The 55845-nt window shown below is 59.8% G+C and carries 56 protein-coding genes and 1 pseudogene (2 of these 57 only partly in view); 21 read left to right on the top strand and 36 right to left on the bottom strand.

Annotation, left to right across the window (positions count from 1 at the left end; all coding sequences use genetic code 11):
* On the bottom strand, positions 1-3 hold the start of the coding sequence (locus ACP7E4_RS08675) for a sugar diacid recognition domain-containing protein (protein WP_426118082.1). It extends 1107 nt beyond the left edge of the window; only the first 3 of its 1110 coding nucleotides appear in the window; it begins with the start codon at positions 1-3; its stop codon lies beyond the left edge, outside the window.
* 95 nt (positions 4-98) lie between these two features.
* Here ACP7E4_RS08675 and ACP7E4_RS08670 point away from each other — a divergent pair.
* A pseudogene (locus ACP7E4_RS08670) lies at positions 99-283 on the top strand (alpha/beta hydrolase); the annotation flags it as partial.
* A gap of 121 nt (positions 284-404) precedes the next feature.
* On the opposite strand, the gene ACP7E4_RS08665 reads toward ACP7E4_RS08670, so the two are convergent.
* Positions 405-1118, bottom strand: coding sequence for a FadR/GntR family transcriptional regulator (locus ACP7E4_RS08665; RefSeq protein ID WP_426118083.1), 714 nt, complete (start codon positions 1116-1118; stop codon positions 405-407).
* A 398-nt stretch (positions 1119-1516) separates the two neighbouring features.
* Here ACP7E4_RS08665 and ACP7E4_RS08660 point away from each other — a divergent pair, with 398 nt between their 5' ends.
* The 5 genes from ACP7E4_RS08660 (at position 1517) to pncA (ending at position 6946) form a co-directional block, all read left to right on the top strand.
* Positions 1517-2866, top strand: a complete 1350-nt coding sequence (locus ACP7E4_RS08660; protein WP_426118084.1) for an MFS transporter — start codon at positions 1517-1519, stop codon at positions 2864-2866.
* Between the two features lie 30 nt (positions 2867-2896).
* Positions 2897-4249 (top strand): glucarate dehydratase, encoded by a 1353-nt coding sequence (gudD, locus tag ACP7E4_RS08655; RefSeq protein ID WP_426118085.1) that lies wholly within the window; start codon positions 2897-2899, stop codon positions 4247-4249.
* Between the two features lie 183 nt (positions 4250-4432).
* Positions 4433-5086, top strand: a complete 654-nt coding sequence (locus tag ACP7E4_RS08650; protein WP_426118086.1) for a DUF1345 domain-containing protein — start codon at positions 4433-4435, stop codon at positions 5084-5086.
* A gap of 120 nt (positions 5087-5206) precedes the next feature.
* Complete coding sequence (locus ACP7E4_RS08645) at positions 5207-6172, top strand: D-2-hydroxyacid dehydrogenase family protein (RefSeq protein WP_426118087.1); 966 nt, start codon at positions 5207-5209, stop codon at positions 6170-6172.
* Positions 6173-6307: 135 nt separating this feature from the next.
* Positions 6308-6946 (top strand): bifunctional nicotinamidase/pyrazinamidase, encoded by a 639-nt coding sequence (pncA, locus tag ACP7E4_RS08640; RefSeq protein WP_426118088.1) that lies wholly within the window; start codon positions 6308-6310, stop codon positions 6944-6946.
* A gap of 85 nt (positions 6947-7031) precedes the next feature.
* Here the strand turns inward: pncA and ACP7E4_RS08635 are convergent, their stop codons facing one another.
* Positions 7032-7511, bottom strand: coding sequence for a GNAT family N-acetyltransferase (locus ACP7E4_RS08635; RefSeq protein WP_426118089.1), 480 nt, complete (start codon positions 7509-7511; stop codon positions 7032-7034).
* Between the two features lie 141 nt (positions 7512-7652).
* Between ACP7E4_RS08635 and ACP7E4_RS08630 the strand changes: the two genes are divergently transcribed.
* The 3 genes from ACP7E4_RS08630 to ACP7E4_RS08620 all read left to right on the top strand — a co-directional run bounded on the left by ACP7E4_RS08630 (position 7653) and on the right by ACP7E4_RS08620 (position 10722).
* A complete protein-coding gene (locus ACP7E4_RS08630; RefSeq protein WP_426118090.1) occupies positions 7653-8564 on the top strand; it encodes a formate/nitrite transporter family protein in 912 nt (303 codons plus the stop codon).
* 105 nt (positions 8565-8669) lie between these two features.
* Positions 8670-9353, top strand: a complete 684-nt coding sequence (locus tag ACP7E4_RS08625; RefSeq protein ID WP_331151820.1) for a response regulator transcription factor — start codon at positions 8670-8672, stop codon at positions 9351-9353.
* Complete coding sequence (locus ACP7E4_RS08620) at positions 9331-10722, top strand: sensor histidine kinase (protein WP_426118091.1); 1392 nt, start codon at positions 9331-9333, stop codon at positions 10720-10722. The genes ACP7E4_RS08625 and ACP7E4_RS08620 overlap by 23 nt, the downstream gene beginning before the upstream one ends.
* Before the next feature lie 250 nt (positions 10723-10972).
* Here the strand turns inward: ACP7E4_RS08620 and ACP7E4_RS08615 are convergent, their stop codons facing one another.
* The 3 genes from ACP7E4_RS08615 to ACP7E4_RS08605 are packed head-to-tail and all read right to left on the bottom strand — an operon-like array spanning position 10973 to position 13923.
* Positions 10973-11818, bottom strand: a complete 846-nt coding sequence (locus ACP7E4_RS08615) for an amidohydrolase family protein (protein WP_426118092.1) — start codon at positions 11816-11818, stop codon at positions 10973-10975.
* A 58-nt stretch (positions 11819-11876) separates the two neighbouring features.
* A complete protein-coding gene (locus tag ACP7E4_RS08610; RefSeq protein WP_426118093.1) occupies positions 11877-13163 on the bottom strand; it encodes an MFS transporter in 1287 nt (428 codons plus the stop codon).
* Positions 13164-13191: 28 nt separating this feature from the next.
* Positions 13192-13923, bottom strand: a complete 732-nt coding sequence (locus ACP7E4_RS08605; RefSeq protein WP_426118094.1) for a GntR family transcriptional regulator — start codon at positions 13921-13923, stop codon at positions 13192-13194.
* Positions 13924-14094: 171 nt separating this feature from the next.
* On the opposite strand from ACP7E4_RS08605, the gene ACP7E4_RS08600 reads away from it, so the two are divergent.
* Positions 14095-15099: a DUF4917 family protein gene (locus tag ACP7E4_RS08600; protein WP_426118095.1), complete on the top strand. Its 1005-nt coding sequence runs from the start codon at positions 14095-14097 to the stop codon at positions 15097-15099.
* 154 nt (positions 15100-15253) lie between these two features.
* Here the strand turns inward: ACP7E4_RS08600 and ACP7E4_RS08595 are convergent, their stop codons facing one another.
* The 13 genes from ACP7E4_RS08595 to ACP7E4_RS08535 form a co-directional block, all read right to left on the bottom strand.
* On the bottom strand, positions 15254-15985 hold the full coding sequence (locus tag ACP7E4_RS08595) for an alpha/beta hydrolase (protein WP_426118096.1): 732 nt from the start codon (positions 15983-15985) through the stop codon (positions 15254-15256).
* Between the two features lie 72 nt (positions 15986-16057).
* The gene (gene gspD, locus ACP7E4_RS08590) at positions 16058-18364 is read right to left on the bottom strand and encodes a type II secretion system secretin GspD (RefSeq protein ID WP_426118155.1); all 2307 of its coding nucleotides are present in this window, start codon (positions 18362-18364) and stop codon (positions 16058-16060) included.
* Complete coding sequence (locus ACP7E4_RS08585) at positions 18364-18888, bottom strand: hypothetical protein (protein ID WP_426118097.1); 525 nt, start codon at positions 18886-18888, stop codon at positions 18364-18366. The genes gspD and ACP7E4_RS08585 overlap by 1 nt, the downstream gene beginning before the upstream one ends.
* Entirely contained in the window at positions 18885-19496 is a 612-nt protein-coding gene (gene gspM, locus ACP7E4_RS08580) for a type II secretion system protein GspM (RefSeq protein WP_426118098.1), read from the bottom strand. The genes ACP7E4_RS08585 and gspM overlap by 4 nt, the downstream gene beginning before the upstream one ends.
* Positions 19471-20541 (bottom strand): type II secretion system protein GspL, encoded by a 1071-nt coding sequence (locus tag ACP7E4_RS08575; protein ID WP_426118099.1) that lies wholly within the window; start codon positions 20539-20541, stop codon positions 19471-19473. The genes gspM and ACP7E4_RS08575 overlap by 26 nt, the downstream gene beginning before the upstream one ends.
* Positions 20538-21260, bottom strand: a complete 723-nt coding sequence (locus ACP7E4_RS08570; RefSeq protein ID WP_426118100.1) for a type II secretion system minor pseudopilin GspK — start codon at positions 21258-21260, stop codon at positions 20538-20540. Before ACP7E4_RS08570 ends, ACP7E4_RS08575 begins: the two co-directional genes overlap by 4 nt.
* A complete protein-coding gene (locus ACP7E4_RS08565; RefSeq protein ID WP_426118101.1) occupies positions 21257-21877 on the bottom strand; it encodes a prepilin-type N-terminal cleavage/methylation domain-containing protein in 621 nt (206 codons plus the stop codon). The genes ACP7E4_RS08570 and ACP7E4_RS08565 overlap by 4 nt, the downstream gene beginning before the upstream one ends.
* Positions 21874-22251 carry a PulJ/GspJ family protein gene (locus ACP7E4_RS08560; RefSeq protein WP_426118102.1) on the bottom strand — a complete coding sequence of 126 codons (378 nt, stop codon included), beginning with the start codon at positions 22249-22251 and terminating at the stop codon, positions 21874-21876. Before ACP7E4_RS08560 ends, ACP7E4_RS08565 begins: the two co-directional genes overlap by 4 nt.
* Positions 22248-22685: a GspH/FimT family pseudopilin gene (locus ACP7E4_RS08555; protein WP_080482188.1), complete on the bottom strand. Its 438-nt coding sequence runs from the start codon at positions 22683-22685 to the stop codon at positions 22248-22250. The genes ACP7E4_RS08560 and ACP7E4_RS08555 overlap by 4 nt, the downstream gene beginning before the upstream one ends.
* 8 nt (positions 22686-22693) lie before the next feature.
* On the bottom strand, positions 22694-23125 hold the full coding sequence (gspG, locus tag ACP7E4_RS08550; RefSeq protein WP_426118103.1) for a type II secretion system major pseudopilin GspG: 432 nt from the start codon (positions 23123-23125) through the stop codon (positions 22694-22696).
* Between the two features lie 26 nt (positions 23126-23151).
* Positions 23152-24354, bottom strand: coding sequence for a type II secretion system inner membrane protein GspF (gene gspF / locus ACP7E4_RS08545; protein ID WP_426118104.1), 1203 nt, complete (start codon positions 24352-24354; stop codon positions 23152-23154).
* Positions 24351-26075 (bottom strand): type II secretion system ATPase GspE, encoded by a 1725-nt coding sequence (gene gspE, locus ACP7E4_RS08540; protein WP_426118105.1) that lies wholly within the window; start codon positions 26073-26075, stop codon positions 24351-24353. The genes gspF and gspE overlap by 4 nt, the downstream gene beginning before the upstream one ends.
* 96 nt (positions 26076-26171) lie before the next feature.
* Positions 26172-26405 carry a hypothetical protein gene (locus ACP7E4_RS08535; RefSeq protein WP_426118106.1) on the bottom strand — a complete coding sequence of 78 codons (234 nt, stop codon included), beginning with the start codon at positions 26403-26405 and terminating at the stop codon, positions 26172-26174.
* 490 nt (positions 26406-26895) lie between these two features.
* Here ACP7E4_RS08535 and ACP7E4_RS08530 point away from each other — a divergent pair, with 490 nt between their 5' ends.
* On the top strand, positions 26896-29670 hold the full coding sequence (locus ACP7E4_RS08530; protein WP_426118107.1) for a glycoside hydrolase family 3 protein: 2775 nt from the start codon (positions 26896-26898) through the stop codon (positions 29668-29670).
* Positions 29671-29697: 27 nt separating this feature from the next.
* Here the strand turns inward: ACP7E4_RS08530 and ACP7E4_RS08525 are convergent, their stop codons facing one another.
* Positions 29698-30351, bottom strand: a complete 654-nt coding sequence (locus ACP7E4_RS08525; protein ID WP_426118108.1) for a TetR/AcrR family transcriptional regulator — start codon at positions 30349-30351, stop codon at positions 29698-29700.
* A 272-nt stretch (positions 30352-30623) separates the two neighbouring features.
* Between ACP7E4_RS08525 and ACP7E4_RS08520 the strand changes: the two genes are divergently transcribed.
* Positions 30624-30869, top strand: coding sequence for a hypothetical protein (locus ACP7E4_RS08520; RefSeq protein WP_426118109.1), 246 nt, complete (start codon positions 30624-30626; stop codon positions 30867-30869).
* A 3-nt stretch (positions 30870-30872) separates the two neighbouring features.
* Here ACP7E4_RS08520 and ACP7E4_RS08515 read toward each other — a convergent pair whose 3' ends face one another.
* The 4 genes from ACP7E4_RS08515 to ACP7E4_RS08500 all read right to left on the bottom strand — a co-directional run bounded on the left by ACP7E4_RS08515 (position 30873) and on the right by ACP7E4_RS08500 (position 34407).
* Complete coding sequence (locus tag ACP7E4_RS08515; protein ID WP_426118110.1) at positions 30873-31667, bottom strand: ABC transporter ATP-binding protein; 795 nt, start codon at positions 31665-31667, stop codon at positions 30873-30875.
* Positions 31661-32659 (bottom strand): ABC transporter permease, encoded by a 999-nt coding sequence (locus ACP7E4_RS08510; RefSeq protein ID WP_426118111.1) that lies wholly within the window; start codon positions 32657-32659, stop codon positions 31661-31663. The genes ACP7E4_RS08515 and ACP7E4_RS08510 overlap by 7 nt, the downstream gene beginning before the upstream one ends.
* Complete coding sequence (locus ACP7E4_RS08505) at positions 32646-33719, bottom strand: ABC transporter substrate-binding protein (protein ID WP_426118112.1); 1074 nt, start codon at positions 33717-33719, stop codon at positions 32646-32648. Before ACP7E4_RS08505 ends, ACP7E4_RS08510 begins: the two co-directional genes overlap by 14 nt.
* 151 nt (positions 33720-33870) lie before the next feature.
* Positions 33871-34407 carry a GNAT family N-acetyltransferase gene (locus ACP7E4_RS08500; RefSeq protein WP_426118113.1) on the bottom strand — a complete coding sequence of 179 codons (537 nt, stop codon included), beginning with the start codon at positions 34405-34407 and terminating at the stop codon, positions 33871-33873.
* 538 nt (positions 34408-34945) lie between these two features.
* Between ACP7E4_RS08500 and pseH the strand changes: the two genes are divergently transcribed.
* Entirely contained in the window at positions 34946-35494 is a 549-nt protein-coding gene (gene pseH, locus ACP7E4_RS08495; RefSeq protein ID WP_426118114.1) for a UDP-4-amino-4,6-dideoxy-N-acetyl-beta-L-altrosamine N-acetyltransferase, read from the top strand.
* A gap of 346 nt (positions 35495-35840) precedes the next feature.
* Positions 35841-37424, top strand: coding sequence for an aldehyde dehydrogenase (NADP(+)) (locus ACP7E4_RS08490; protein ID WP_426118115.1), 1584 nt, complete (start codon positions 35841-35843; stop codon positions 37422-37424).
* Positions 37425-37497: 73 nt separating this feature from the next.
* Here ACP7E4_RS08490 and ACP7E4_RS08485 read toward each other — a convergent pair whose 3' ends face one another.
* The gene (locus tag ACP7E4_RS08485) at positions 37498-38235 is read right to left on the bottom strand and encodes an SDR family oxidoreductase (protein ID WP_426118116.1); all 738 of its coding nucleotides are present in this window, start codon (positions 38233-38235) and stop codon (positions 37498-37500) included.
* A gap of 289 nt (positions 38236-38524) precedes the next feature.
* Between ACP7E4_RS08485 and ACP7E4_RS08480 the strand changes: the two genes are divergently transcribed.
* Complete coding sequence (locus ACP7E4_RS08480) at positions 38525-38830, top strand: DUF6482 family protein (protein ID WP_426118117.1); 306 nt, start codon at positions 38525-38527, stop codon at positions 38828-38830.
* Here ACP7E4_RS08480 and ACP7E4_RS08475 read toward each other — a convergent pair.
* Complete coding sequence (locus tag ACP7E4_RS08475; protein WP_426118118.1) at positions 38819-39085, bottom strand: DUF1652 domain-containing protein; 267 nt, start codon at positions 39083-39085, stop codon at positions 38819-38821. The two genes, ACP7E4_RS08480 and ACP7E4_RS08475, sit on opposite strands and share 12 nt — an antisense overlap.
* A 153-nt stretch (positions 39086-39238) precedes the next feature.
* The gene (locus ACP7E4_RS08470; RefSeq protein WP_426118119.1) at positions 39239-40723 is read right to left on the bottom strand and encodes a PAS domain S-box protein; all 1485 of its coding nucleotides are present in this window, start codon (positions 40721-40723) and stop codon (positions 39239-39241) included.
* 273 nt (positions 40724-40996) lie between these two features.
* Between ACP7E4_RS08470 and ACP7E4_RS08465 the strand changes: the two genes are divergently transcribed.
* Positions 40997-42259, top strand: coding sequence for an arsenic transporter (locus ACP7E4_RS08465; RefSeq protein WP_426118120.1), 1263 nt, complete (start codon positions 40997-40999; stop codon positions 42257-42259).
* A 24-nt stretch (positions 42260-42283) separates the two neighbouring features.
* Here the strand turns inward: ACP7E4_RS08465 and pcaC are convergent, their stop codons facing one another.
* The 8 genes from pcaC to ACP7E4_RS08425 all read right to left on the bottom strand — a co-directional run bounded on the left by pcaC (position 42284) and on the right by ACP7E4_RS08425 (position 49768).
* Complete coding sequence (pcaC, locus tag ACP7E4_RS08460; RefSeq protein WP_426118121.1) at positions 42284-42682, bottom strand: 4-carboxymuconolactone decarboxylase; 399 nt, start codon at positions 42680-42682, stop codon at positions 42284-42286.
* Between the two features lie 14 nt (positions 42683-42696).
* Complete coding sequence (gene pcaD, locus ACP7E4_RS08455) at positions 42697-43485, bottom strand: 3-oxoadipate enol-lactonase (protein WP_426118122.1); 789 nt, start codon at positions 43483-43485, stop codon at positions 42697-42699.
* A gap of 173 nt (positions 43486-43658) precedes the next feature.
* Positions 43659-45011 carry a 3-carboxy-cis,cis-muconate cycloisomerase gene (locus ACP7E4_RS08450; protein WP_426118123.1) on the bottom strand — a complete coding sequence of 451 codons (1353 nt, stop codon included), beginning with the start codon at positions 45009-45011 and terminating at the stop codon, positions 43659-43661.
* 16 nt (positions 45012-45027) lie between these two features.
* Positions 45028-46377, bottom strand: coding sequence for an MFS transporter (locus ACP7E4_RS08445; RefSeq protein WP_426118124.1), 1350 nt, complete (start codon positions 46375-46377; stop codon positions 45028-45030).
* Positions 46378-46460: 83 nt separating this feature from the next.
* The gene (pcaG, locus tag ACP7E4_RS08440; RefSeq protein ID WP_426118125.1) at positions 46461-47063 is read right to left on the bottom strand and encodes a protocatechuate 3,4-dioxygenase subunit alpha; all 603 of its coding nucleotides are present in this window, start codon (positions 47061-47063) and stop codon (positions 46461-46463) included.
* Positions 47064-47075: 12 nt separating this feature from the next.
* Entirely contained in the window at positions 47076-47795 is a 720-nt protein-coding gene (pcaH, locus tag ACP7E4_RS08435; RefSeq protein ID WP_331151785.1) for a protocatechuate 3,4-dioxygenase subunit beta, read from the bottom strand.
* Positions 47796-47933: 138 nt separating this feature from the next.
* Entirely contained in the window at positions 47934-48863 is a 930-nt protein-coding gene (pcaQ, locus tag ACP7E4_RS08430; RefSeq protein ID WP_426118126.1) for a pca operon transcription factor PcaQ, read from the bottom strand.
* A gap of 32 nt (positions 48864-48895) precedes the next feature.
* Positions 48896-49768: a helix-turn-helix domain-containing protein gene (locus ACP7E4_RS08425; RefSeq protein WP_426118127.1), complete on the bottom strand. Its 873-nt coding sequence runs from the start codon at positions 49766-49768 to the stop codon at positions 48896-48898.
* Positions 49769-49892: 124 nt separating this feature from the next.
* Here ACP7E4_RS08425 and pobA point away from each other — a divergent pair, with 124 nt between their 5' ends.
* Positions 49893-51077, top strand: coding sequence for a 4-hydroxybenzoate 3-monooxygenase (pobA, locus tag ACP7E4_RS08420; protein WP_426118128.1), 1185 nt, complete (start codon positions 49893-49895; stop codon positions 51075-51077).
* Between the two features lie 279 nt (positions 51078-51356).
* On the opposite strand, the gene ACP7E4_RS08415 is transcribed toward pobA, so the two are convergent.
* The gene (locus ACP7E4_RS08415) at positions 51357-52046 is read right to left on the bottom strand and encodes a dihydrofolate reductase family protein (protein WP_426118129.1); all 690 of its coding nucleotides are present in this window, start codon (positions 52044-52046) and stop codon (positions 51357-51359) included.
* A gap of 304 nt (positions 52047-52350) precedes the next feature.
* Here ACP7E4_RS08415 and ACP7E4_RS08410 point away from each other — a divergent pair, with 304 nt between their 5' ends.
* From ACP7E4_RS08410 to ACP7E4_RS08395, 4 genes are all read left to right on the top strand, one after another.
* The gene (locus tag ACP7E4_RS08410) at positions 52351-53403 is read left to right on the top strand and encodes an ABC transporter substrate-binding protein (RefSeq protein ID WP_426118130.1); all 1053 of its coding nucleotides are present in this window, start codon (positions 52351-52353) and stop codon (positions 53401-53403) included.
* A gap of 341 nt (positions 53404-53744) precedes the next feature.
* Positions 53745-54671, top strand: coding sequence for an ABC transporter permease (locus ACP7E4_RS08405; protein ID WP_426118131.1), 927 nt, complete (start codon positions 53745-53747; stop codon positions 54669-54671).
* Positions 54672-55466 (top strand): ABC transporter permease, encoded by a 795-nt coding sequence (locus tag ACP7E4_RS08400; RefSeq protein WP_426118132.1) that lies wholly within the window; start codon positions 54672-54674, stop codon positions 55464-55466.
* 138 nt (positions 55467-55604) lie between these two features.
* Positions 55605-55845, top strand: the beginning of a protein-coding gene (locus ACP7E4_RS08395; RefSeq protein ID WP_426118133.1) for an NAD-dependent succinate-semialdehyde dehydrogenase. The gene runs 1220 nt beyond the window's last position; 241 of the gene's 1461 nt are visible here — the first part of the coding sequence; it begins with the start codon at positions 55605-55607; its stop codon lies beyond the right edge, outside the window.

Raw genomic sequence — 55845 nt, 5'->3', positions numbered from 1 at the left:
CATGGCGAGCTCCAGGCGAAGAACTAAAGATGAGGTGCATAGCAGGTGCCGCTGGTTTTTATTTGAGCGTTGAGTCTGCCTGATTCTGGATGCGGGCGCGATTGACGTGGCAAAGTGCTGGCAATATGCAGTTATGCCTGAATGGGGATCAGGTCTGGTATTCGGATTGGGCTATCCCGAAGCGGGCAAAGTGCATGCGCGACTGACGCTCAATCCGTATTTCGAGTGGCAGTCAGAGGTGATGTTGCAGGTGTTGGGGGCGGCCGAGCCCCGGGCAAAATAACGCGCTTGGTTGCAGAGACCTGCAGAAGAGAATTCATTCCCGAAGAGGCCGGTTGTAGCGCTGAGTAATCGGCAGCTTCACCGGCGCCTTCCCGGATGAGTCCAGTCCCACTGCGCTCGGCTCACTCCAGCGGCGCGAGCCTTTCGCGGCTGTTGCTCAGATGGGTCCACATCGCTGCACGAGCCGCGTCCGGGTCCTGACGGCGGATGGCGCTCAGCAGCGCTTCATGTTCAAGGTTGGCCAGATAGCCATGATGGGCAAGATTAGCGCCCGCGCGTTCGCTTGAGGCAATGCGGCTGCGGGGAATGATCGCGCTGCCCAGGTGCTGCATGATCTCGGCGAAGTACGGGTTGCCGGTCGCTTCGGCAATCAGCATATGAAAGCGCTTGTCCGCCTCCACACAGCTGTCTTCCTTGGCCAGAAGATCCTGATAATCATCCAGCGCCTGGCGCATGGCGACCAGTTGCTCGTCCGTGCGGCGCAACGCTGCCAAGGCAACCGCCTGGGTTTCCAGGCCGATCCGCAGTTCGATGATGTCGCGCACGCTCGCCGCGGTTTCGACTTTCAGCCGCAACCCGGTGTGATCGCTGCGCTCCAGGACAAACGTGCCGACCCCGTGATGGGTTTCCACCAGCCCCGAAGCCTGCAATTTCGATATCGCTTCGCGCACCACGGTGCGGCTGACCCCGTGCTCGCGGACGATTTCGCTTTCCGAAGGCAGTTTGTGGCCGGGCGGAATCTTGCCAAGAAGGATGCGCTGGCTCAGATCAGTGACCAGGTCGGTGGCAAGATTGTGTTGCCGACGCTTGGGAATCGGCCGGATAGGCTCTTGCATGGAAAGAGGTGTCCTGGACACGGAGATCGCGGAATGGGTTTGAAGGACATACTACTGCGCACTTGTCTGACGAGCTAGCCAAGCGAACTGAGTTGTCTATCTTGTATGACAAGCTGAGAACATCAATCAGCAGCACAAATGCCAAAAAATCGGCTTGATAATTTTTCTTCCGAGTCGCCAGGCAACGCGCAAACCACCTTTAAAGCCAATGGATATAGGGACAAACGGCAATCCGTAAGCTTTGTCGGCACCGACACCCACCTTCCTTGCGAAAAATATCTGACAAAACGAATCGACGCCCCCTTGCGTCACAAGTCGTTACTTGTATGATGTCTATCAACGCAAGCAACATGGCTTGCCCAAAACCCGCATAAAAATAACGAGTGGGAGATACACCTGTGAACACATCCACTACCAGGGTGAGTGACGGCGCGGATTCGGCTTTGCTTTCGGCGGTTTCGAAAGTAAAGCGTCATGTTCTGCCTCTGTTCGTCATCATGTTTATCGTCAATTACATCGACCGGGTGAACATCGGCTTTGTGCGTTCGCACATGGAGCACGATCTGGGCATCGGTGCCGCCGCCTACGGGTTTGGTGCCGGACTGTTCTTCATCGGTTACGCGCTGTTCGAAGTCCCTTCCAATATCCTCCTGCAAAAAGTCGGCGCCCGTATCTGGCTGACGCGCATCATGCTCACCTGGGGCATCGTCGCCGCCTGCATGGCGTTCATCCAGAACGAAACCCACTTCTATATCCTGCGTTTCCTGCTCGGCGTTGCTGAAGCCGGCTTCTTCCCTGGCGTGATCTATTACTTCACCCGTTGGCTGCCCGGCGTTGAGCGCGGCAAGGCCATCGCCATCTTTTTGAGCGGTTCGGCCATCGCTTCGCTGATTTCCGGCCCACTGTCCGGCCTTTTGCTGCAAATCAACGGCTTCGGCATGCACGGCTGGCAATGGATGTACTTCATTGAAGGGATGTTTTCGGTAGGTTTGTGTGCATTCGTCTGGTTCTGGCTGGACTCCAAACCTCACGATGCCAAATGGCTTACCCGTGAGGAACAGGACGCACTGGTCAACGCCATCGACGACGAACAACGGGCTCGGGAAGCCGCCAATCCGATCAAGGCGTCATTGGGCAAACTGCTCAAGGATCGGCAGATCATCCTGTTTTGCCTGATCTACTTCTTCATTCAGCTGACTATTTATGCCGCGACCTTCTGGCTGCCAAGCATTATCAAAAAAATGGGCGACCTGAGCGACATTCAAGTCGGCTTGTTCAACTCCATTCCCTGGTTGCTGTCGATCATCGGTATGTACGCCTTCGCGTCTTTGTCGGCGAAATGGAAGAAACAGCAGGCGTGGGTCGCCGTAGCGCTGCTGATTGCCGCCGCCGGGATGTTCATGTCCACCACTGGCAGCCCGATCTTCGCTTTTGTTGCGATCTGCTTTGCAGCGCTGGGCTTCAAGTCGGCATCGTCGTTGTTCTGGCCGATCCCCCAGGCTTATCTGGATGCACGCATCGCCGCTGGCGTCATTGCGTTGATCAACTCGGTGGGTAACCTGGGTGGCTTCGTTGCACCGACCACCTTTGGCCTGCTGGAACAACACACCGGTTCGATTCAAGGCGGGCTCTACGGCTTGACGGCGACGTCGATCATCGCCGCCATTATCGTCTTCGCCGCCCGCAATACGCCCAAGGTTGCCAACGCCGCAACTGTGACCACGCCAGCACCGGCCGCCCACTCTTGATCGTGCGCCACGACTATTAAGGACTCAAACATGAATACGTTGAACAATCAGACCGTACACAAAGCGCCTGTCATCACCAGCATGCAAGTGGTTCCGGTGGCCGGTCACGATGACATGTTGCTCAACCTGAGCGGTGCTCACGGGCCGTTTTTCACCCGCAACATCGTTATCCTCAAGGACAACGCCGGGCACACCGGGGTCGGCGAAATACCCGGCGGCGAACGCATTCGCCAGACCCTGGAAGACGCTCGGCAGTTGGTGGTCGGCAGCGCCATCGGCAACTATCAGAAGATCCTCAATAACGTGCGCCAGGCCTTCGCCGAGCGCGATGCCGGCGGCCGTGGCCAGCAGACCTTCGACCTGCGCGTGACCATTCACGCGGTTACCGGCATCGAAGCCGCCCTGCTCGACTTGCTCGGGCAATATCTGGACGTGCCAGTCGCCGCCTTGCTGGGCGAAGGTCAGCAGCGCGACGAAGTGAAAATGCTCGGTTATCTGTTCTACGTCGGCGACCGCAACCAGACGGATCTGGCCTACCGTGGCGAGCCGGACGCCGATAATGACTGGTTCCGTCTGCGTCATGAAAAAACCCTGACCGCCGATGCCGTAGTGCGCCTGGCCGAAGCCGCCCAGCAGCGCTATGGCTTCCAGGACTTCAAACTCAAGGGCGGCGTGCTCAGCGGCGACGACGAAATCCAGGCGGTTACCGCGCTGGCCGAACGCTTCCCCGAGGCGCGCATCACCCTGGACCCCAATGGCGCATGGTCGCTGAAAGAAGCGATTCGCCTGTGTCGGGATCAGCATCATGTCCTGGCGTATGCCGAAGACCCCTGCGGCGCGGAGAACGGCTATTCGGGTCGTGAAGTCATGGCTGAATTCCGCCGGGCCACGGGTCTGAAGACCGCGACCAACATGATCGCCACCGACTGGCGGGAAATGGGTCACGCGATTCAGTTGCAATCGGTGGATATTCCGCTGGCCGACCCGCACTTCTGGACCATGCAGGGTTCGGTCCGTGTTGCGCAGATGTGCAACGAATGGGGCCTGACCTGGGGCTCGCATTCCAACAATCACTTCGATATTTCCCTGGCGATGTTCACCCACGTGGCGGCAGCGGCACCGGGCAATATCACCGCCATCGACACCCACTGGATCTGGCAGGACGGCCAGCGCCTGACCAAAGCGCCGCTGCAGATCGTTGGCGGCTGCGTGCAGGTGCCGAAGAAACCCGGCCTGGGCGTCGAGCTGGACATGGATCAGGTGCACAAGGCCCACGAACTCTATAAAGGCATGGGCCTGGGCGCACGAGATGACAGCGTCGCCATGCAGTTTTTGATTCCGGACTGGAAATTCAACAACAAGCAGCCGTGTCTGGTGCGTTGAGAGCCTGATCGAGTCACACACTATTGCGTAGGAACCGGATGTTTGCCGCGCGATACCGGCGCGCGCCCATTTATCAGGATTTGCCAAGCTGGCACGCGGCGCGCAACCCCCTTGCGCGCCGTTTTTTCTACCCGCATCCGGGCCGTGATAAGGTTCGCGAACCTCTCGTCTCGATGCCCTGCCATGTCCCATATCGCTCACACCCACCCTCGTTTGAGCATCGCCGCAGGCCTGGGCCTGATCAGCGGTATCGCGGCGGCGATCCTTACGCCGGACATTTCCCTGACCACCAAATGCCTGATCGCCTGGAACGTCGGGGTGTGGATTTATCTGGGGCTGATCATGCTGCGCACCTTTCGCACCAATGCCGAAGACGTCGAACGCATTTCCCTGATCGAAGACGAAAACGCCAGCCAGGTGCTGTTCACCGTATGCATTGCCGCCCTGGCCAGCCTCGCGGCAATCACCCTGGAGCTGGCCGGCAGCAAGGAAATGACAGCTGACGCTCGCGCCATGCACTACGCATTCACCGGCTTGACCATTGTCGGTTCGTGGCTGGTCACCGGGGTTATTTTCAGCCTGCATTACGCACGACTGTTTTACACCTGGAAAGGCAAGGAACCGGCGTTGCGTTTCGCCGACGGCGAATTGCATCCGGATTATTGGGACTTCCTTTACTTCTCCTTCACCCTCAGCGTCGCGGTGCAGACTTCCGACGTCGGCGTGGCGACCCATGGGCTGCGCAAGACTGTGTTGTCTCAATGCCTGATCGGCTTCGTCTTCAATACGGCGATTCTCGGTTTTTCCATCAATATTGCTGCCGGACTGTTTGGCTGAGCCGCTACCGGGCTAAAGAGTCGCTCGGCGCAACATCTTGTTTCCCGCGCCGGCGGTCGGCGGTAAGGTAAGCGCACAACCCTAAAAACCTTTCCTTTGCTTTAGCGAGGCAATCTCCAAATGACTCAACGTTCTCCTGTGAGAATTGCGGTGCTCGACGACTGGCAGTCCGTGGCCAGCGACGTCGTGGACTGGTCGGTATTGAACAGCATTGGCGAAGTCACCTTCCTCCATGAGTTTCCAGCCGACACGGACAGCATGGCTGCGCGCCTGCAGGCGTTCGATGTCATTTGCGTGATGCGCGAACGCAGCACCTTCGATGAAGCCCTGCTCAGCCAGCTGCCGCACCTGAAATTGCTGGTCACCGGCGGCATGCGCAACGCTGCGATTGACGTGAAGGCGGCTGGCAAACTCGGCATCCAGGTCTGCGGCACCGACAGCTACAAACATGCCGCGCCGGAACTGACCTGGGCGTTGATCATGGGCATTACCCGTAATCTGGTGGATGAAGCCAACGCCCTGCGCAGCGGCCAATGGCAAATGGGCCTGGGCAGCGACCTGCATGGCAAGACGCTGGGCATCCTCGGCCTGGGCAGCATCGGCAAGTGGATCGCCCGCTACGGCCAGGCGTTCGGCATGAACGTGATTGCCTGGAGCGAAAACCTCACCGCCGAGGCGGCTGCCGAATCCGGTGTCACCTATGTCAGCAAGCAGCAATTGTTTGAGCAGTCCGACGTGCTCTCGGTGCATCTGGTCCTCAGTGATCGCAGTCGCGGGCTGGTGGATGCCCAGGCCTTGAGCTGGATGAAGCCCTGCGCCTACCTGATCAACACGGCGCGCGGGCCGATCGTCGACGAGGCTGCATTGATTGAAACCCTGCAACAACGGCGCATCGCCGGTGCCGCGCTGGATGTGTTCGCCATCGAACCGCTACCCGCCGAGCACCCGTTTCGCACCCTGGACAATGTGCTCGCCACCCCGCACATCGGTTACGTGACCGAAAATAATTACCGCACCTTCTTCAGCCAGATGATCGAGGATATCCAGGCCTGGGATGGCGGGGAGCCGATTCGGGTGTTTGCCTGATACCTCAGACCCTGTTGGAGCAGGGCTTGTCCGCGAAGGCGATTTTCCAGTTCAGGAAGATACTGTGAATGTCCCGACCTCTTCGCGGGCAAGCCTCGCTCCCACAAATTGTGACGATTACCAAGGAGCTTCACCATGACCCAGCCTCGATTCGACCTCGACAGCGTCCTGCTGGTCATCGACATGCAATATGACTTCATGCCCGGCGGCGCACTGGCGGTCGCCGATGGCGATGCGCTGGTGCCGCTGATCAATCGCCTGGGCGAGCAATTTCGCGGCGTGGTCATCACTCAGGACTGGCACCCGTCCGGGCACATTTCATTCGCGTCCAGCCACCCCGGCCGCGTGCCCTTCGAAACCACCACCCTGCCCTACGGCCCGCAAACCCTGTGGCCGGACCATTGCGTGCAGGGCAATCATGGCGCGCTGTTACACGCCGATCTCGATCTGCCTCACGCGCAACTGATCCTGCGTAAGGGCTGCAACCCGCATATCGACAGCTATTCAGCCTTCCTCGAAGCCGACCGCCGCACACCGACGGGGCTGGCAAGTTACTTGAAGGAACGCGGCGTGCAGACGGTCTTCGTGGTCGGCCTGGCCCTGGATTTCTGCGTAGCCTGGTCGGCGCTGGACGCCAGGGCGGCAGGCTTTAGCACGGTGGTGATTGAAGACGCCTGCCGCGCCATCGATATGAATAACTCTCTCGATAAAGCCTGGCAGGACATGATTGCGGCAGGTGTGACGCGGATTGATAGCAGCGCGTTGCTCGGATAGCCGTGTCAATCGCCGCGTTACGCCGTGGGACCGGCTTTAGCCGGGAAGGCATTTTCCCGGCTAAAAGCCGGTCCCACCTTGCAACTCAACCCAACGCAAAACGCTTCAACGTCTCGCCTTCAAGGCGATAGCGCACCCACTCATCCTGCGGCTGCGCGCCGATGGACTTATAGAAGTCGATGGCAGGCTGATTCCAGTCCAGCACGCTCCACTCGAAACGCCCGCAGCCGCTGTCGTAGGCAATTCTGGCCAGCTGTCGCAGTAGCGCCTTGCCTGCTCCGACGCCGCGATGCCGGTCGGAAACGAACAGATCCTCCAGATACAGACCCTTGCGGCCCAGCCAGGTGGAATAACTGAGGAAATACACAGCGAAACCGATGGGTTCATCGTCCAGCAGGCAGATCAGCGCCTTCGCCGGAGAGGGTTCATCGAACAGGCTGCGCTCGATTTCTGCCACGCTGGTCAGCACTTCGTGCTCGGCTTTTTCGTAAATCGCCAGTTCAGTGATAAAGCCCAGAATGACCTTGGCATCGGCTCTGGTCGCTTCGCGGATTTCGAGGGGCAAAACAGTTCTCCTTTTTGTGAATTCGGCCTCGTTCAGTACAGAACGATGGGCAGTGAATTGTGTCTTAACCAGCAGCCCGGCGCAGCACTCATCTGTCTGCGCCCTACCCGCGTCTAGCCCCATTAGCATCAAGGAAGTCGTATGCAAGAGCACACAGAAGGCAAGACCCCGGGTCTGTCCGCTGAAGAAGAGCGTGAAGTCGATAAAAACCAGCCACCCCGCGCGGCGGTACTCCACGAGACCATCCGTATCCAGGGCGATCACGAACTGGAACGCAGCGTTGCCGCACTCTGGTGGTCGGCACTGGCTGCGGGCCTGACCATGGGCCTGTCATTGATGGCCATGGGTTTGTTCAAATCGCGCCTGGCCGATGTCGAGGCCAGTCATGTGATTGCCAGCCTGGGTTATTCAGCCGGGTTCCTCGCGGTCATTCTGGCCCGTCAGCAACTGTTCACTGAAAACACCATCACCGCTGTTCTGCCGGTGATGAGCAAGCCGACGCTGGCCAATTTCGGCCGTTTGCTGCGCTTGTGGGGCGTGGTGCTGGTGGGCAACCTGTGCGGCACGCTGCTGGTTGCCTACGTGATGCTGCATTTGCCGATTTTCGATACCAAGACCGACGAAGCCTTTCTGGAAATCGGCCGCAAGGTCATGGAAAACGACGTCACCCACATGTTTTCCAAAGGCATCGTGTCCGGCTGGATGATCGCGACCATGGTGTGGATGATTGCCTCCATGGAGACGGCGAAGATCTGGATCATCATCCTCATCACTTACCTGATGGCCCTGGGCGACTTCACCCACATCGTGGTGGGTTCCGCTGAAGCCGGGTATCTGGTGTTTGCCGGCGAGCTGTCCTGGCATGACTTCTGGCTGGTGTTTGCCGGGCCGACCCTGGCGGGCAACATCATCGGCGGCAGCTTTATCTTCGCCCTGATCAGCCATGCGCAGATCCGCAGCGAGAACGACACCACGGCGAAAATGGAACGCGACCGCAAAGCCAGGGTTCTCGCCAGGCAGCAGCAGGACGAGCAAGACAAGGCAGCCGGTTAACGCTCAAGCCAGGAACAGGCCCGGCACATGAAAATCTTTTCAGAAACCGGGCACGGGATTGCAGGCAGAATACGGCTTTGGCCGTAACCCTTTCAGGCAGGCAACATGACCCGGATTCTGACCATCGAAGACGACGCCGTCACGGCGCAGGAAATTGTCGCCGAATTGAGCAGCCATGGACTCGACGTAGATTGGGTCGACAACGGCCGCGAAGGCCTGGCGCGGGCGGTCAGCGGCGATTATGACCTGATTACCCTGGATCGTATGCTGCCGGAAGTCGACGGCCTGGCGATTGTCACCACCTTGCGCGCTCAGGGGATCTACACACCGATCCTGATGATCAGCGCCCTTTCCGATGTGGACGAACGGGTGCGCGGCCTGCGTGCCGGTGGCGATGATTACCTGGCCAAACCCTTTGCTTCCGACGAAATGGCCGCGCGCGTCGAGGTCCTGCTGCGCCGACGTAATCCGGTGGCGGCCTCGGAAACCCTGCTACGGGTGGCCGATCTGGAGCTGAACCTGATCAAGCGCGAAGCCAGTCGCGGCAAACAGCCGCTGACGTTGCTGCCCACCGAATACAAGCTGCTGGAATTCATGATGCGCAACAGCGGGCAGATCATCACCCGGATGATGATCTTCGAAGAAGTCTGGGGTTATCACTTCGATCCGGGCACCAACCTGATCGACGTGCATATCGGTCGCTTGCGCAAGAAACTTGATCCACCCGGCATGACCCCGCTGATTCGAACCGTACGAGGCTCGGGCTATGTCATTGCTGAACCCGTCTAACGGCTGGCGCTCATCCAGCAGCCGTTTGCTGGCGCTGTACAGTTTTCTCTTCGTGGCCTGGAGCTGCACCCTGATCGGCGTGGTGTACTGGGAAGTCACCAGCTATCTCGACAACCTCGCCCGCCACTCCCTCATGCAACGCCAACAATTGTTTGCCCGCTTCCAGGGCGAGCAGCTGGTCGAGGCGCTGGCCACCAGCATGACCTTCGACATGCGCGCCGTGGACGCCTACGGCCTGTTCGATGCACGCCTGCAACCGTTGGCCGGGCCGATCCGCACCATCCCGGCCAATCTGCCGCTTGATGGCACGATTCACGAACTCAACAACTGCGTCGACTCCGACGACCCCGACATGCCGCGCGACAGCTGCGATGCGGTCGCCAGCCGAACCCTGGACGGCCAATGGCTGGTGTTGGTCCGGGATAACGGCTCGCTGTTCGCGGTCACCACGTTGATATTACATGCCCTGCTCTGGGGTTTGTCGCTGACGATTATTCCCGGCATTGCCGGCTGGCATTTGCTGCGGCGCCGGCCGTTGCGGCGCATACGCGGCATTCAGGCCAGCGCCGAGGCCATCGTCGCCGGGGACATGACCCGCCGCCTGCCGGTTTCAAGCCGTCGCGACGAACTGGACATGCTGGCTGTGATCGTCAACGCCATGCTCGACCGTATCGAAAAACTGATGAACGAGGTCAAGGGCGTCTGCGACAACATTGCCCACGACCTGCGCACGCCGTTGACCCGTTTACGGGCGCAGCTGTACCGGATTCAGCAGCAATCGCCGGAAGACTCCCTGGTCGCCACGCAAATGGATCAGGTGATTGCGGAAGCCGACACGCTGATGGCGCGCTTTCGTGGCTTGCTGCGCATTTCCGAGCTGGAAGATCATCAACGCCGCTCGGCCTTCGTCGAACTGGAGCCTAAGGCGCTGCTGCAGGAAGTGCATGATTTCTACTTGCCACTGGCCGAAGAAGGCGGCGTCAGCCTGCATTTACAAGTGGACGACGACCTGCCGCCATTGCTCGGCGACCACGCTTTGCTGTTCGAAGCGCTGGCCAATCTGCTGAGCAACTCGATCAAGTTCACGCCACCGGGCGGCAGCGTGATTCTCGGCGCACAGGCCGAAGGCGGCAGCACCTGCATTACTGTGGAAGACTCAGGTCCCGGCATTCCTGAAGCGGAACGCAAAGCAGTATTCCGGCGTTTCTATCGCAGTGAAAACGGCAATCAGCAAAGCGGCTTCGGCCTGGGTTTGTCCATCGTCGCGGCCATCGTCAACCTGCACGGCTTCACCCTGCACATCGGCACCAGCTCGTTGGGCGGCGCGAGTTTGAGTCTGGAGTGTCGGCAGGTTAAGGCGTTGGTTTGAGTTTCATGGCGGTTGCTCGACTCCGCTGGAGCGAGGCTTGCCCGCGAACATAGAATCTCCAACGGATCTGGACGTACAGCCGATGCATTTGCGTCTACTGGAATGCCGTCTTCCCGGCTAAAGCCGGTCCCACAGTGGGACCGGCTTTAGCCGGGAAGGCGTCGGTTCAGACGATACTTCTGCGGCGCCTGGCGGTTGCCCCCAGACATAGAATCTCCAATGGGGCCAAGTTGGCGATGTCCTATTTCTGTTAAACCTCAACCACCGAAAAACCAAACAACGCCTGTGGCGCTTCGACCAACAACGCCCGACGCACGCTGTCGGCGCAGCCTGATTCCTGTAGTTGCTGAACGACGGTATCAAAACTGACGTCCTGCTCATGCTGGGTATGCGGCCAGTCGCTGCCCCAGACCAACCGATCGAGGCCGAAATGCCTGGCCAGCAACGGCAAGGCCGCCTGGGCGAAAGCCATGTTCTGCTGGTTGCTACCGCCGAGGCGGTAGATGGCCGAGACTTTCACCCACACCTGCCCAGTCGAACCGGTCTCCAGCAACGCCTGGAACGCCGGGTGTTCGACGCCCGACAGCGCGTCCGGACGGCCGAAGTGATCAATCACAATCTTGCAGCCGAAAGGCAACAGGCCGCGAATCACCTGCGGTAAATCGACGACGCCACGATGCAGCTCCACGTGCCAGCCCAAATCGACGACATGGCCGATAAGACGCTGCCACTGCGGCTCGGTAAAGTCCGGCAGCGCCTTGCCCATCAGGTTCAGGCGGATGCCGACGATTCCCTGCCCGGCCATCTGCTCCAGTTGCTCACGGCTGATATCGATATCCACCACGGCGACACCGCGCAGTTGCTCAGGGGCTTGTTGCAGCGCTGCGAGCAGGTATCGGTTATCGGTGCCCAAAAAGCTCGGCTGCACCAATACGCCATGGCTCAAGCCGTGAATGCGCAATTGCGTCAGGTAGGCATCCAGCGTGGCATCGTAATCGGGTGTGTAGCGGCGGCCCGAAGTGAGCGTCAGCTCGCGGTTGAACACATGGGCGTGACCATCGATACCGAGGATTGGCGAGGTAGGGGAATCAGGCATGGAACTCATCTTTAGAAGGAAGGCGCGATGTTCGATACATCGCGCCAGGGGCGAAGCGTCAGGCTTGCTGCGGGGCTTGAGTACCTTTGCTGTCCGTGTCGGCAGGTGTCGCTTCCAGACTGCGACCACGGGTTTCCGGCAGGCAAAGCGCGGCGAGGACGGCAACGCCGTAGGCGATCCCGGCATCGATGCCAATCGCCGAACCCAGGGACATGGACTCACTCATGTGCCCGACCATGAACGGGAATACCGCGGACAGGACACGACCGAAGTTGTAGCAAAAACCAACCCCGGCGCCGCGCACGTCGGCTGGGTACAGCTCGTTGAAAAACGCGCCGAGGCTGGCTGGAATACCGGCGGCGAAAAAGCCCAGCGGGAAGCCGAGGAACAGCATCTGCGTGTTGGTCAGCGGCAGGAATACGTAGCACTGCACGGTGACGACGCAGCACAGCGCGAACAGCAGAATATTCATGCGGCGGCCGATGCGGTCGATCAAAAAGCCGCTGGCCACGCACCCGCACCAGAAGGCGAAGATAATCACCGCCAGGTACCCGCCGGAGTTCAGCACCGACAGATTGCGTTCGGTCTTGAGAAAGGTCGGCAACCAGGTCATGACCGCGTGATAGCCACCGTGCGCACCGAGGCCCAGCAGGCCGCCGAGCAAGGTGACGCGAATCAGTTCCGGGCGAAAGATACCGGCCATTGATTTGAAGAAGCTGGCCGGTTTGGTCTTGGCTTTTTGCAGGCGTTGGAAACTGTCCGGTTCTTCGACGTTACGACGCACCCAGATGATCATCAACGACGGCAGCAGACCGACCAGGAACATCACACGCCAGGCCATGTCTTGCGGGACAAAGGAATAGATCAGGGTGAAGACACCGACCGCCAGGCCCCAGCCCACGGCCCATGCGCTCTGTACGGTGCCCATGACTTTGCCGCGATATTTCGACTGAATGGTTTCCGCCATCAGCACCGCGCCCGCAGCCCACTCGCCGCCGATGCCGAAGCCTTGCAGCGCCTTGACGATCAGCAGTTGATGGAAGCCGGTGACGAACGCGGAAAGAAAGGTGAACACCGAAAACCAGAGGATCATCCATTGCAGGGTGCGCACCCGACCGTAACGGTCCGACAACGTGCCACCGACCCAGCCACCCAATGCCGATGTGACCAAAGTCACGCCACTGATCAAGCCTGCATCACCCTTGGTCAGGGCAAACGCGGCAATCAGCGCGGGAATCGCCAGGCCGAACATTTGCACTTCCAGAGCATCCAGCGACCAGCCGCCGAAGCAGGCCCAAAACGTTTTGCGCTCACGAGGAGTGACTTGGCGATACCAACTGAACATGTTTTTATCCTTATGGTTATACGTGCTGTCAGCGGATCTCGACGCTGTAGCGGAAATGGCTGGCGTGGCCGCGTGAGCGACGCCATTCCAGAGGCTGACCGGCGTAATTGCGGGCCAGACGTTCAATCACCACCACCGGGCTGTTTTCCGGGATATGCAGCAGTCGCGCATGCACATCACTGACGGACTCGGCGGTCAGGGTTTCTTCGGCGTAGGCCACGACCTGGCCGCACAAGGTTTCGTAGATCGGATAGAGCAACGGACCGTGAAGCTGCAGATCGGTATCCAGCAGCGCCTGGAACAGCACGCGCGGCAACCAGATTTCTTCAGCCAGCACAGGTTGCGCATCCAGCAGTCGCAGCCGCACCAGGCGAATCACCGGCGCATCGGGAATCAGGCCCAGGGCCTGGCTGACGGCGGAAGGCGCAGTCATCGGTTCGATGGACAGAATCCGGCTCTCAGGCACCTGACGCTCACCGGCAGCGGTCTGGAAGCGGAAAAAACGAAACAGCGACGACTGAAATTGCGGACGACGAATGTAAGTGCCCCGCCCCTGCTGTCGTTCGAGAATATTGTCGGCGACCAGCATGTCGATGGCCTTGCGCACCGTGCCGGTGGACAGACAATACTCGCTGGACAGCGCCGCTTCAGTGGGAATCGCTTCGCCCGGACGCCAGCGGTTGTTGGCGATCTGCTCGGCCAGTCGGTCGCGCAGGCGTTGGTAAAGCGGGAGACGTTCGTCGCTGGAGAGTCTGTTCATATTGTTATTGATCTAGTCATCTATATGAATTTGAGCGGAAGTATTGTCTCGATACAAAACTCCGTCAAGGCCAAGACAAGCAATTCTCATAGATCCTTTTTCTATAAGATGGCTGGGTTTTGCCACCGAACGAACCCTCGATGGCGATATTGAACCCGGCACCGAAGCGAGATGAAGCAATTGACCGATATTGATGCCGAACTGGCGAACTGGAACGATCTGCAACCCACTAGCCCGAGCTGGGGCCTGTTGCTGGGTAACGGTGCGAGCCTGGCCGTGTGGAAGAATTTCGCCTATGACTCGCTGTTCGACCTGTCCCAGACCACTCGCAACAACCCGATGAGCCGTACCGAGCTGGCCGTATTCAGCGCCATGGAAACGAGCAATTTCGAGCCGGTGCTGGCCGCGCTGAAGTCGACGATGCGCGTCAACGCGGCGCTGACCATCAGTTCTTCCTCGCCACGCAACCGCTACTTTGCGATCAAGGAAGCGCTGATTCACGCGATCCGCTCGGTGCACATTCCGTGGAAACTGATCGAGGCCAGGACCCTCGCGCATCTGAATAGCGCGTTGCGGCCATATTCCAGCGTGTACTCAAGCAACTACGATCTGCTCGCCTATTGGGCGGTGATGCACGCGCCGGAGCACTTCGACGATCTGTTCAACGATGAGGCAACGTTCAACCTGCATGCAGCGCAGGCCAAAGCCGCCCGCGTGCTCTATCTGCACGGCGGCATGCATCTGGTGAAAAACCTTGATGGCACGGTGCGCAAGCTGCTCTCCTCTGAAAGCACCCTGCTGGGCAGCTTTGCCATCAACGCGCTGGACGACGTGCCGCTGTTCGTCTGCGAAGGGACTCGCGCGGAAAAGATGAAGATGATCCGGACTTCGGATTACCTGTCGTTCTGCCACGGACAATTGGCGCAACACTCCGACGCACTGTGCATCTTCGGTCACGCGCTGGGCAAACAGGACGCGCACATCCTTGATGCAATCCGCCAGGCCAAACCGCAACGCATTGCGATTTCGGTGCTGCCGCGCAGCGCTGCCTTCGTTGAGTTTCAGAAGCGTCACTACCTTGAGCTGTTAGGCGATATGCAGACGCAACTGAGCTTTTTCGACGCGAAGAGTCATCCGCTGGGTAGTCCGGATTTGCTGGTTGCGGCAAAACCGTAGCGCCGCAGAAAGTCGCACGGTCCACCGAATCCCCCAATCCTTCGTGGGACCGGATTTATCCGGGAAGGGGCCGGTTCGGGCAACACATCAGCGGCGCCTGAAAAAGCTTCGAGGACAAGTCCTCTCCCACAGATTCAGCTGTCTCCAACACGGATTAGCCAGCGTTTTTCTTCAGCCACGCTTGCAGATCATCAACTTCTGCTTCGCTGATGGTATGGCCGACGCCGGAATAGCTATGGAAGTCAGGCGTTATCCCCAAGGTTTTCAGATAGGCATCGGCGTCTTTCGCGCCGCTGAACGGCACACGCGAATCGGCAGCGCCGTGACCGATGAACACGGCCAGGTTCTTGAGCTGCGCATCAGGTTTGGCCTTGGCCTTCAATTCGGCGCGCAGTACCGGCAATAACCGGCCACTCAACGCTGCGATACCGCCAACCTGCTCGGGATGCCGCAACCCGACTTCGTAACTCATCATAGCCCCCTGGCTGAAGCCCACCAGGAAAACCTTGTCCGGTTGCGTGTGGTATTTCTCGGTGGCGGCCTTGATGAAGCGGCTCAACAGCTCGCCACTGTTTTTCAGATCCACGGTCACACCGTCGTATTCTTCGGTCTGCGGTTTTTTGGTGAACCACTGATAGCTGCCGGGTTGCAGCTGCACCGGGGCACGCACCGACAGGTAGTTGTAATCGGCGGCCAGCACGTCCTTGATGCCGAACAAGTCTTTTTCGTTGCTACCGTAGCCATGCATGAAGATGACCAACGGCTTGTCCCGCGAGTCAGTGCTGGCCTGAGCCAGGTAACTCAGCGGCAAGTCGGTCTGGAGCGCGTCCTGCGCCTGAACCAGCCCCGAACACACCAACAGCAGTGCAGCAAAAAACTTCAGCATATCGTCATGACCTCATAAGAGCGCCGCCTGATCAGGCGGCGCGATGCGGGTGTCGGGCGACATCATACGCGGTTAATCGTCGAGGCTCTGACGGGCTTTTTCCGGACGCAGCAACTGCATCTGCTGGCGATAATCGTCAGTCACCTGACGCGACTGGCTGCTGCTGGTGATCACCCGCGGCGTGATCAGCACGATCAGTTCGGTGCGGTCCTTGGTTTTTGTGGTGCTGCCGAACAGCCATTTCAGGCCGGGGATTTTCCCCAGATATGGCACGGCGGTGCCGCTGTCGCTGTTGTCCTGCTTGATCAAACCGCCGAGCAGCACGGTCTGGCCACTTTGCACCGCCACCTGGGTCGAAACCGAGCGGGTCGAGATGCGCGGATTGGTCTGGGTATCGGTGGTGGTGCCCGCATCGCTGACTTGCTGTTGGATATCCATATACACCAGACCGCCCGGATTGATCCGCGGCACCACATCGAGGATCACCCCGGTCTGGATGTATTCGACGCTGCTCAAAGTGGTGTCGGAATTGGTGGTGTTGACCGTGGTCTGGCTGATGGGAATGTTGTCGCCGACCTGGATCTGCGCCGACTGGTTGTTCATCACTACCAGCGACGGAGCCGACAGCACTTGCGTGCGGCCATTGGTTTCCAGGGCGTGCAAGGCAATCTGCAAATTGGTGCTGACGAACGAGTAGAACAGCGAGTCCGCGCCCAGACCCGCGCCGCCAGCGCCCAATGCGCCTTGACTGCCAGCGGTGTTGGCGACGGTGGTGCTGGTGGAATTACCCGCCAGACGCCCGAGGTACCATTGCACGCCGAGTTCCAGGGAGCCGCTGAGTTTGACTTCAAGGATCCGCGTCTCGATCTGCACTTGCAGCGGCGGATTGTCCAGGCGCTTGATGGCCACCTCGATCTCTTTCCACTGCGCCGGGCGCGTGCGCACCAGCAACTGGTTGCTGCTTTTTTGCGCAGTGATACGGGTGCTGGAATCGAGAGTTTTTGCTGCCGTGCCGGACTCGCCGCCCTGCTCTGCGCTGCTGTCGGCTTCGCTGTCCTGGCTCTCGCCGTCGGTTTCGGCGTCCGGGTCTTGCTCTGCCTCGGCATTGGAATTCTGGGTGTTGCCCATGCCCATGCCACTGCTGTTGCCCATGCTGCCGCTACTGTTCATGCCGCCGCTGCTGTTCATCCCGCCAGAGCTGCCACTGGAATTGAGCGAAGACATCGTCTTGGTGCGCAGGCCCGGCGCAACTTTCGCCGCCGCGTCGTCCTTGATCGCGCCGTTGCCGTAGATCTGCCGCAGGTATTTGGCCAGGTCAGAGGCTTTCATGTTGCGCACGTCATAGACGTACATTTGCGGCTCGTTACCGCCGCCTTCATCGATGGTGTGAATCCACTCGCCGACTTCGCGCAGGTACTCGGGCTGCGATGAGATCGCCACAATCGAGTTGGTTCGCTCCACGGGCAGGAAACGCACCATGCCCGCCAACGGCATGCCGCTGTCAGGACCGAACATTTTCTGCAATTCGGGCATCAGCTCGCCAACCGACGCACGTTGCAGGCCGTACACGCCCACCGACATGCCTTTGAGCCAGTCCACATCGAAGGTGTCGATGGTTTCCTGATAGTTGGCCAGTTCGTCCGGCGTACCAGCCAGGCTCAATACGTTGCGCGCCGGATCGACCAGCAGGAAGGCATTTTCCCGGGCGAACGGCTTGAGCAGTTTCTGCATTTCAGTGGCCGAGATATAGCGCAGCGGAAACAGCCGCGCGGACATGCCATTGGACGGCTGCGCCACGGCCATTTCCGGCACCAGCTTGCCGGCCACCGCCTGGCTGGCGGGCAGGATCACGTAGCGATCACCCTGTTTGATCATGGCGTTGTCGGTCCAGGACAGCAGCGTTTCCAGAATCGACAGCGCCTGCTTCTTGTTCACCGGCTTGGAGGTCGAAAAACTCACGTCGCCCTTCACGCCCTGGGCGATGCTGTAGTTCTCGTGCAGCAAGTCGCCCATGACGCTGTTGATCACCGCTTCAATCGGCTGATTGGTGAAGTTGAAGACGATATCGCCGCTTTCCCCCGCCCGCGCCGCAGGTGCCGCTGCCGTTTTACGCACGAACTGCTGGTTGCCACGGATCAACTGGCGCGAAGGCGCAGTGGCGGCCTGCGGCTGCTGGGTATCGGCTGGCGGCTGTTCGCTGCGCGGGTCCACCGGGGCACGTTGCGAACCGGTGCCTTGCAGGGCTTCGCGCATCAGGCCGTCATCCTGATCGACGGAACTGGAGGTAGAAGCGCAGCCGCCAAGGGCGACAGCGGTGGCGAGGCAAAGCATGGGCGTGCGCAAGGTGGCTATGTTACGAACTCCTGGAAAAGTAACGATCACGGGGTGGACTCACGGGGAAGAGAAATCGGGGGTGTATTGGACGGCAGCGGCAAACGCGGTGCGCGCAGGCTCAGGGTCTGGGTGCGGCCATCGGAAGAAAATTCGGCTTGCGTGGCGGTCAGCTTTTCCAGCTTCCAGCCATTGGGTAGCGCCTGGCCCTGGTGAATTTTCAGCGGCGGACCATCGCTGCGCTTGATCAGCGCCACGCGCAGCTCGCCGTCGATCATCACGCCGGTCAGGGTCAAGCCTGCCAGATTGGAAACCTGGGCTTGCTGGGCTGAGCGATCCGGGCTGCGATCGGTGCTGAACAGCGGCGCTTGCCAGGTCGCCGACAGGCTTTGCAGGCTGGCGTTGGGCGCGACATGGGTTTTGCCCGCGTCGTCGATCAGGTTGCGTGGCGCGCGTTCCGGCAACCAGTCTGGTGCGTCGGCTACGCCACCGAGAATGCCGGCGATCAGCAGGCCCAGAACCAGCGCGACGCCCAGCAGGCTCATTTCTGACGCACGTAATGAACCGATCATGGCGCGGTCTCCGCAATGGCTGCCGGTTGCAGATATCCGCGCACCAGCAGATGCGCCACCAGCTTGCCGGCGCCGCCTTTGACAGGCGCGTTGGCATCGCGGCGCACGCTCATCTCATCGATGAACAGGAACGGCCGTTGGTATTCCAGCTCATGCAGGATCGCGGTCAGCGGTTCGATGCCGCACTCCAGAGTCAGGCTGACTTTCACCTGCCGATACGGCTCGGCGCCGTCCTGCTCCGGCGTGATCGGCATGCGCTGGGTCAGGCTGCAACCGGCGCCGGTGCTGGCGTGACTATTGATCAGGTCCGCAATGCGTTGCATCAGATCAGCAGCGACGGCGCTGGGGTCTTCGCCGGGCAACAGGCTGGTGCTGCTCGCCGGATCGTTGCGGGCCTGCTCCAGTTGTTGTTTCAGCGAGTCGCCCTGGCGCAGCAAACCGGCATAACGTTGCTGCTGTTCACGCAACTGCTCGGCCTGCTCGTTGATATCGCGCAGCGGTCCGGCGAACCAACTGTCGACGAGCAGCCAGTAACCGACGCAGAGCACCAGCGCCAGCACGATCAACGCCGCGCCGCGACGTTCACGGGATGTCAGTGGTCGGCGCATCGGCGGCCTCCTGATGCAGGTGCGCGCGCAAGGAAAAATGATCCTTGCCGGTTTGCGCGTCGGGCTGGATCACGCCTTGAAACTGGGCGTTCTCCAGGCTGTGGCAATCCTTGATTCGCGCGATCAAGGCACTGGCCTTGGCGCTCTGCCCGGAGAAGGACACTTCGGCGCTGTCATTGATTTCCAGTTGGTCGATCCAGGTGTCGCGCGGCAGGCAGGCGGTCAGCTCGTTGAGCAGCGCGGCCAGCGGCGGCTGCGCGGCTTTGCGGCGGATCAGGTAATTGGCCGCGCCTCGGGTGTTGGTCAGTTGCTGACGGATTTTCTGCACTTCGGCGACTTGGGATTTCTGCGCCTGGACCGTGTTTTCCATCTCCGTTAACAGCCGCTGACGGTCGTCGAGCCACAGCAACATGGCGACGATCAGCAAGCCGCCGCATAGCCAGGCCAGTTTGCGTTGCAAGCCCAGACCGCTGCGGCGCTGACGCGGACGCAGCGGAATCGGCAGCAAGTCGATGCCCATGCGCTGGCCATCGCCGCCGACATCCACGGCATGGGGTTGCAGCCCGAGGGCCGCGCATTCAGCGAGGATCTGATCCAGCCGCTCGCGCAAAATGGCCACCAGCGTGACCTGAATCGAACTGGCATTGCGCCGTTCCTGGCGCGCGACAAAATACAGTTGCGAGGCGTCGAACGGAGTAAAGCGGTCCAGCTCGTAACCCACCACGGTGGCCAGGTTGCGCGCTGCTGCCAGCGGCAGTTGCAGGGTTTGCACCAGTACCGCCGAGGGTGGCAGCAAAAGAACCTGCTGCACCTCGGCGGGGAGCACTGGTAACGGCGCGGTCAACGGCCAGGCGTGCAGCTGCTCCGGCGTGTCGTGGATCAACAGCCGTTGCAGTTTCTGCGGCAGACAGGCGCGCAACTCGACCAGCCACAAGTGCCAGCCGCGTTGCAGCAGACTGCCGCGCCACTCTTGGGCGATGCGTTCGACCAGGGCCAATACCGGCGCTGGCAGCGTCGTCAGCCGCGCTGAAATAAGTCGATTCATTCTTGCCAACGCAGCACCCGATAAGGTTGTGCGCTTCCCTCCGATGGGCTCAATAAAACAGTGGTTTGCAAACGGGCAGCAAAGCCGCCCGCGCGTTGTGCCCGACTATCGATCATCAACACTTGCCCCGCATCGGCGCCAACCGCGCTCTGATTCGGCAAGTTCAACGCCCGGCGCACCAATCCCGAAGCAAAGGCCGGATCGGGCCGATCCATCCCGCTCCATAAGGTGACTTCCGGCAGCAGACGCATGTACAGCGCCTGAGTCATGCCCGGCAGCTGGCGCACTTCTTCAATGACCCGCAACGGCGGCGAGCCATTGCCACGCCGGCCGTCCAGCGCCTGAGCCATGGCAGCGGCCTGGTCCTTACCCGCGCCGCAGGCCTGCGCCAATCGCGCGATATCGCCCACCACCGCGCTGTTCAAATCCAGCTTGCCGCGCTCGCTGCGCACACTGACCAGCAGTTGTGCGTCGTCGAAACGCAGGGTGATGTCCCGGCCATCGGCAATCCAGCGCTTGCGCTGGGCCGGATCGGCCAGGCCCTGCACCGCCAGCGCCAAACCCGCTTCGGCCGCTAACAGCGCCTGGGTATGCTGACGGGCGAACAGCGCCTGACGGGTTTCCAGTTGCACCCAACCCGCCAACCCGCCCAGCAACAGGCTGAGCAAGGCCAGCGCCCACAACACCAGCAACAAGGCAACGCCCCGTTGGTGCTTCATTGGCCGCCCGCTCCGCCGGAAAGATCCAGACGCAAGGCCACCACTTCCGCCAGCCACGGCACCGGGCCATTGACCTTGGCGTCGATGCGCACGGCGCGGGGCAGACGTGTCGGCCACGGCCAATTGCTGATCCAGCCGGTCGCTTCACCTTTGGGTGACACGCCGCGATAGCTGAGTTGCAACTCTGCAACGTCATGCACCAACACTTGCGGGTCGCCCCAGGGTTTGGCCACCGTACCGTCGGCGCTGGACTGAACCTGGGCGAAGGCTATTTGCAGATCAGTGCCGTGCAACGCCAGCGTGTGCAATTGGATGCCGCCGCCCAGCTCGCCCGGCAACGTCGCGACAAACTCAAGTCGCTGGGCGGAGCCCACAAAAAAGCCGCTGCTTTCGCTGTCGTCTTCCGAACTGTCCAGCGGCAACGCCTGGCCGATGGAGCTGCGCAAAAAGCGCTGCGCTGCACGCATCTCGTCCAGACTCACCGTGTAACGCTGCGCCTTGAGCACCGCGCGATTGGCCCCCAGCAACGCGCCGCCGACCAAGGCCATCAACACTCCCATCAGGCTCAGCACCAGGAGGATTTCCAGCAGCGTGAAACCACGCTGGCGCTGCTTCACGCGCCCGCCTTGTCAGTCGGCCCGCGCAGTTTCAGCGTGCTGAACGTCGCTTTGCGGCGCGCTTCGCTGACGGTCAGGTCCAGGCGATACAAGCGCGCCTGACCGGCTTTGCCCGGCTGTTGACTGATCTCCAGCTGCCAGTTGATGTCACCGTCGAGGACGCCGTTGCGGGTGCCGCTCTGCAACGGTCCGGCAGCTTCCTGATCGAACACCGTGCGCGCCGCATGGCTGAGTCGATCGCTGCGCGAGACCTGTTGCAACGAGCGCGCGCTCTGGCCGAAAGCGACCAACAGCACGCTGCTGCACACCGCCATGACGGTCAGTGCAGCAAGCATTTCCAGCAAGGTGAAACCCGTCTGGGCGCTGCGCCTCATTGCAAGGCCTTGGACTGCACGCTGCCGGTCAGCCAGCCGATATCAATACGCCAGCGACGATCACCATTGGCCAGCATCACGTTGCCGCCGGTTGAACCACCATCGGGGTAAAACTCCACGGTCGACCCCATCTCGGCAGCGGTCTGCAAGGTGACCTTCAGCTCCGCAGGCCACTGGCGGATCGGTTGTCCCGGCGCCTGAAAGGCCTTTTTGCGCAGATCGAACACGGTTCTGGCCGGTTGCCCGGTGACAATCGCATTGACCCGGGTCGCCCGGAGCGCATCCACCATCTGCCCGACCGCCTGACGCTCCTTCGCAGCATGCAAGCCTTGTTGCAAGCCGAAACCCACCAGGCCAACGGCGATGCTCATCAACACGATGACCACCAGCATCTCCATCAGCGTGAAACCACGGCTCGCAGCAGGCATTCGCATAAAACGTGTTATTCCCAGTTGCCAAGGTCAGCGCTGTAACCTTCGCCGCCCGGTTGGCCGTCCTGACCATAAAAAATCAGGTCAAAAGTGCCGTGCTGACCGGGGAAGCGATAGCCGAACGCGTGACCGAACGGGTCTTTCAAATCCGAAGGCTTGGCATACGGGCCAGCCCAGCCAGCGGCATTGCCGGATTTCTCGACCAGTTGTGCCAGGCTTTTCGGCGGCGAACCGACGTCCAGGCCGTAGCTTTCGATTTTCATGCCCAGGCTGGCCAACTGCGCCTTGCCCGCGCCGTATTTGCCCTTATCGACGTTACCGCCCACCTGACGCACAACAATCGTCGCGACAATGCCCAGCAGGACAATGACCGCGAGCATTTCCAGCAGGGTGAAACCGCCTTGTTTACGGCCGAATGCAGCGTTGAATCGGGTACGGCTCATTGCGTTGAATCCTCAAGTTTTCACATTCAGATATTGCTGGTCAGGCTCATCAGCGGCAGCATGATGGCGAGCATGATCACCGCCACCATGGCGGCCATGACCACGGTCAGGGTCGGCACCAGTGCCGCGAGCATGCGGTCAATGCCGCGCTTGGCCTCGACGTCGAACACATCGGCGACTTTGAGCAGCATGCTGTCGAGTTCACCGGCCTGTTCGCCGACTTCAATCATTTGCAGCGCCAGGTCCGGCAGCAGCGGTTGCGCACCGAAGGCGCTGGCCAGGGTGCCGCCGCCTTTGACCGATTCCGCGGCCTGGGCCACTTGCGCCTGCAACGCGCGATTGGTGCAGACCTGTCGGGCGATCACCAGCGCTTGCAGCAAGGCCACGCCGTTATGCAGCAAGGTGCCGAGGGTTCGCGCCAGCCGCGCCGCTTCAATACGCTGCAACAACGGACCAATAATGCGGATGCCGAGCAACCGGCGGTCGTTGCGCTCGCGGCGTTGCGGGTCGCGCATCCGGATGCGTAGCGTCCAGATCAAGCCAATCAAGCCGACCAGCACCGCCAGACCATACGCACTGAGGAACTGGCCGAGGGCCAGGATCACCTCGGTAATCATCGGGATCGGCACGCCCAGATCCTTGAAGATCGGCACAAACTGCGGCACGACGTACGCCAGCAGCAACGCCAGCGAACCGAGTACGCCGACCACCAGAAACGCCGGATAGATCAGCGCATTGATCACTTCGCCGCGCAGCAACTGGCTGCGTTCCAGGTAATCGCTGAGCTGGCGCAGGGTGCTTTCCAGCGCGCCACCGGCTTCACCGGCGCGGACCATGCTGATGTACAAGGCGGAGAACTGGCTGCCCTCCTCCTCCAGCGCCACCGATAAAGGCTTGCCGGCTTTTACCTGTTCACGAATGCGTTCGATGAGCGCGCGGGTTTGTGGCTGGCCGGGCTGCTTGAGCAAAATGCCCAGCGAGCGTTCCAGCGGTTGACCGGCGCCGAGCAAGGTCGCCAGTTGCTGGGTGAAACTGACCAGCGCCGCGCCATTCAACAGCCCACCGCCAAACGCATTGCGCAAACCGCCGATGCCCGCTGCTTCTATATGCAGGACCATCAGGCCGCGTTTTTGTAACGCCGCGACCGCTGCGGCCTGATCCTTGGCATCGAGGTTGCCGTTCTGCGCAGCGCCCTGGCTGTCGAGGGCGCGGTATTTGAACAGGCTCAATTGCCTTCACCGCGAGTGACGCGCAGTACTTCTTCAAGCGAGGTCACCCCGGCAACCGCCTGGCGCAAGCCTTCTTCGTGCAAGGTTCGCAATCCGCCGCGCCGCGCGGCTTGTTCCAGAGTCGCCGCGTCGGCGTGGCGCATCAACAGGCTGCGCAGTTCTTCATTCATCACCAGCAATTCGGTGATCGCGCTACGGCCGTGATAACCGCCGCCGGGCGCATCGGCACGCGGCCGATAAAGCAAAATCGGGCGTTCGTCGGTAAAACGATCAAGCCCGTGCTCTTCAATCAATTCAGGCGGCGCTTCGAACGCTTCGCGCGTGGCCGGATCAAGTCGCCGCACCAGACGCTGAGCCAAAATGCCATTCACGGTCGAGGCAATCAGATAGCTTTCGACGCCCATGTCCAGCAAGCGGGTGATACTCGCCGCCGCGCTGTTGGTGTGCAGGGTCGAGAGCACCAGGTGACCGGTCAGCGACGATTGAATCGCGATGCGGCAGGTTTCCAGGTCGCGCATCTCACCGATCATGATCACGTCCGGGTCTTGACGCACGATGGAGCGCAGCGCGCCAGCGAAGTCCAGGCCGATGGCCGGCTTGACCTGAATCTGGTTGATGCCTTCGAGCTGGTATTCCACCGGGTCTTCGACGGTGATGATCTTGCGTTCGGCGGTGTTGAGCCGCGACAGCGCGGTATACAGCGTTGTGGTCTTGCCGGAACCGGTCGGGCCGGTGACCAGCAGAATGCCGTGAGGACGTTCCAGCACCTCAAGAAACTCATCAAGGCGCTCGCCGTCGAAACCCAGGCTCGGGAAGTCAAAGTTGATGGTCTGCCGATCCAGCAAACGCATCACCACGGATTCACCAAAACTGGTGGGCACCGTGGACACCCGCAAGTCCAGCTCCTTGCCCTGAATGCGCAGCATGATCCGGCCGTCTTGCGGCAAGCGACGTTCGGCGATGTCCAGCCGCGCCATGATCTTCACCCGGGAAATCACCGCTGCGGAGGAACTCGACGGCGGCGCTTCGGCTTCATGCAGCACGCCGTCGATGCGATAACGCACCTTGAGCTGGCTTTCGAACGGCTCGATATGAATGTCCGACGCGCGGTTTTCCACTGCGCGCTGCATGATCAGGTTGACCAGGCGGATCACCGGGGCTTCGGATGCCATGTCTTTCAGGTGCTCGATATCCTCAAGAGCACCGCCCTCTTCGTCGAGATTCTCGATCAAGGTGCCCATCGCCGAACGACCCTGGCCGTAATAACGTTCGATCAGGGTTTCCACTTCATTGCGCGGCCCGATGGACAGCCACACCGGTACACCACAGGCGTAAGCGATGGCCTGAAACGGATATAAAACGCTGGGATTGGCCGCCAATACGCGCAACCCGCCCTGACTCCAGCCTACCGGCACCAATTGGTACTGGCGCATGAAGCGTTCGGTCAGGGCTGGCAACGGATCAAGCAGCGGCGGCGCGGAATCAGCGAGCAGCAGCGGCGCATCCAGCAGCGCCGACCAGGCTCGAGCCAATTCGAATTCGGAAACCAGCCCCAGGCGCGTCAACAGCCCGAGCAGTTCGGTGCCATCGGATTCCAGCGCCAGACGGCGGGCGCGTTCCAGATCCACGGTTTTCAGACCGGCATTTTCCATCAGCCAGGCACAGACCTGCTCGGCATCGGGAATCAGCAATCGGGAAGCATCGACAGGGACTAACGGCATGGGCACGGACATCTGTGTAGATCGAAGGAGCAGTGTTCGCAGCGCTCCCCTGCATCAAGGGCAAGGAAGCCTGCGAGCAGGAATCTCAAAGCGTTATCAGTTCGGCGCTTTTTGAGTCGTGGTGGTCTTGGTGGTGCTGCTGGTTGGGCGACCGCCTTTGGTGGTTTCGGTTTTCTGCTTCTTCACGGCCTTGGCGTCGTGAGTCTGGGTCATCACGGTGGAGTCGGCAGCACCGGACTTTGCATCGGCGTCAGTTGCATCAGCGGCCATGGCAGCACCACAAAGAGCAAAACCCAAAACAACACCTGCACCGATCAAGGGCAACTTCATAAACAATCTCCACACACAAATATAATCAATAGACATAAAAACAGCCTGAGTAATTCAGGACATTTTCCTGCAACTTAACTAGAACTCCGGCACAAGGCCATCAGGTGATCCACCCTGCACTGAAAATTCTTAAACCAATCGACCAGTAGGTTTAGCGAGAGTTCAAAATTGTAAGCAAAAAAGTCAAAAAACCATTCAAAAGCACTTCAAACAAGCTTTTGTTTGACTTCTTATGACAAGAATTGTCTTAATTACGCCGCTTGCGACCTGCCAAACCTATTTTTATGATGGCACTTTGATAGTTCGCAAGAAGTACAACTTAGACAATTCTTATAATATTAAATCGTCGAAATTAATCACATATTGCAATGAGCCATCATGCTCGATAGTTGCGAAAGTGGCCAACTATTGCCTGAAGAAAAGTAACACACTTTGCCGGGAAGGATACTTCCCGACCATGAATTTGAATGAGCAGTTGTCGGAGATACACATGAACAAACGGAAAATGATTGGCGCCCAGTCGGCCTTGGCGCTGCTGGCACTGGCGGTGTCGCAGGTACATGCGGCAACCAGCCCTGCGCTGAATGAAGGCATGGTCACGCGAGCGGAAAAAGCCGCTGACAAGACCCTGGCCAAAATGACCATGGAAGAAAAGCTTGCCTATATCGGCGGCACCGGTGGCTGGGATGTCAAGCCGCTGACCCAGTACGGCGTTCCGCAGATTCACGGTGCCGACGGCGGCGTCGGTGTGCGTTACACCAGCGAAGGCAATGATCAGGGCGTGGTTTACCCGTCCGGCCCGAACCTGGCCGCGACCTGGAACCCGCGTCGCGCCATCGACCTGGGCCGCGCCCTGGGGTATGACACCGCTTCCGGTGGCTATCAGTTCATCACCGGTCCTGGCGTCAACCTGTACCGCATGCCGTACAGCGGCCGTGCCTTCGAATACCTTTCCGGTGAAGATCCGTTCCTCGGCGCCAGTCTGGGTCCTGCAGTCATCAACGGTATTCAGTCCCGTGGTGTCTGGGCCAACGCCAAGCACTTCGCGGCCAACGATCAGGAAAGCAATCGCTTCCACCTGAACGAAATCATCAGCGAGCGCGTACTGCGCGAAATGACCTTGCCGTCCTTCGAGTCCGTGTCGAAGAACAGCAAAGTGGCGATGATGATGTGCTCGTTCCAGAAAGTGAACGGCGAATACGCCTGCGAAAACCAACACTTGATGCGCCAGATCCTCAAGACCGAATGGGGCTATCCAGGTTTCGTCCAGAGCGACTACAACGCCGTGGTCAACGGCTTGAACGCTGCTCAGGCCGGTACTGACCTGGACATGATGGGCTATCAGATGAATAGCACCATTCTCAAGCCGTTTCTGGACAGCGGTGAGCTGAGCAGCGCGACCATCGATGACAAGGTCCGTCGCATTCTCAAGCAGATCTACCTGTACAAGTTCGACAGCAAAGCGCCGTTGACCACCCACAACATGAACAGCGCCACCAGCAACCGTGTTGCCCTGAACGCTGCGCGTGAAGGCATCGTGCTGCTGAAAAACCAGAACAGCCTGCTGCCGCTGGACGCCAGGAAAGTCAAAACCATTGCGGTGGTCGGCACCCTGGCCAAGTACGCACCGCCTACCGGTTTCGGTAGCGCCAATGTCATGGCCGCCAACTACATCAGCGAGCTGAGCGGCCTGCAACAAATCGCCAAAGGCGCCAAGGTTGAGTTCATCGATGGCCTGTCCCTGGACCCGACCACGACGAACTGGACCAGCACCGACACCAACGGCAAGAGCGTCAAAGGCCTGAAAGCGGAGTTCTTCAGCAATGCCAACTGGTCCGGCGATCCTTCGGTTACCCGTACCGACACCCGCGTCAATCTCGACTGGTCCGACGGCAACCTGCCAAGCGCCGATGACGCGTACAGCACCGGTAACACCTCCACCGATTACAACGGCACGACCAGCGGCAACATCACCGGTGACGACTCCAACACCTCGATCCGTTACAGCGGCCAGTTCACTCCGGCTGTCAGCGGCGACCAAGTGTTCAAAGTGCGTGCCGATGGCGTAATTCGCCTGTGGGTCAACGGTAAGCAAATCCTCGACAACGGTGACGGCAAGCCACTGATCAACAACAGCATTCCGCCGACCATTCCGCAATTTGCCAAGATCAGCCTCGAAGCCGGCAAGGCCTACGACATCAAGCTGGAATACTCCCGTCGTCCAGGCTACCTCTCGACAATGGGCGGCATGGTTGGCGTGCAGATGAGCTGGGCATCCCTGGCTGCGCCGCAGGATCTGTCCAAGTACGACGCAGTATTGGTCGCAGTGGGCAACAACAACGAATATGAAGGTGAAGGCTTCGACCACAGCTTCGATCTTCCGGAATTCCAGGGCGAGCTGATTCAGAGCATCGCCAAGGTCAACCCGAACACCGTGGTCACCCTGCACGGCGGTACCGGCCTGAAGATGAGCGACTGGATCGATCGGGTTCCGGCTGCACTGCACGCGTTCTATCCAGGCCAGAACGGCGGTCAGGCCCTGGCCGAGATTCTGTTCGGCAAGGTCAATCCGTCGGGCAAGCTGCCGATCAGTATCGAGCGCAACATCGAAGACAACCCGATCTACGCGACTTTCCCGAAATTCGACAACGCGGAAACCCTCGCCGAGATGAGCTACAAGGACGACTTGTTCCTGGGCTATCGCGGTTACGAGAAGAACGGCACCAAGCCGCTCTACCCGTTCGGTTACGGCCTGTCGTACACCACGTTCGGCTACAGCAACATCAGCGTGACGCCAGGTGTCGCAGTGGGCAACACGCCGATCAAGGTGTCGTTCGACCTGACCAACACCGGCAAGGTGGGTGGTTCTGAAGTGGCTGAGCTGTATGTCGGTCAGCAGAATCCGAAAGTCGAGCGCGCGCTCAAGGAACTCAAGGGCTACAAGAAAGTGTTCCTGAATCCGGGCGAGAGCAAGCACGTCACCATCGAGCTCAACGACCGTTCGTTAGCCTACTACGATGTGACCAGCAAGCAATGGGTCGTAGACGCAGACAGCTTCAATCTGTCGGTGGGCGCGTCCTCTCAGGATATTCGCCTGAACGCCAAGCTGGTCAACCCGTTCCGCCAGGAACTGTCGACCACCACCAGCAACCCGCTGCCACGTTCGGCGTTGAACTCGACGCTGCGTGAACTGCCAGCGGTCAAGACCGGTGGCGTTCTGAATCAGAACACCGACGATGAGATGGACACCACCGAAGACAATTGATCGGTTGAATCAGGGATAGATCAAAGCTCAGGGACGAGCTCTTACCGCCACATCGACCCGTGCGATGTAACTATCGAATCGCTCCACCAGATCAAGCTGATCGGGAAACCGCAGCCACTGAATCTGCAAACCGTCCATCATCGCCAGAATCTCCTGGATCAAGCCCGCAAGATCCACATCCCCGCGTACTTCGCCCATTTCCACCAGATCGGCGAACTGGCTATATAAACGCCCGTAAATTCCCTGATAACGCTCCTGAAACCACTGCCAGGCTGGCTGATTCTCGACCAGGCTTTCTGCATTGAGGATGGTAAACGCGCGCACCACACCGGGTGCCGTGGCATTGGAACGGTTGATGGCGCGCAGGCTACCCAACAGACCGGACAAGGATTTTTCCGCCCGGACCTCATCGGCGATGCGCTGATTGACCTCGTCACGGCGCTGCAAAACCGCCATCAGCAAGGAAATCTTGCTCGGAAAGTGATGCAGTAATCCGGCCACGGAAATCCCCACGATACCGGCAACTTGCGCCATGGACGCGCCGCTGTAGCCTTCCAGGGAAAACACCTGTAACGCCGCATCGAGCAATTCTTCGCGACGCTTTTCGCCCTTGGGCGCACGCCGATGCTTCGGGGTAGCTGGCAGTTCCGCTGCTATTCCAGGCGCGGTTGACTGAGTCATTTCAAGCTCCTTCTTGGGCAGCCGCGTACCCTACCTACAAAGACAAATTGTCGCAATCAATGGCGTTCGTTGAAACAGATGCCAGCCGGGCGGCACATTGGCACGCTATTTTCAGGGAATTCACTGTTCTTGAGTGTTGGGCCAGCAAATCCGCTGCTGACACGGATGTGGAACGCACTAATGACAGTCACTCAACCTCGTGGCGTCCATTAATAGTGCAAAGAGTCGATCAACGGCTCGTCGATCCAGCCATCGAAAAGGAGCTTCTGCTTATGTTCACTCTATCGCAGCTCAAGGAATCCTTGTTCCCGCGCCGGGATGCGAGCCCGGAGCAAACCGGACTTAACGCCAGCGTTACCGGCCACGAGCAAGCAGAACCGACGATGAACATTGCCATGGCCGACGCCAGCAGCGCCCATCTGGATGATTTCATTGATGGCGTCGAATGGGACTTGCTGCTGGTCGACCTGGCCTGTTTCACGGAAATGTCGGATTACGCCGGCCATTCCAGGCTTTAGTAGCTACCAGCTTTCCCCCAGACCCAACAGGCCGAGAATCTGTTTGCGCAGATCGACCAGGTACGGGTCATCCCGATGGCGTGGATACGGGCGCTCGATGGTCAGTTGCGCCTTGATACTGGCCGGGCGGTCGCTGAACACAATCACCCGATTGGCCAGCAGCAACGCCTCTTCCACATCATGGGTGACCAGTAACGCTGTGTAGCCCTGACGTTGCCACAGATCGATCAGCTCCTTCTGCATGGTGATGCGGGTCAGAGAATCCAGCTTGCCCAAAGGCTCGTCGAGAATCAGCAGGCGCGGTTCGTTGACCAGCGCCCGCGCCAACGCCACGCGCTGCGCCATGCCGCCGGACAATTGCCGGGGATAAGCGCGGCCGAAATCACTCAAACCAACCTTGGCCAGCGCGGCATCGACTTTGGCCCGATGCGTCTTGAGCAAACCCTGGGCCTGCAAGCCCAGCGCCACGTTGTCCCAGACGCGCCGCCACGGGTACAGCGTCGGGTCTTGAAAGACTACGACTCGACTCGGATCAGGCCCGGTGATGGGCGCACCGTCGGCCAGCAGCGCGCCGGAATCAGCCGGTTCCAGCCCGGCGACCAAGCGCAGCAAGGTCGATTTACCGCAGCCGGATGGCCCCAGCAAGGCAACGAATTCACCGGGCGCAACGTCAATCGAGACCTTTTCCAGCACAGGCAGACGTTGACCGTCCAACGCGAAACCGTGGCTGAGGTGTTCAATGCGCAGGGCCAATCCAGCGGTCTGCGTTGCCGATGTATCGAAAGCTGCCGCTACCATTTCATGGCTCCTTGCTGCCAGGCCAACAGGCGGTCACGAATCAGGAACAGGCCGGAAATCAGCCCCGAACAGGCCAGCGCCATGATCAGCAGCGCGGCATACATGTTGGCGTAAGCCGCCCAGCCTTGCGCCCATTGCAGATACCAGCCGATGCCGGACTTGACGCCCATCATCTCCGCCACCACCAGCGTCGAGAACGATGCGCCCAGGCCCATGAACAAACCGACGAACACGTGGGGCAGCGCTGCGGGAATCGCCACGTTGAAAATCAGGAAACCCGGCTTTGCGCCCAGGGTGCGGGCCACATCGTAGTAAGCCTTGTCGACGCTGGCGACACCGGACCAGGTCAGCACCGTGACTGGAAACCAGGTGGCCAGCGCAATCAGAAACACACTGGCGCTCCAGCTGGTGGGGAACAGGAAGAAACACAGCGGCAGCAATGCGGTGGACGGCACCGGGCCAAGAATCCGCAGCACCGGATGCAGCCAGTAGCCAATGCTGGTCGACCAACCGATGGCGACACCGGCGACAAAACCGGTCGCCGCACCAAGCGCAACGCCCGTGCCGAGCAACAGCGCCGAGTGCAGCAAGCTGTCGCCCAGCCGTGGCCAATCCTCGACATACACATCAAGCAAGGCTTGCGGCGGTGCGAAAAACGGCACCGGCAACACGCCGAGCTTGGCGGTGAGCAATTCCCAGATGCCCAGCAGGATCGGCAAGGCGATCAGCCAGGCCCCGACAGGTCTGACCCGGCGCGAGATGGCCGGCAACCAGCGCCCGACAATCCCGGCCAAGCCAATCAACGCGGCGACCACCAAACACAGATTGGCCAGGCCTTGAGTCATGGGCCAGTTGCGCGTGGCATTGGGCATGTAGACGATCAGCGCGGCGACCGCGATCCAGGCCGCAACGGCTATTGCGCCTTGCACCCAGATGCGTGCGGGGGCGCGCACCAGAGAATCCACCCGGGAAATTGCTTCAACTGAAGACATCGGCGGTGATCTCCTTGGCGAACGCCTTGGCATCGGTACTCTGGCGAATGACTTCAACCGTCTGCAAATCGGTCGCGTAGGTGACGATTTCCTGGGTCAAAGCCGCGCCGACCGCGTGGTGGCCGTGAGTGTGGTCATGCAGAATCGCTTCGACTTCCTCGGTGGACGTGTTCAGCGCATACGCCTGGAAGCCTTTGGCGACCACCGCAGGATTTTTCACCGAATAGTCATGGGCCTCGAGAATCGCCTGAGTCAGCGCCGCAGCCACACGCTTGTCTTCGCGCACCAGCTTGCCGGTCACGCCGACCACGCAGCAGCTGAGGTTGGCGTATTCCTCGACCAGGTTGGTGGACAGTTCCCGAGCCTTGCCGGATTTGATCAGGCGATACATGAACGGATCGCTGCCGCTGACTGCCTGCACTTCACCACGCTCCAGCGCCGTGCCGAGCAGATCCGCCGGATACAGCCGCCACTCAACGTCACGCACCGGATCGACGCCGTGCTTTTTCAGCAGGATGGAAAAGAAGTTGCGATCCGGGCTGGCCATGTCCGTCACGCCGATGGCCTTGCCCTTGAGGTCTTCCAGTTTATTGACCGACCCGTTCACGGCGCTGAGCAGACGCAGGCAGCCGCCGTGAGTACCCGCCGTGAGCTTGACATCGAAGCCCTGCTCCAAAGCCTTGAGCCAGCGCAACGCCATGCCGATACCGGCATCGGCCTTGCCGGTGGCGATGGCTTCGAGCAGCACTTCGGTGGAGTTGCCGAAATTGACCAGTTCCACGTCAAGGTTGTGCTTGGTGAAAAAGCCCTGACCGTGAGCAATAACTACTGGCGCCAGGCACACCGCATTGAGGTTGATCGCCAGCTTGAGCTTGCGCGGTTCAGCAAGTTTGATGAATTCGCCGGTGCCGACAGGCTCGGCACCGATGCCAGCCTGATGCCCGGCATGCTCGTCCACGGCCCAGGCCGATCGCGGCAGGGACGCCAGCAACGGGCTGGCCAATGCGACGCTGGCCAGGCCCAGCAGACGACGACGGGTCAAATGATCAAATGCTGTCATGCGGTGTTTCCTTGAGAAGTGATGAGGTCAGGCCGTCATCTGAAAATCCTTTTAATAACTTTTCTCAAGGTTCCAGTGACTGGTTAAAACCATATCACTGGTTAAATAATAGCGAAAATGCATTTAAATTCTAAACTAATATGCAAATAGTCTATTGATCATCCGGATCGCCGAGCGCGCCATCGCCTAGGGCTCGCTGCATGAGAACCGTATCGACCCAGCGCCCGTGTTTGAACCCCACCGCTTCGAACACGCCAACCCGCCGAAAACCCATCCGTTCATGCAAGCGGATCGAAGCGATGTTCTCGCTATTGCCAATCACCGCGATCATTTGCCGCCAGCCGCCGCGCACGCAATGCTCGATGACTTCGGCCAGCAACGCCTGACCAATGCCCTGCCCGCCCATACCTTCCTTGATATAAACCGAATCTTCGGCCGTAAAGCGATACCCTGGCCGCGGCCTATATAAGGTGGCATAGCCATAACCGACAACTTCGCCGTCCAGCTCGGCAATCAGATAAGGCAACTTGCGCACCAGGATCTCGGCACGACGGCGGAGCATTTCTTCCAGACTGGGCGCTTCCAGTTCGAAGCTGGCCAGACCGGTCAGCACGTGTTGCGCATAAATCGCCTGGATAGCAGGCATGTCATCCTCGCGGGCTTCGCGCAAGGTCAGGGCTGGGTTCATGTTCAGGGCTCTAACATCAGATGTTGTTGGACGAACCGCATTCTATCCGCGTTGCTCCATACAGTACGCGATGGTTGAGGTCCTTCGCGAGTGGGCTCGCTCCCACCAGTTCGACGCCGGTTTAGCCGCACTGGGCCAGGGATGGCCCTTTGCGGCGACCCTCCCAATCAATGTCGGATTACGGGCATGCCGAGCCAAAGCGAGGGACCGAGTGGTGGGGCAAGAGCGCTTTGGTTACTTTCGCGCTTTTCGAAAGTGACCCGCCGTAAGGTCGGAACCAATAGCCGCCTTTACCGCAACAACGGATATGGACCCATCCCCATGTGGGAGCGAGCTTGCTCGCGAAGGACCTCAACCATAACCCGTACTGTCTGAAGGAACGAGATACCCATACATCTTTCGCGAGCAAGCTCGCTCCCACACAAGTTCGCGCCAACCACGACATTCCATCCGCCACCTGCATATCCAACGGTGAGTTGATTGCCGAGCTGGCCGCCGGGAAGTAATCTGCTTTCCTGATCTCCGTAGGACAATCCACATGCAGTTCCTGCCGTTACTGGAAGCTTCTCCAGCAATCAAGGCCCAGGTGCGTAACCTGCGCAATCAGCTCGCGGTGCGCAGTTTCATGTACAGCGATCATGAAATCAGTGAATCGGAGCACGCTGCGTGGCTGCGATCTCTTGAAGGCAATCCGCGCCAGGCGGTCTTCGTGGTGCTGATCGATGGTCTTGCCTGCGGGGTCGTGGCGTTGAATGCCATCAACGCCACCCACCGCAGCGCCGACTGGGCGTTTTATCTGGACAGCGCACTGCAAGGCAAAGGCGTTGGCAGTCGGGTCGAGTTCTGGTTGCTGGATCATGCCTTTAATACGGCAGGCCTGGAGAAGCTCAACTGCGAAGTGCTGGCGACCAATCAGGCGGTGATCCGTCTGCACCAGAAGTTCGGTTTCCGTATCGAAGGCGTGCGTCGCCAGAACGTCATCAAAAACGACGAACGTATCGATGTGGTATTGCTGGGCATTACCCGGGATGAATGGGTTGCGCAGCGACCAGGAATGCTGGCTGTGATGGACAGGTTGATGCGCTAGGGATGAATGAAAATCACCGTTGGAGCGAGCGGGCGGCGTTCCGACTTGCCCGCAAAGACATCAGCACAGGCGTTCAAGATGTCGACTGACTCCAATCGTGGGCAAGCCGCGCTCCAACAGGTCATTTTGTTCGCGGCGCCTCGTCGGTGCGATCCGCATCGCCGGTTGCGCAGTCCGGCTGCTGGTTGTACGATGACTGTCAACTTTTTCGCTTCATCTACCGTGCTGGCAGCTTGTTTACAGGGCGCAGCACGGTCGGCAGATGTCTAAAACAGGCAACACGCCCGATTAAACCCGCAAATATTTTTGCCAAACAACTCTTTACCTATAACAACAGGAGACACAGATGCCTAATGTTCTCGGCCACAACTTCATCGCAGGTGCCCGCAGTGCCCTTGGCGAGCCGCAACACAAAAGTCTCGACGCCACCACTGGCGAAGCGCTGCCATTCAGTTTTTATCAAGCCACCGACGCCGAAATCGATGCGGCAGCCCTGGCTGCGCAAGCTGCGTTTCCTGAATACCGTCAGCTGAGCCCCGCCCGTCGCGCAGAATTTCTTGAAGCCATCGCTGATGAGCTGGATGCGCTTGGTGATGATTTCGTTGCCATCGTTTGCCAGGAAACCGCACTGCCAGCAGGGCGCATCCAGGGCGAACGCGGTCGCACCAGCGGCCAAATGCGTCTGTTCGCCAAAGTCCTGCGTCGCGGTGACTACCTGGGTGCGCGCATCGACCTCGCTCTGCCGGATCGCAAGCCGTTGCCGCGTACCGATCTGCGTCAATACCGCATTGGCGTAGGCCCGGTTGCCGTATTCGGCGCCAGCAACTTCCCGTTGGCCTTCTCCACCGCTGGCGGCGATACCGCTTCGGCGCTGGCCGCCGGTTGCCCGGTAGTGTTCAAGGCTCACAGCGGCCACATGGCGACTGCTGATCTGGTGGGCTGCGCAATCATCCGCGCTGCCGAGAAAACCAACATGCCTAAAGGCGTGTTCAACATGATTTTCGGCAGCGGCGTCGGCGAAGGCCTGGTCAAGCATCCGGCCATTCAGGCTGTGGGCTTCACCGGTTCCCTGAGCGGCGGTAATGCGCTGTGCAAAATGGCTGCGGAACGTGCGCAACCGATTCCAGTGTTCGCGGAAATGTCCAGCATCAACCCAGTGGTGCTGCTGCCACAGGCGTTGTCGGCTCGCGGCGAAACCGTGGCCAAGGAATTGGCCGCTTCGGTGGTCATGGGCGCAGGTCAGTTCTGCACCAACCCTGGCGTTGTGATTGGTGTCAGCTCGCCTGCCTTCACCGCGTTCCTTGAGCAGCTCAAGGAACAAATGGGCGGCCAGCCAGCACAAACCATGCTCAATGCTGGCGGTCTGCGCAGCTACAGCAAAGGCGTCGAGCATCTGTTGTCGCACCCTGGCATTACCCACCTGGCTGGCAAGCCGCAGGAAGGTAAACAGGCTCAGGCGCAACTGTTCAAGGCTGATATCAGCCTGCTGCTCAATGGCGACGAACTGTTGCAGGAAGAAGTTTTCGGCCCAACCACCCTGGTGATTGAAGCGGCTGACGATGCCCAGCTCAAAAGCGCGCTGCAAGCCTTGCGCGGCCAGCTCACTGCAACCCTGATCGGCGAACCGGCTGATCTTGCGCAGTACCAATGGCTGGTGCCGGTGCTGGAAGAGAAAGTTGGCCGCATCCTGGTCAACGGCTACCCGACTGGCGTTGAAGTCTGCGAGGCCATGGTCCACGGCGGCCCATACCCGGCAACTTCCGATTCGCGTGGCACTTCGGTCGGCACCCTGGCGATCGACCGCTTCCTGCGTCCGGTCTGCTACCAGAACTACCCGGATGCCCTGCTTCCGGCAGCGTTGCAAAACGCTAACCCACTGGGCCTCAAGCGCCTGGTGAACAGCGAGTGGAGCGATCAACCCATCGCTTGAGTACTGACTTCAGTCAGCTGAAACGGCGCGGCCCTCAAGCCGCGCCGTTTTTTTTATGCCCCGCAAAAAACCATCAGAACGGGCTTGCGGTAGGCCGCACGATAATTTCGCTGACGTCCACGTCCGCAGGCTGTTCGATTGCGTAAGCGATGGCGCGGGCAATCGCCTCGGCGGGAATCGAGATTTTGCGAAATTCACGCATTTCGGCGCGCCCACCTTCATCGGAGATACTTTCCGCCAGTTCCGATTCGGTAACCCCCGGCGACACCAGTGTCACGCGGATATTTCCGCCCACTTCCTGCCGCAAGCCTTCGGAAATCGCCCGCACTGCGTACTTGGTCGCGCAGTACACCGCAGCAGTCGGCGATACCGCATAGGCACCAATCGACGCGATATTGATGAACTGACCCGAGCGCTGCTGCTGCATGATCGGCAATGCCGCCGCGATGCCATGCAGCACGCCACGGATATTGACGTCGATCATCTGGTTCCACTCCTGAACCTTGAGTGCTTCCAGCTTTGAAAGTGGCATGACTCCGGCATTGTTGAGCATCACGTCCAGGCGCCCGTGACGCGCGACGGTGTGCTCAACCAGTGCCTGCACGCTTTGCAGGTCGGTGACATCCAGCGCGTGATATTCAGCGCTGCCACCCGCCTCCTCGATCTCGGCACACAGGCGCTGCAGACGCTCAGTGCGACGCGCGCCCAACACAACATGTGCGCCGCGCGCTGCCAGCAGCCGCGCAGTCGCTTCGCCGATGCCGCTGCTGGCGCCGGTTATTACCACGATTTTGTCTTGAATAGTCGACATGTCAGCACACCTGAAACTGTGGATGCTCAGGGCGAGCATCGCTGTGGGATCAGATTAGGCGCACGACAATCTTGCGGTTAGACGAATTCTCCGCAGTTCTTGCCCGATTCTGTCCGGAGTTCCTGGCCTTTCCAGTCTGGGAAAAGCCTGTGGGACCGGCTTTAGCCGGAAATACCTCTTCCCGGCTGAAGCCGGTCCCACAGAAAAGACACAGATTGAACTCATGCAACACCGGCTCCTCGAATCTCAGAGGCAGGCATTTGCCCTTCCCTCCCAGCGAGGTAGCGTCATGGACTTGAAAAAACTGACCACACACGTGAAAGCCGGCGACATTCAGGAAATACAGCTGGTAACCATGGAAGGCGGTTCCTACGTCATCCAGGCGCTGATGCACGGCAAATCGCACCCGGTGAAAGACAGCCACGGCGACACGTTTCATGTCGCATCGGTAGACGAGGCGCGTAAATATCTGGCGGGCGTGCCGGAAGTGCCGCTTTATCTGGTGCATCCGACCGTTTATGACGAGATGGTGGGCCAGGCCGACAGTGACGCTATGCCCACCCGCGAGCCGATTCCGTTTCGCTCAAGCCTGTGACGGCAGCGGCTGGCCAAGTACAGAGCTCATGCTGACACTGGTGAGCTCGTCGCGTAACTCTTCAATAAGCGTCAGTACAACGTCATGGCTCTTGAGCGTGTCGACAGCGATCCCTGTCACGACCAGATCGACCCGGCCACTGTCGCGATCATAAATACGCACCATCAATGAGCCGTCCGGGCTCACCGTACATTCACACGCCATGGGGGTGAAGCTGCGCTCGATCAGCTGGCGCACCTGCGCTAAGTAAGTCACGAGCGGCGGCCTGCTTCGGCCAGGCAACTTGAGGTCTGCAAATTTCTGCCCTGCAAAGGTCGAATAAAGACCGTCAGGTTAGAAATATCCCGCTCAATTGGATAGACGAATTTGCACCTGTCGCACTAGTAGATTCGCACCAGAACAGCGGAACTATTTACGTTTGTCAGACGAAAACAATGCCCGCTTGCGCGCCCAGATAATCGCCTCCGAGCGACTGTGCAGACCGAGTTTGGAGTACATGGTGGCCACGTGATTACGCACGGTATTGGGCGCCAGCTTGAGTCGCAAGGCGATTTCCTTGTCGGCCAGACCCTCGCAGATCAGGCCCAGCACGTCCTTTTCCCTGGCGGTCAGGTCGACCAGCGACGTGCCCGGCAGCTCGGGGCGCTTGACGCTTTTGGCGCTGGCAAGCTTGTCGATCAGCGTGCGAGTGAACCATGACGCGTCCTGCATGACCTCTTCAATCGCGCTGACCAGCTCGGTTTCCGAGCGCTTGCGTTCGGTAATGTCCATCAGCACCAGCAGGTAGCAGGTGGCGTCCTGAATGCTGACCGTATCCGCCGACGCGACGCAGTCGTTGATTTCCCCATCTTTCCTGCGCACCTTCAGATCCATGCCCTCAATGCGACCGGATTTTTCCAGGGCCTGCAACAGCTGGGCGCACGTGGCCTTGCCGTCCAGGAAGTCGATTTCCTTGAGCGACCGACCAGTGACTTCCTCGCCATTGAAGCCGGTGCTTTTCAGAAAGGCATCGTTGACTTCCAGCACCTGCTGAAGGTCAGCACTGCACACCAGGGTCGGCACCGGGCTCAGGCGAAACGCCTTGGCGAAGCGCTCTTCGCTCTGGCGCAAGGCGATTTCGATCTTGCGCCGTGGTTCCAGATCCATGAAGGAGAACAGCATGCAGTCCTCCTCGTTGATATCCAGCGGCTGGCCGGCGACGATCACCAGCTTGTTGCCGCCGTCAGGCAACTTCAGGTCAGCCTGCATTTGGGGGATGGTCAGGCCCTCATTGAGGCGCTGGATCGCCAGATCCTTGCGCTCGGCATTTTCCAGCACATCCACTTCATAGACCGAACGGCCAATCACCTGCTCCCGGCTGTAACCGGTCATTTCCAGAAAGCCCTGGTTGACCTTGATATAGCGCAGGTCACTGAGGCGGCAGATGACCGCAGGCGCTGGATTGGCATTGAACGTCCTTTCAAAGCGCTGCTCTGCACTGGCCCATTCGGTGGCATCGGTCATGATCAGCGCCAGCAGTTCCGGTTTACCGTTGCCGCCGTTGAGAATCATGCTGCGCACCCGATGCACCCAGTATTTCTCTTCGTCATCCTTGGCCCGCACTTCCACCACCATGTCACTGAACGCCTCACCGGCTGCGACCCGATTGATCGGGTAGTGCTTCTGAGCCAGCGCCTTGCTGTCGCGATAGCTCAGGGCAAAACGCGACGCGTAATCGCTGGCGTCAGTACCCAACTGCCCAACCTTGTCCACACCATGCATTGCCAGCGCTGCTTCATTGGCCCAAATGATGGTCTTGTCCAACTCGATCAACAACACGCCATCGGACAGACCGGAGATGATCTCCTGCAATTGTCGACGATTGGTTTCGCTCTCCAGAACGGCCTGACTCATTGGAACTCCATGACCTGAAAACATGAATTGAAAAACGCGACTTGAAAAAACAGGCTTGCGCGTGGAATACGCGCCAGCCATTGGCTGGTTGGACATTCGCCAGACGCGGCAAATTCCACCATTTTTTTTCAGGTATGCAGTTTTTCAGTTTCGTCCTTTGCAACCCTGGCCTATAGCCGGGGTCAATGTTTTCTGTAACGAGACCGTTAATCCTGGGTTGCTGCGGTCTGGCCGCGTTCAACACGTTCGCATTGTCCTGTCTGAAGAGATTTCATGCCCGCATTCGACCCGTCAACGGCCATCTGGATCGTGGCCGCCCTGGCCACCTGTGGCGTCATTCTGCGGCCGTGGCGCGTGCCGGAATTTGTCTGGGCCATGGGTGCAGCCGTGCTGCTGACCGTCTCGGGATTGATCCCGCTACGCACCGCGCTGCACGCGGTCGGCGAAGGTCTGGATGTTTATCTGTTCCTGATCGGCATGATGGTGCTGGCCGAACTGGCCCGCCAACAGGGGCTTTTCGACTGGCTTGCGATGTACGCGGCGCAACATGCGCGCGGCTCGGGGCAGCGCCTGTTCGATCTGGTGTTTCTGGTGGGCACGCTGGTGACGGTGTTTCTCTCCAACGACGCAACGGCGGTGGTCTTGACCCCTGCGGTCTACGCGGCGGCACGGGCGGCCAAAGCCGAACCGTTGCCCTATCTGTTCGTTTGCGCGTTCATTGCCAATGCGGCGAGCTTCGTCCTGCCGATTTCCAATCCCGCCAACCTGGTGATTTTCGGCAGCCACATGCCGCCGTTGCTGACCTGGCTCTGGCATTTCACCTTGCCGTCGATTACCGCCATCGGCCTGACGTATCTGGTGCTGCGTTTCACCCAACGCGCCCATCTGCGCCAGCCGCTGGAAACCGCCATCAACCTGCAACCGCTGTCCAGCGGCGCCCGCCTGACTGCGTTTGGCATCGTGTTGACCGGGATTGTGCTGCTCAGCGCGTCAGCCCTTGGCGTGCAACTTGGCTTGCCGACCTTCTGCGCCGGTATCGCCACAGCGGGGCTGATTCACTTGCGTCAGCGATTGAGCCCGCTACCCGTGCTCAAAGGTGTGTCCTGGGGCGTATTGCCGTTGGTGGCCGGGTTGTTTGTGCTCGTGGAAGCACTTGCGCAGACCGGTCTGATCAATCAGTTGGCGCATGCGCTGCAAACCCTGGCGGAACGTTCCAGCGTCCAGGCCATCTGGGGCGCCGGTGTGCTGGTGGCGATTGCCAGCAACCTGATCAACAACCTGCCAGCCGGATTGATTGCCGGGTCGATGGGCCACATCGCGCACCTGCCCACGGAAGTCACCAGTGCGTTGCTGATCGGCGTGGATCTGGGACCCAATCTGTCGATCACCGGTTCGCTGGCGACCTTACTCTGGCTGATCGCGGTGCGCCGCGAGGGCGAGAATGTCAGCGCCTTCACTTTTCTGCGGCTGGGCATCCTGGTGATGCCGCCGGCCTTGATCGGCGCGCTGGCGGCGTTGTCGATCACGGCAGGCTGAAACGCGCGAAAAGACTGGTCGGGATCAAGACGGATTGAGCGACTCCACGCCCATTTCGTCCCAGACTTCTTCGGCCAGATGAAACGTAGCATTGGCCGCTGGAATGCCGCAGTAGATCGCGCTTTGCATCAGCACTTCCTTGATCTCGTCGCGGGTCACGCCGTTGTTTTTCGCGGCTTTCAGGTGCAGACGCAGCTCACCTTCGCGGTTCATGCCGATCAACATGGCGATAGTCACCAGGCTGCGGGTATGCCGTGACAAGCCCGGTCGGGTCCAGATATCGCCCCAGGCATGGCGGGTGATCATTTCCTGAAACTCTTCATTGAATGGCGTGAGTTTCTTCAGACTGTTATCGACGTGGGTATCACCCAATACAGCACGGCGTACTTGCATGCCCGCTTCGTAACGTTGTTTCTCGTCCATCCTGTCCTCCGGTTTCAAGCTTGCAGAAAAGCCAGCACGCGCTCATTGAACGCAGCGGCGGCTTCGACACTGGAAAGGTGTGCAGCGTGGAATTCAGCGTATTGCGCATCGGCAATATGCTCGACCAGATAGCGCCCATCGTCGGGCGTGGTGACCGGGTCCTGAGCGCCACTGACCACCAGCACCGGCAGCGAGATCGAGCCCAGCTGTGCGCGAAAATCCGCGTCACGCACCGCCACGCAATTGGCTGCGTAACCTTGGGGCGAGGTTTGCCCCAGCATGTTCACCAAGGCTTCGACCTGTTGCGGCTGCGCCGCGACAAATCCTGGGGTAAACCAACGTGCAATGGTTGCTTCGCGCAACGCCTGCATCGCCGCAACACCGTCGCGCAAGACAGTTTCAATGCGCGGATTCCAGATCTCCGGGCTGCCGATTTTCGCGGCGGTATTGCACAGCACCACGCGCTTGAGTCGATCAGGTGCATTAATCGCCAGCCATTGGCCAATCAGCCCGCCCATGGACAGGCCGCAGAACGAGACCTGCTCCAGTTGCAGTGCATCCAGCAGCGCCAACACGTCGCGGCCATTCTGCTCGATGCTGTACGGACCTTCGGTGACCAGCGACTGGCCGTGCCCGCGAGTGTCGTAGCGCAAGACCCGGAAATGCTCGATGAACGTCGGAATCTGCGCGTCCCACATGTGCAGATCGGTGCCCAGTGAATTGGACAGCACCAGTAACGGCGCGCCTTGTGGGCCGTCGAGCTGGTAATGCAGATCGCCGTCAGTGAGGTGAATGAAAGGCATTGCAAGCTCCAGAATGTTTAGTTGAAGAATCCGTGGGACCGGATTTATCCGGGAAGAGGCCGGTTCAATCAATGCATTTCGTCGTCAGAAATGCCGCCTTCCCGGATAAATCCGGTCCCACATTTTTGCTGTTTGCTGCGTGACATCGCGGCGTCTGGACGACAGGGAATCTCCTACTGAAGTTGCAGCGCTTCATGCTCCGCCACCGCCCGTTCAACCCAGTGTCCGGCCTGGCCCAGGTAGCTGGCGGGGTCGAGCAGATGATCCAGCTCAGCGCTGGACAGCTCGGCACTGATCTGCGGATGTTGCCCCAGCACCAGACGCAGATGCGCGCCCTGCTGCACCGCGCTACGACAGCAGTGTTCAATCAGGTGATGGGCGGCATCGCGACCCAGACGTTTGGCCAGTGCGATGCTCACCGCTTCGGCCAGCACCAGACCTTTGGTCGAGTCGAGGTTTTCCAGCATCCGCGCCGCGTCCACTTCCAGCTCAGGAACGACCTGCAAGGCCTGCTGCAACGAGCCGGAAACCAGGCAACACAGTTCGGGCAAGGTTTCCCATTCGGCATGCCACAGGCCCAGACTGCGTTCGTGCTCCTGGGCCATAGCGGCAAACATCGTGGCAACCAGCCCCGGCGCGCGCACCGAGGCGCCGATCATTACCGCCGCGCCCACCGGATTGCGCTTGTGCGGCATGGTCGAGGAACCGCCCTTACCCGCCGCTGCGGGTTCGAACAGCTCGCCGACTTCGGTCTGCATCAACAAGCTGATGTCCCGGCCAATCTTGCCCAGGCTGCCAGCGATCATGGCCAGCAGGCTGGCGAACTCCACCAGCCGGTCGCGATGGGTGTGCCAAGGCTGCTCGGGCAATGTCAGCTGCAGCTCCCGCGCCAAAGCTTCGGCCACGGCAAAACCCTGATCACCCAGCGCCGCAAGGCTGCCGGATGCGCCGCCAAATTGCAGGCTCAGCAGGCGCGGCTTGATTTCGCTCAGTCGTTGACGATGCCGCGTCACTGCGCCCAGCCAACCGGCGATCTTCATGCCCAGCGTCACCGGCGTAGCCTGTTGCAACCAGGTCCGCCCGGCCAGCGGCGTCAACGCATAGCAGCGGGCCTGTTGCGCCAGGGCGTCCGCCAATTTGCCCAGATCGATCTCCAGCAACTGCAACGCCTGGCGCAGTTGCAGGATCAGGCCGCTGTCCATGGCGTCCTGACTGGTGGCGCCCATGTGCACGTAGCGCTCGGCGACGGGATTGCACGCGGAGATCTTCTTGCCCAAGGCCTTGACCAACGGAATTGCCGAGTTACCGGCATTACCCACGGCAACCGCCAGTTCGTTGAAGTCGAACAGCTCGGCGCGGCAGGCGGCTTCGATGTCCGCAACCACTTCTACCGGGATCAATCCGGTGCGGGCCTCGGCCCGGGCCAGCGCGGCCTCGAAGTCGAGCATGCCCTGCACCCGGCCATGATCGGAAAACACTTCGCGCATGGCCGGCTGGGTAAAGTACGCGTCGAAAAGCTGGTTCACTGCTGTGTTCCTTCTATCAAGTGGCGTCCGAATGGCTGACCCAGCCTTTGATCACTACGGCAATTGCCGCCAGCGCCGCAGGTACCACCAACGCAGTCAGCACTTGTTCGAAATTCCAGCCCAGGCCCAGCAAGGTTGCGCCAGCCCATGCGCCGAGAATCGCACCGAAACGGCCGATGCCAAGCATCCAGGACACGCCCGTGGCGCGGCCTTGTGTTGGATAGAACCGCGCGGCCAGTGAAGGCATGGCCGATTGCGCGCCGTTGATGCACATCCCGGCGAGCAGCACCAACGTCGCCAATACTGCGACGTTGCCCAGGCTTTGACCCACCAGCCAGGCGAATATCCCCGCCAGAAAGTAAGCAATACCAATCACTTTGTGCGGGTTGAATTTGTCCATGGCCCAGCCCACGCCGACTGCGCTCAACACACCGCCGAACTGGAACAGCGCGCCGATGAACGCCGACTGCTCCATGCTCGCGCCGCTGTCGCGCATCAGGGTTGGCAGCCAGCTGGTCAACAGGTAAACGATTACAAGGCCCATGAAGTAGGTCAGCCACAGCAGCAAGGTGCCAGCGCTGTAAGTGCCAGAGAACACCACTTTCAGGACATTGCGGCTGCGCATGGTTTTCTGTTCGGGCACGCTGAAGTCCTTGGCGTTGGCGACGTCCAAGGGCGAGATCGGCGCCAGCACCTTGCGAATGCGCTCCACGCCGCGATTGCGCACCACCAGGAACCGCGCTGATTCCGGCAACCAGAACAACAGCACCACAGTCAGCAGCAGGGGCAGAACCCCGCCGAGCATCAGCAGGCTATGCCAGCCCAGCGCGGGGATCAGTTTGGCGGAAATGAATCCACCGCAGGCCATGCCCAGATTGAAACCGCAGAACATGCTGGTCACCAGCAGCGACTTGAGTCGTTCCGGGGTGTACTCCGAGAGCAGCGTCGTCGCATTGGGCATGGCTGCACCCAGGCCGACGCCGGTCAGGAGGCGCAGGATCAGCAATTGATCGATGTTGCTGCTATAGGCCGACAACAGGCTGAACACGCCGAACACAAACACCGCCACGACCAGTACGACCTTGCGGCCGAAGCGGTCAGCCAATGGCCCGGAACCCAACGCGCCAAAGACCATGCCGATCAGCGCAGCGCTCATCACCGGGCCAAGGCTGGCGCGATTGATGCCCCAGTCCAGGCTCAACGCAGGCGCGATAAAACCCATCGCAGCAGTATCCAGGCCATCGAGAAAAACAATCAGAAAACACAGCGCAACCACTCGCCACTGGTAGCGGGACAAGGGTTTGGCGTTGATGAAAGCTTGCACGTCAAGCGTGCCAGCCTCCGGGAAGCGAGCCGAAAGTGTCATGGTTATTCCTTTTATTATTATGGGGTCGTCCGCTGCAGCGGACGCCCTGTATCGCACGCGTTTTCTACACAACTGGAGCCGGATCAGAAATCGAAGAACACCGTTTCGTCCGCGCCCTGCACCCGGATATCAAACTGATAGGCCAGCTTGCCGTCGATGCTGCACCGCTTGGCGATCAGCGTTTCCCGGCGCGCCGGTTGCTCGATCAGGTTCAATACCGGATCAATCGCGTTGGCCTGGGCTTCATCATCGAAGTACAGCCGGGTTTGCAAATGGATGTTGATCCCTCGGGCAAACAGCGACAGGTTGATGTGCGCCGCCATGGGTACGCCAGCGGCATTGAGCACGACGCCTGGCTTGACGGTATTCAGCAACCACTGGCCGTCTTCACCCGTGGCAGTACGACCGAAACAGTTGAATGGCTTTTGCGGATCATAGATCGGGTCGTAAACGCCTTGACGATCGGCCTGCCAGAACTCAAGAAAAGCGTCGCGAATCAAGTGGCCGTTGCCATCGTAAACGTTGCCCACCAGCACGATATGCTCACCAGGCGCGTCGGCCGTGGCCATTTCATGGGCGATTTCCAGATCCCGGGGCGGGTTGCCCGCAGCTTCCAGCGCCAGGCCGATATGCACGTACGGGCCGGCGGTTTGCGAAGGGGTTTCAGGCAAAAGTTGAACGGGCATGCTCGTGCCTCCTCAGCGGTTTTCGAAGTGCGTGCTGCGCTGGCCGCGCAGGACGATGTCAAAGCGGTACGCCAGGCAATCCATGGGATTGGCCATGCCCATGTCGAGCCGCGCGATCAGGCTTTGCACCGCTTCGGGGTTGGCAATGGATTTGACGATGGGGCACAGCGGAATCAGCGGATCGCCTTCGAAATACAGCTGGGTGATCAAGCGCGTGGCAATCGACGGGCCGCTGACCGACACGTGGATGTGCGCCGGGCGCCAATCGTTGGGGCCGTTGCGCCACGGATATGGCCCGGGCTTTACCGTACGAAAACTGTAGTTGCCGTCACGATCAGTCAGGGCGCGACCGACGCCGCCAAAGTTGGGATCAATGGGCGCCAGATAAGCATCGCGCTTGTGCCGATAACGCCCGCCCGCGTTGGCTTGCCAGATTTCCACCAGCGTATGCGGCACAGGTTTGCCATATTGATCGCAGACCCGACCGGCAACGATGATCCGTTCGCCAATCGGCAAGCCGCCACGGTTGAAGTTCAGCAGCAGATCGTTGTCATGCACGCCAAAGTTCAGGTGGGAAAAATCAGGGCCGGTGGACTCGGAAACGGACTGCGGAATGCTCACCAGCGCTTGTTTTGGCGAGCGCAGGATCGACGTCTTGTAATCGGGGGTCAGGGCTTTGGGGTGCCAGTTTCGGTCACGAATGACGAAACGACTGCTGTCTGCATCAGACATGAGGTTCTCCTTGGTTTTTATGAGGAGTTTTGAGTGGCGACATGACCGCTGAGGACGATGCACCAGGCTGTTACGCAGTGTCCCTTGCCCTGAACAAAACCGAAATTGAATAAAATTACGCGATCCATATCCATATGGTTATGGATGCGTGTCTTTGCCATAGTCGTCGCCCACTTCCCGCAACACATCGACGCACCACTGCGCCGCTCGGGAAAGCGGCAGCGCCGGATTGCTGCAAATGCCCACCGAACCGCCGGGTTCACGGATACCCAGTTCCAGCTCGCTCAGCTCGCCGCTGTTGAGATCCTGCTGCACTGCATCGAACGGCGCGATCCAGATCGCATCGCTGCATTGCACGTAGCGGCGACTCAAGGTCAGGGACAAGGTTTCCAGACGCTGGCGCGGCGGGCTGATGCCGTATTGGACGAACAGGCTGTCGGCGAATTTGCGAATGGTGGTCCCGGCCAACGGCAGCACCATGGGGAAATTTTCCAGGCTTTCGCGCTTCACCGCACCTTGCAGCAACGGATGGTCGCGGCGCACCACCAGGGTCATGGACTCGCTGTACAAGTGCTCGAAGGTCAGGCCCTGAATCAACGGGCTGTCGGTCATGCGTCCGACCACCAGATCCAGCTCGCCAACCCGCAACTGGGACAGCAGATACGCACTGGGCCCGGTCATCACGCTGACGATCAACGCCGGATGCCGGGCGTGCAGGCGACACACCACTTCTGGCACCAGTTGGCTTTCGACGGTCGACAGCACACCCAGGCGCGCCGTAACCGGTTCATGTTCGCCGGAACGCAGGCTGTTCACCCCTTCCCGTAACGACTGCACGCTAGGCCCGGCGAAGCGCAGAAACGCCACCCCCGCCTCGGTCAACGCGGCGCCGCTTTTGCTGCGCAGGAACAACTGGGTGGCGAGCAGGGTTTCCAGCTCCTTGAGGGTCTTGGACAGCGCGGGCTGACTGATCGCCAGTTGGTCCGAAGCGCGGGCAAGGCTGCCTTGGCGGGCGACTTCGAGGAAACACACCAGATGGCGAAACTTGATTCGGGTATCGATATTCAACGCAGAATTCGCCTTCGGGAAAAAGCATCCGCTCAACGCTGGATGCGAAAGTGCTTGGGTGACAGACCGGTGCAACGTTTGAAAAACCGCGAAAAATACGCCGGTTCGGAAAACCCCAGACGGTCGGATACCTGATTGATGGTCAACGTGGTGTAGACCAGGTCGCGCTTGGCTTCCAGCAGCAGACGCTGATTGATGATCTGCAGGGCCGATTGTTCGGTCAGGCGCCGACACAAGGCATTCAGATACGCGGCGCTGATGCCCAGTTGTTCGGCGTAACGCTCGATAGGCCAGTGCTCACGAAAGCGCACACCGACGGTGCGAGTGAACGCCTGCAAATGCTCCCGCCCACGCTCCCGGGATCGCAGCTCTTGCGGCGCCTGCTCAAGGCTCCGGCGACCCAGCCAGATGGACAGCATGGTGATCAGCGATTGAAGCATCGAATCGCGCCCGGGCTTGTGCTGAGTGTATTCATCGATAATCGCGGCAAACAGCGTATCCAGCTGTTGCCGCTGCTCGCTCTCCACGGCATGACAGGCAGCGACCGCCAGTGCCGGAGCCGCCAGCGCAGCATTCAGCTCGTCAACCAAGGGTTGCGCCAGGCTGAGGATATAGCCCTGGATATCTGCGGAAAAACTGAAGCGGTGCACGCTCAATGCCGGGATGACTTGCAGCGCAGCCGATTCCACGTGGCAAACGACATCTTCCACATACAGCGTCGCCTGCCCGGATTGCACATAAAGCAGCTGCGCCAGATCACTGTGGGCGTGAGAGCTGATCTCCCAGCCATGCAGCTTGCTGCGTTCCGGAATCGACTCGCAATGAATCAGGTCCGGCGTGGGCCAGGCGCTGGTTTCGCCGTAAAGCTTGAAGACCGGTACAGCCTCTGCGGACGGTTTGCTCATCCCGCCTCCATTGATAACAGCTATGAAAAATCCATGAAAAGCAGTGAATAATGTCTTCAATCCGTACCTTTAGCCACCAAAAATACAGGACACAAAAATAAAGCGTCTCGCAAGGACCACCCGAATGAAAACTCAAGTCGCCATTATTGGCGGCGGGCCGTCCGGCCTGCTGCTCGGACAACTGCTGCAGCGTGCCGGTATCGACAACGTCATCGTCGAGCGCAAGATCCCCGATTACGTCCTGTCGCGAATTCGCGCCGGGGTGCTGGAACAAGGCATGGTCGACCTGCTGCGCGAAGCCGGCGTCGCTGAACGCATGGATCAGCACGGCATGGTTCACGAAGGGTTCCAGGTGGCCCTGGGGGATCGTTGCGAACGCATCGACCTAAAACACCTGACCGGCGGCAAAACCGTCATGGTCTATGGCCAGACCGAAGTGACCCGCGACCTGATGGACGCTCGCGCCGAATCCGGGGCGCTCACCTTCTACGATGCGCAGAATGTCCAACCCCACGGCATGCAGACCGATTCACCTTACCTGACGTTCGAGCATGACGGCCAAAGCCTGCGCCTGGATTGCGACTACATCGCCGGTTGCGACGGTTTTCATGGGGTTTCCCGACAGTCGATTCCCGCCGAGAGGCTGGAGATCTTCGAGCGGGTTTATCCGTTCGGCTGGCTCGGTGTACTCGCCGACACCCCGCCCGTCGATCACGAATTGATTTACGCCCGCCACGAACGCGGCTTCGCCTTGTGCAGTATGCGCTCGGCCACCCGCACCCGTTATTACGTGCAGGTGGATGCCGGGGAAAAAGTCGAAGACTGGTCGGACGAGCGCTTTTGGCAAGAACTCAAGAGCCGCCTGCCCGCCCCCGTTGCAGAACGCTTGATCACCGGACCGTCGATTGAAAAAAGCATCGCGCCGCTGCGCAGCTTTGTCGTCGAACCCATGCAATACGGACGCCTGTTTCTGCTCGGCGACGCGGCCCATATCGTGCCGCCCACCGGGGCCAAAGGTCTGAACCTGGCGGCCAGCGACGTCAGTACGCTGTACCGCATCCTGCTCAAGGTCTACCGCGAAAACCGCACCGACCTGCTGGAACGCTACTCGCAGATCTGTTTGCGGCGCATCTGGAAAGCCGAGCGTTTTTCATGGTGGATGACTTCAATGCTGCACAGTTTCCCCGACCACGACGCCTTCAGTCAGCGCATTCAGCAAACCGAACTGGATTACTTCATGGGTTCGGAAGCCGGGCGCAGGACCATTGCAGAAAATTATGTCGGCCTGCCGTACGAAGAGATCGAGTGAAGTTCGCGATGCATTGCGTTGCGGCTGCTACAAAACGGCATTGAAAATCAAGCAAAAATCTCGAAATTTGTCGCTGCTCATTTCCTGACCATCGTCCGAAACGCCCGGCCCGCCGGGCTTTCACATGCTTATCCACAGACATACCCCCACTTTCCGTGGACAACTTTATTCACACGTTCAACAAAAGATTTTCAGACCCTGTCAAGGGGCTTCCTGCAAACGAATGATGCCTACCCCCTTTCGGGGTAAACAATTAACCCGCTTCATTTCAGCGCCGGATCATTCCGGGCGGCTGTATCTCAACCAGACGCCACCGCCGTCTTGCACCTCTGCCGAAATCAGCTTCAGATAGGTCGGCTGGGTCCATGCCTGAGTGCTCACCTCAAACGAGGCCGGATGCTCGCCGCGACCATCGATCAGCGGCAGGATCAGCACGCTGACCTCATCCACCAACCCCGAATTAACGAAGGCACCGCTGACATGCGGACCGCCTTCTACAATCAGACGCTTACTACCCAGCTCCCGGGAAAGCGTCTCGACGACATGCGCCAGATCGATGTCGATCTTGCCGCCAAAGATGTAGGAAACCTGAATGCTTTGCAGATAAGCGAGGTAATCGTCGGCGACGGTTTCGGCAACCACTTCGACGACATGGGAACCCAGTGCCTGATTGGTCTTCCAGGCGACTTTGCCATGGGGATCGATGGACACGGCATAGCTGGCAGCATGTCGATCAGCGAAATAATCGGTGCGGGGGATGGGCGAGAGGTTCAGGCCACGGGGGTAATCATCGCCGTGAGAAACTTCTTGCATGGTCACACGACCGCAGATCCAGGTATCGAAGTTGAAGGTTTTCGCCAACTCCTCATAGAGCTCGCCAGCAGCTTTCTTGAACGGGCGTTCCCAGCCGTCAGTCAGGGCGTGGCCATCGATGGACGACATCATGTGGCAGATGACATAAGGCTTCATGGTTCGGGCTCCGGGCATGATTCAGTGATTCGCCAAACAGCGACGCTGTAATACCGACCCGATTCAGCAACCGATAGTTCGCAGCGTTCAAGGCTGAGTAATGCTCCCTGATGCTCCGCCCGCAAGCCAGCGCAGGAGATGCTGCACATCTGGCTGAATTCGACACATTGCGCTTATTTGCAGTGAATTCGAGCCCGCTTTGGTTAGGCCGATGCCAGTACATTAAGGTTTGCAGGGTGCCGCAGAGCGACCTGAGAAAAACCAGAAATCGCCTCCAACACCTGCCAACCATTGGGAGTCCTTCATGACAAGATCCGGTATCCGCGCATTCAAACTCGCCAGCCTGGCCCTGCTGACCAGCAGTGCAAGCCTGGCGCTCGCTGAAGACATCACCTTCGTTTCCCAAGGCGGGGCGTATCAGGAAGCGCAAAGCAAGGCGATCCTCGAACCTGCGGCGAAAAAACTTGGCCTGACCTTGAAACAGGACAGCTCGCCCAAGGCATACCCGATCATCAAGACCCAGGTTGAAAGCGGCAAAGTGACCTGGGATGTGGTGGACCTGCCCACCGGCGACTGCATTCGCGGCGAAGAGGAAGGCCTGTTCGAGAAGCTCGACCTGGCGCTGATCCCCAATGCCGCGCAGTTGCCAGCGGAGGTCAAAGACGACTACAGCGTCGGCTACATCAGCTATTCCACGGTTCTGGCGTACCGCACCGACGCCTTCAAGGGCAAGCCAGTGCCCAAGACCTGGGCGGACTTCTGGGACACCAAAAAATTTCCCGGCCAGCGCTCGCTGCGCAACCTGCCGCGCCCGACCCTGGAAATCGCCCTGATGGCCGATGGCGTGGCCCCGGACAAGCTGTATCCGCTGGACGTGGACCGGGCGTTCAAGAAACTGGAAGAAATCAAGCCGCACATCGCCACCTGGTGGACCTCCGGCGGCCAATCGGCGCAGTTGATCAGCGACGGCGAAGTGGACATGATCCAGGCCTGGAACGGCCGCATCACCGCCGTGCAGGCTGATGGCGCGCCGGTGGCTTTCGACTACAACCAAGGCGTACTGGAAACCAATTCGCTGTGCGTGCTCAAGGGCTCGCCGCACAAAACCGCCGCCATGAAATTCGTCAATGAAGCCATTCATGCGAAGTTGCAGGCCGCGCTGCCGATGATCATCGATTACGGCCCGCTCAACCCGCAAGCCTTCAAGACCGGCACCATCCCCGCCGAGCGGGTCGCAAAGCTGCCTTCGGCACCGGAAAACATGTCCCGCCAGGCCTTGCTCTCGGCCAAATGGTGGGCATCTCAGGATGGCGTGAAAGCTGAAGAACGCTGGTTGGCGTTTGTGCAGAAGAAATAAGCCTGTGGGACCGGATTTATCCGGGAAGAGGACCGTACATCCACAACATTTTGGTGGTCCGAAACGGCGCCTTCCCGGATAAATCCGGTCCCACGTGTCCTGCAGCCGCCCATATAGACGGCCCAACGCAGGACATGCCGTCAGCCGACCCCATTACGCAATAAAGCGCTTTGCCACAGCGCATTTGTAGCCGCTTCATTCGCGGTCATCTCGGTACATTACAGGCTGCATGGTCCCGCAGAGCGACCGAGAATCACGCCAGCTTTCAGAATCTGCCCCTTCTTCGGGAGTCCTCCACATGACAACACCCAAGCACTGCGCACTTCAGGATGGAGGCCGATATGTCCAATGCCTATCTCGCTAAAACCTTGCCTGGCTCCGATGATCAGCCGCAGCCGCCCATGACCACTACCCACGCCCTAGCCCGGGAAGAACGCAAAGAAAACACCTCGATGCTGCTTCTGCTGGCACCCGCACTGTTCATGGTCGTGGTGTTGCTGATCCTGCCGATGTGCTGGCTGGCGTTCCAGTCGGTACAGACTGAAGAAGGCTTCTCGCTGGCCAACTACGCGCGGATCTTTCAGGAACGCATTTACTGGGACACCTTCAGCCTGACGTTCAAGATCAGCTTCATGGTGACCATTCTCTCCATTGTGCTGGGCTTCCCCATCGCCTACGCCGCCTCCCGGCTGCACGGTTTCTGGGCCAATCTGATTCTGGTCTGCGTGATCATCCCGTTCTGGACCAGCGTGCTGGTGCGCTCCTATGCCTGGCTGGTGCTGCTGCAACGACGCGGCCTGGTCAACCAGACGCTCATGGATCTGGGCATCATCGATCAGCCGCTGAACCTGATGCACAACACCACCGGCACTGTGATCGGCACCTTGCACGTCATGCTGCCGTTCATGGTCCTGCCGCTGTACTCGGTGATGAAAAAGATCCCGCAAGACTTGCTGCAAGCCTCGGAAAGTCTCGGCGCCAAGCCGTTCTACACCTTCCGCCGGGTATTCCTGCCCATGGCCGCGCCGGGCATCATGGCCGGTTCGATCCTGGTGTTCGTGATCTGCCTGGGCTTCTTCATCACCCCTGAGTTGCTCGGCGGCGGTCGCACGATTCTGGTGTCGATGCTGGTCCAGCGCAACGTCGAGCTGTATCACGCCTGGGGCGCCGCCAGTGCGGTCGGTCTGGTGCTGCTGTTCGTGGTGTTCCTGATTTTCTGGGGCATCAACCGCTTCATTCCTATCGAACGCATCCTGGGAGCGCGCTAAATGAAACTCCTCGCCAACCTGCGTCATGTGCGGCTTTCCCAGGTTCTGTTCACGCTGGTGGTCGCCGCAATCCTGCTGTACCTGATCATCCCGGTATTGATCGTGGTGCCGATGTCGTTTTCCGAAGCGCGCTTCCTGCAATTCCCGCCCAAGCAGTGGTCGTTTCGCTGGTACGAAGCGTTCTTCAACAGCGCCGAATGGATGTCGGCGGCCAAGGTCAGCCTGATTACCGCGACGGCGACCATGGTCGTCAGCCTGCCGGTGGGCATGGCGGCGGCCTACGCCATCAACAGTTCGAGCCTGCGGGTGATCCGCACCCTGCAGATCATTCTGCTGTTGCCGATGATGGTGCCGATCATCCTGATCGCCGCCGGGGTGTTCTTCGTCTATGCGCGGGTCGGGCTGATCAGCACGCTGACCGGACTGGTGCTGGCGCACATCATGCTGGCCCTGCCTTACGTGATCATCGCCTTGCTGGCCGGGCTGCGTAACTTCGACATGTCCCAGGAAATGGTCGCCCGCAGCCTGGGCATGAATCGCTTTCGCGCGTTCATGGCCGTGACGTTGCCGCAGATCAAACCGAGCCTGGTCTCGGCCACGCTGTTCGCGTTCATCACCTCGCTGGATGAAACCGTGGTGGCGCTGTTCATTTCCGGTGGCGACAACCAGACCCTGACCAAGCGCATGTTCACCGCCTTGCGCGATGAAATCGACCCGACGATTGCGGCGATCAGTTCGCTGTTGATCCTGGCATCGCTGCTGTTGGTGGTGATTGCCGGGCGCAACAAGTCATAGCCGCAAGCCCGGTCAATTCTGCCGCCAACTCCGGCAATTCAGCATTTGAACATCATTCCAGCGCCCATCTCGGCATCGGGCGCTGGCTGGACATTTTTACAATGAGTCCATCGTCCGGACCTTCAAGGCATTCTGATCATGTTGAAAAGCACACTGCGTGACCCTTCCCTGCTCGTCGAGCGCGCCTATGTCAACGGCACCTGGATCGAGGCCGACGATGGCGCCACCATCGCCGTGACCAACCCCGCCGACGGCAGCGTTATCGCTCACGTCCCGGCCTTGCAGGCCGCCGAAACCCGCCGCGCCATCGAAGCCGCCGAAAGCCGCTTCGTCACCTGGCGGGAAGTACCGGCCGCCGAGCGCGCGCGCTATCTGGAAG

Origin of the sequence: Pseudomonas sp. DSP3-2-3 (assembly GCF_049898225.1) — a bacterium.
GTDB lineage: Bacteria > Pseudomonadota > Gammaproteobacteria > Pseudomonadales > Pseudomonadaceae > Aquipseudomonas.
Note: the sequence above shows the minus strand (reverse complement) of the source record. Positions and strands in the feature narration are given on the sequence as shown.

What these genes read in the sequence shown, in the direction of transcription:
- ACP7E4_RS08665 (WP_426118083.1), bottom strand. Translation starts at nt 1,118, where the DNA reads ATGCAAGAGCCTATCCGGCCGATTCCCAAGCGTCGGCAACACAATCTT.
- gudD (WP_426118085.1), top strand. Translation starts at nt 2,897, where the DNA reads ATGAATACGTTGAACAATCAGACCGTACACAAAGCGCCTGTCATCACC.
- ACP7E4_RS08650 (WP_426118086.1), top strand. Translation starts at nt 4,433, where the DNA reads ATGTCCCATATCGCTCACACCCACCCTCGTTTGAGCATCGCCGCAGGC.
- ACP7E4_RS08645 (WP_426118087.1), top strand. Translation starts at nt 5,207, where the DNA reads ATGACTCAACGTTCTCCTGTGAGAATTGCGGTGCTCGACGACTGGCAG.
- pncA (WP_426118088.1), top strand. Translation starts at nt 6,308, where the DNA reads ATGACCCAGCCTCGATTCGACCTCGACAGCGTCCTGCTGGTCATCGAC.
- ACP7E4_RS08630 (WP_426118090.1), top strand. Translation starts at nt 7,653, where the DNA reads ATGCAAGAGCACACAGAAGGCAAGACCCCGGGTCTGTCCGCTGAAGAA.
- ACP7E4_RS08625 (WP_331151820.1), top strand. Translation starts at nt 8,670, where the DNA reads ATGACCCGGATTCTGACCATCGAAGACGACGCCGTCACGGCGCAGGAA.
- ACP7E4_RS08620 (WP_426118091.1), top strand. Translation starts at nt 9,331, where the DNA reads ATGTCATTGCTGAACCCGTCTAACGGCTGGCGCTCATCCAGCAGCCGT.
- ACP7E4_RS08615 (WP_426118092.1), bottom strand. Translation starts at nt 11,818, where the DNA reads ATGCCTGATTCCCCTACCTCGCCAATCCTCGGTATCGATGGTCACGCC.
- ACP7E4_RS08610 (WP_426118093.1), bottom strand. Translation starts at nt 13,163, where the DNA reads ATGTTCAGTTGGTATCGCCAAGTCACTCCTCGTGAGCGCAAAACGTTT.
- ACP7E4_RS08605 (WP_426118094.1), bottom strand. Translation starts at nt 13,923, where the DNA reads ATGAACAGACTCTCCAGCGACGAACGTCTCCCGCTTTACCAACGCCTG.
- ACP7E4_RS08600 (WP_426118095.1), top strand. Translation starts at nt 14,095, where the DNA reads ATGAAGCAATTGACCGATATTGATGCCGAACTGGCGAACTGGAACGAT.
- ACP7E4_RS08595 (WP_426118096.1), bottom strand. Translation starts at nt 15,985, where the DNA reads ATGCTGAAGTTTTTTGCTGCACTGCTGTTGGTGTGTTCGGGGCTGGTT.
- ACP7E4_RS08585 (WP_426118097.1), bottom strand. Translation starts at nt 18,888, where the DNA reads ATGATCGGTTCATTACGTGCGTCAGAAATGAGCCTGCTGGGCGTCGCG.
- gspM (WP_426118098.1), bottom strand. Translation starts at nt 19,496, where the DNA reads ATGCGCCGACCACTGACATCCCGTGAACGTCGCGGCGCGGCGTTGATC.
- ACP7E4_RS08575 (WP_426118099.1), bottom strand. Translation starts at nt 20,541, where the DNA reads ATGAATCGACTTATTTCAGCGCGGCTGACGACGCTGCCAGCGCCGGTA.
- ACP7E4_RS08570 (WP_426118100.1), bottom strand. Translation starts at nt 21,260, where the DNA reads ATGAAGCACCAACGGGGCGTTGCCTTGTTGCTGGTGTTGTGGGCGCTG.
- ACP7E4_RS08560 (WP_426118102.1), bottom strand. Translation starts at nt 22,251, where the DNA reads ATGAGGCGCAGCGCCCAGACGGGTTTCACCTTGCTGGAAATGCTTGCT.
- ACP7E4_RS08555 (WP_080482188.1), bottom strand. Translation starts at nt 22,685, where the DNA reads ATGCGAATGCCTGCTGCGAGCCGTGGTTTCACGCTGATGGAGATGCTG.
- gspG (WP_426118103.1), bottom strand. Translation starts at nt 23,125, where the DNA reads ATGAGCCGTACCCGATTCAACGCTGCATTCGGCCGTAAACAAGGCGGT.
- gspE (WP_426118105.1), bottom strand. Translation starts at nt 26,075, where the DNA reads ATGCCGTTAGTCCCTGTCGATGCTTCCCGATTGCTGATTCCCGATGCC.
- ACP7E4_RS08535 (WP_426118106.1), bottom strand. Translation starts at nt 26,405, where the DNA reads ATGAAGTTGCCCTTGATCGGTGCAGGTGTTGTTTTGGGTTTTGCTCTT.
- ACP7E4_RS08530 (WP_426118107.1), top strand. Translation starts at nt 26,896, where the DNA reads ATGAACAAACGGAAAATGATTGGCGCCCAGTCGGCCTTGGCGCTGCTG.
- ACP7E4_RS08525 (WP_426118108.1), bottom strand. Translation starts at nt 30,351, where the DNA reads ATGACTCAGTCAACCGCGCCTGGAATAGCAGCGGAACTGCCAGCTACC.
- ACP7E4_RS08520 (WP_426118109.1), top strand. Translation starts at nt 30,624, where the DNA reads ATGTTCACTCTATCGCAGCTCAAGGAATCCTTGTTCCCGCGCCGGGAT.
- ACP7E4_RS08515 (WP_426118110.1), bottom strand. Translation starts at nt 31,667, where the DNA reads ATGGTAGCGGCAGCTTTCGATACATCGGCAACGCAGACCGCTGGATTG.
- ACP7E4_RS08510 (WP_426118111.1), bottom strand. Translation starts at nt 32,659, where the DNA reads ATGTCTTCAGTTGAAGCAATTTCCCGGGTGGATTCTCTGGTGCGCGCC.
- ACP7E4_RS08505 (WP_426118112.1), bottom strand. Translation starts at nt 33,719, where the DNA reads ATGACAGCATTTGATCATTTGACCCGTCGTCGTCTGCTGGGCCTGGCC.
- ACP7E4_RS08500 (WP_426118113.1), bottom strand. Translation starts at nt 34,407, where the DNA reads ATGAACCCAGCCCTGACCTTGCGCGAAGCCCGCGAGGATGACATGCCT.
- pseH (WP_426118114.1), top strand. Translation starts at nt 34,946, where the DNA reads ATGCAGTTCCTGCCGTTACTGGAAGCTTCTCCAGCAATCAAGGCCCAG.
- ACP7E4_RS08490 (WP_426118115.1), top strand. Translation starts at nt 35,841, where the DNA reads ATGCCTAATGTTCTCGGCCACAACTTCATCGCAGGTGCCCGCAGTGCC.
- ACP7E4_RS08485 (WP_426118116.1), bottom strand. Translation starts at nt 38,235, where the DNA reads ATGTCGACTATTCAAGACAAAATCGTGGTAATAACCGGCGCCAGCAGC.
- ACP7E4_RS08480 (WP_426118117.1), top strand. Translation starts at nt 38,525, where the DNA reads ATGGACTTGAAAAAACTGACCACACACGTGAAAGCCGGCGACATTCAG.
- ACP7E4_RS08470 (WP_426118119.1), bottom strand. Translation starts at nt 40,723, where the DNA reads ATGAGTCAGGCCGTTCTGGAGAGCGAAACCAATCGTCGACAATTGCAG.
- ACP7E4_RS08465 (WP_426118120.1), top strand. Translation starts at nt 40,997, where the DNA reads ATGCCCGCATTCGACCCGTCAACGGCCATCTGGATCGTGGCCGCCCTG.
- pcaC (WP_426118121.1), bottom strand. Translation starts at nt 42,682, where the DNA reads ATGGACGAGAAACAACGTTACGAAGCGGGCATGCAAGTACGCCGTGCT.
- pcaD (WP_426118122.1), bottom strand. Translation starts at nt 43,485, where the DNA reads ATGCCTTTCATTCACCTCACTGACGGCGATCTGCATTACCAGCTCGAC.
- ACP7E4_RS08445 (WP_426118124.1), bottom strand. Translation starts at nt 46,377, where the DNA reads ATGACACTTTCGGCTCGCTTCCCGGAGGCTGGCACGCTTGACGTGCAA.
- pcaG (WP_426118125.1), bottom strand. Translation starts at nt 47,063, where the DNA reads ATGCCCGTTCAACTTTTGCCTGAAACCCCTTCGCAAACCGCCGGCCCG.
- pcaH (WP_331151785.1), bottom strand. Translation starts at nt 47,795, where the DNA reads ATGTCTGATGCAGACAGCAGTCGTTTCGTCATTCGTGACCGAAACTGG.
- ACP7E4_RS08425 (WP_426118127.1), bottom strand. Translation starts at nt 49,768, where the DNA reads ATGAGCAAACCGTCCGCAGAGGCTGTACCGGTCTTCAAGCTTTACGGC.
- pobA (WP_426118128.1), top strand. Translation starts at nt 49,893, where the DNA reads ATGAAAACTCAAGTCGCCATTATTGGCGGCGGGCCGTCCGGCCTGCTG.
- ACP7E4_RS08415 (WP_426118129.1), bottom strand. Translation starts at nt 52,046, where the DNA reads ATGAAGCCTTATGTCATCTGCCACATGATGTCGTCCATCGATGGCCAC.
- ACP7E4_RS08410 (WP_426118130.1), top strand. Translation starts at nt 52,351, where the DNA reads ATGACAAGATCCGGTATCCGCGCATTCAAACTCGCCAGCCTGGCCCTG.
- ACP7E4_RS08405 (WP_426118131.1), top strand. Translation starts at nt 53,745, where the DNA reads ATGTCCAATGCCTATCTCGCTAAAACCTTGCCTGGCTCCGATGATCAG.
- ACP7E4_RS08400 (WP_426118132.1), top strand. Translation starts at nt 54,672, where the DNA reads ATGAAACTCCTCGCCAACCTGCGTCATGTGCGGCTTTCCCAGGTTCTG.